51 protein-coding genes (1 of these 51 running past the window's edge) are annotated in these 57671 nt (G+C 59.8%); 24 read left to right on the top strand and 27 right to left on the bottom strand.

What is annotated here, in order from left to right; all coding sequences use genetic code 11:
- The 5 genes in view from WDZ78_RS18465 to WDZ78_RS18445 are tightly spaced (each overlapping or abutting the next) and all read right to left on the bottom strand, a layout consistent with a single transcriptional unit that may run on beyond the window.
- Window positions 1-1215 carry the 5' portion of an adenosylmethionine--8-amino-7-oxononanoate transaminase gene (locus tag WDZ78_RS18465; protein WP_425673849.1) on the bottom strand. The gene continues 81 nt to the left of window position 1, outside the view, so only the first 1215 of its 1296 coding nucleotides appear in the window; its start codon is at window positions 1213-1215; the stop codon falls past the left edge of the window.
- On the bottom strand, window positions 1212-1850 hold the full coding sequence (gene bioD / locus WDZ78_RS18460) for a dethiobiotin synthase (RefSeq protein ID WP_425673848.1): 639 nt from the start codon (window positions 1848-1850) through the stop codon (window positions 1212-1214). The genes WDZ78_RS18465 and bioD overlap by 4 nt, the downstream gene beginning before the upstream one ends.
- A complete protein-coding gene (locus tag WDZ78_RS18455; RefSeq protein ID WP_425673943.1) occupies window positions 1847-2992 on the bottom strand; it encodes an 8-amino-7-oxononanoate synthase in 1146 nt (381 codons plus the stop codon). The genes bioD and WDZ78_RS18455 overlap by 4 nt, the downstream gene beginning before the upstream one ends.
- The gene (gene bioB, locus WDZ78_RS18450) at window positions 2989-4023 is read right to left on the bottom strand and encodes a biotin synthase BioB (protein ID WP_020010087.1); all 1035 of its coding nucleotides are present in this window, start codon (window positions 4021-4023) and stop codon (window positions 2989-2991) included. Before bioB ends, WDZ78_RS18455 begins: the two co-directional genes overlap by 4 nt.
- Window positions 3968-4222 (bottom strand): hypothetical protein, encoded by a 255-nt coding sequence (locus tag WDZ78_RS18445; protein ID WP_425673946.1) that lies wholly within the window; start codon window positions 4220-4222, stop codon window positions 3968-3970. The genes bioB and WDZ78_RS18445 overlap by 56 nt, the downstream gene beginning before the upstream one ends.
- Before the next feature lie 34 nt (window positions 4223-4256).
- On the opposite strand from WDZ78_RS18445, the gene WDZ78_RS18440 reads away from it, so the two are divergent.
- The 9 genes from WDZ78_RS18440 to WDZ78_RS18400 all read left to right on the top strand — a co-directional run bounded on the left by WDZ78_RS18440 (window position 4257) and on the right by WDZ78_RS18400 (window position 11251).
- A complete protein-coding gene (locus WDZ78_RS18440; protein WP_425673847.1) occupies window positions 4257-4703 on the top strand; it encodes an acetyltransferase in 447 nt (148 codons plus the stop codon).
- Between the two features lie 101 nt (window positions 4704-4804).
- Entirely contained in the window at window positions 4805-5704 is a 900-nt protein-coding gene (locus tag WDZ78_RS18435) for an AraC family transcriptional regulator (RefSeq protein ID WP_425673846.1), read from the top strand.
- An 83-nt stretch (window positions 5705-5787) separates the two neighbouring features.
- Window positions 5788-6720, top strand: coding sequence for a hypothetical protein (locus tag WDZ78_RS18430; protein ID WP_425673845.1), 933 nt, complete (start codon window positions 5788-5790; stop codon window positions 6718-6720).
- 165 nt (window positions 6721-6885) lie between these two features.
- On the top strand, window positions 6886-7269 hold the full coding sequence (locus WDZ78_RS18425) for a hypothetical protein (protein WP_425673844.1): 384 nt from the start codon (window positions 6886-6888) through the stop codon (window positions 7267-7269).
- 87 nt (window positions 7270-7356) lie between these two features.
- A complete protein-coding gene (locus WDZ78_RS18420; RefSeq protein WP_425673843.1) occupies window positions 7357-7587 on the top strand; it encodes a hypothetical protein in 231 nt (76 codons plus the stop codon).
- Complete coding sequence (locus WDZ78_RS18415; protein ID WP_020010093.1) at window positions 7584-9059, top strand: TolC family protein; 1476 nt, start codon at window positions 7584-7586, stop codon at window positions 9057-9059. Before WDZ78_RS18420 ends, WDZ78_RS18415 begins: the two co-directional genes overlap by 4 nt.
- 14 nt (window positions 9060-9073) lie before the next feature.
- Complete coding sequence (locus tag WDZ78_RS18410; protein ID WP_425673842.1) at window positions 9074-10423, top strand: multicopper oxidase family protein; 1350 nt, start codon at window positions 9074-9076, stop codon at window positions 10421-10423.
- A gap of 43 nt (window positions 10424-10466) precedes the next feature.
- The gene (locus tag WDZ78_RS18405; RefSeq protein ID WP_425673841.1) at window positions 10467-10943 is read left to right on the top strand and encodes a cupredoxin domain-containing protein; all 477 of its coding nucleotides are present in this window, start codon (window positions 10467-10469) and stop codon (window positions 10941-10943) included.
- Window positions 10944-10966: 23 nt separating this feature from the next.
- Window positions 10967-11251 carry a copper-binding protein gene (locus tag WDZ78_RS18400; protein ID WP_425673840.1) on the top strand — a complete coding sequence of 95 codons (285 nt, stop codon included), beginning with the start codon at window positions 10967-10969 and terminating at the stop codon, window positions 11249-11251.
- Between the two features lie 88 nt (window positions 11252-11339).
- On the opposite strand, the gene WDZ78_RS18395 is transcribed toward WDZ78_RS18400, so the two are convergent.
- A complete protein-coding gene (locus WDZ78_RS18395; RefSeq protein WP_425673839.1) occupies window positions 11340-12176 on the bottom strand; it encodes a phosphatase PAP2 family protein in 837 nt (278 codons plus the stop codon).
- A gap of 174 nt (window positions 12177-12350) precedes the next feature.
- Between WDZ78_RS18395 and WDZ78_RS18390 the strand changes: the two genes are divergently transcribed.
- The 3 genes from WDZ78_RS18390 to WDZ78_RS18380 all read left to right on the top strand — a co-directional run bounded on the left by WDZ78_RS18390 (window position 12351) and on the right by WDZ78_RS18380 (window position 15307).
- A complete protein-coding gene (locus WDZ78_RS18390; protein WP_020010098.1) occupies window positions 12351-13049 on the top strand; it encodes a response regulator in 699 nt (232 codons plus the stop codon).
- Window positions 13046-14203: an ATP-binding protein gene (locus tag WDZ78_RS18385; protein WP_425673838.1), complete on the top strand. Its 1158-nt coding sequence runs from the start codon at window positions 13046-13048 to the stop codon at window positions 14201-14203. Before WDZ78_RS18390 ends, WDZ78_RS18385 begins: the two co-directional genes overlap by 4 nt.
- Window positions 14204-14353: 150 nt before the next feature.
- The gene (locus tag WDZ78_RS18380) at window positions 14354-15307 is read left to right on the top strand and encodes a DUF535 family protein (RefSeq protein ID WP_425673837.1); all 954 of its coding nucleotides are present in this window, start codon (window positions 14354-14356) and stop codon (window positions 15305-15307) included.
- A 30-nt stretch (window positions 15308-15337) separates the two neighbouring features.
- On the opposite strand, the gene WDZ78_RS18375 is transcribed toward WDZ78_RS18380, so the two are convergent.
- Entirely contained in the window at window positions 15338-16858 is a 1521-nt protein-coding gene (locus WDZ78_RS18375) for an MFS transporter (RefSeq protein ID WP_425673836.1), read from the bottom strand.
- Window positions 16859-16988: 130 nt separating this feature from the next.
- On the opposite strand from WDZ78_RS18375, the gene WDZ78_RS18370 reads away from it, so the two are divergent.
- The gene (locus WDZ78_RS18370; protein WP_003522061.1) at window positions 16989-17843 is read left to right on the top strand and encodes a LysR family transcriptional regulator; all 855 of its coding nucleotides are present in this window, start codon (window positions 16989-16991) and stop codon (window positions 17841-17843) included.
- 20 nt (window positions 17844-17863) lie between these two features.
- Here the strand turns inward: WDZ78_RS18370 and WDZ78_RS18365 are convergent, their stop codons facing one another.
- Complete coding sequence (locus WDZ78_RS18365) at window positions 17864-18475, bottom strand: 3'-5' exonuclease (protein WP_425673835.1); 612 nt, start codon at window positions 18473-18475, stop codon at window positions 17864-17866.
- A gap of 242 nt (window positions 18476-18717) precedes the next feature.
- On the opposite strand from WDZ78_RS18365, the gene WDZ78_RS18360 reads away from it, so the two are divergent.
- Window positions 18718-19500 carry a pyrroline-5-carboxylate reductase gene (locus tag WDZ78_RS18360; RefSeq protein WP_020010103.1) on the top strand — a complete coding sequence of 261 codons (783 nt, stop codon included), beginning with the start codon at window positions 18718-18720 and terminating at the stop codon, window positions 19498-19500.
- Window positions 19501-19554: 54 nt separating this feature from the next.
- Here the strand turns inward: WDZ78_RS18360 and WDZ78_RS18355 are convergent, their stop codons facing one another.
- From WDZ78_RS18355 to WDZ78_RS18330, 6 genes are all read right to left on the bottom strand, one after another.
- Window positions 19555-21153, bottom strand: a complete 1599-nt coding sequence (locus tag WDZ78_RS18355; protein WP_425673834.1) for an MFS transporter — start codon at window positions 21151-21153, stop codon at window positions 19555-19557.
- Window positions 21150-21590: a DoxX family protein gene (locus tag WDZ78_RS18350; protein ID WP_425673833.1), complete on the bottom strand. Its 441-nt coding sequence runs from the start codon at window positions 21588-21590 to the stop codon at window positions 21150-21152. Before WDZ78_RS18350 ends, WDZ78_RS18355 begins: the two co-directional genes overlap by 4 nt.
- Window positions 21591-21798: 208 nt before the next feature.
- Entirely contained in the window at window positions 21799-23781 is a 1983-nt protein-coding gene (locus WDZ78_RS18345; protein WP_425673832.1) for an amidohydrolase, read from the bottom strand.
- Window positions 23781-24071 (bottom strand): XapX domain-containing protein, encoded by a 291-nt coding sequence (locus WDZ78_RS18340; RefSeq protein ID WP_020010107.1) that lies wholly within the window; start codon window positions 24069-24071, stop codon window positions 23781-23783. Before WDZ78_RS18340 ends, WDZ78_RS18345 begins: the two co-directional genes overlap by 1 nt.
- Before the next feature lie 72 nt (window positions 24072-24143).
- Window positions 24144-24836: a hydrolase gene (locus WDZ78_RS18335; RefSeq protein ID WP_020010108.1), complete on the bottom strand. Its 693-nt coding sequence runs from the start codon at window positions 24834-24836 to the stop codon at window positions 24144-24146.
- 143 nt (window positions 24837-24979) lie between these two features.
- The gene (locus tag WDZ78_RS18330; protein WP_020010109.1) at window positions 24980-25912 is read right to left on the bottom strand and encodes a ring-cleaving dioxygenase; all 933 of its coding nucleotides are present in this window, start codon (window positions 25910-25912) and stop codon (window positions 24980-24982) included.
- A gap of 119 nt (window positions 25913-26031) precedes the next feature.
- Here WDZ78_RS18330 and WDZ78_RS18325 point away from each other — a divergent pair, with 119 nt between their 5' ends.
- The gene (locus WDZ78_RS18325; protein ID WP_003508348.1) at window positions 26032-26931 is read left to right on the top strand and encodes a LysR family transcriptional regulator; all 900 of its coding nucleotides are present in this window, start codon (window positions 26032-26034) and stop codon (window positions 26929-26931) included.
- Window positions 26932-27051: 120 nt separating this feature from the next.
- Here WDZ78_RS18325 and WDZ78_RS18320 read toward each other — a convergent pair whose 3' ends face one another.
- The 3 genes from WDZ78_RS18320 to WDZ78_RS18310 are packed head-to-tail and all read right to left on the bottom strand — an operon-like array spanning window position 27052 to window position 29806.
- Entirely contained in the window at window positions 27052-28131 is a 1080-nt protein-coding gene (locus WDZ78_RS18320; protein ID WP_020010110.1) for an alpha/beta hydrolase, read from the bottom strand.
- Between the two features lie 26 nt (window positions 28132-28157).
- Window positions 28158-28622, bottom strand: a complete 465-nt coding sequence (locus WDZ78_RS18315) for a cyclophilin-like fold protein (protein WP_111834813.1) — start codon at window positions 28620-28622, stop codon at window positions 28158-28160.
- Window positions 28619-29806, bottom strand: a complete 1188-nt coding sequence (locus WDZ78_RS18310; protein WP_020010112.1) for an MFS transporter — start codon at window positions 29804-29806, stop codon at window positions 28619-28621. The genes WDZ78_RS18315 and WDZ78_RS18310 overlap by 4 nt, the downstream gene beginning before the upstream one ends.
- Window positions 29807-29930: 124 nt before the next feature.
- On the opposite strand from WDZ78_RS18310, the gene WDZ78_RS18305 reads away from it, so the two are divergent.
- From WDZ78_RS18305 to WDZ78_RS18280, 6 genes are all read left to right on the top strand, one after another.
- Window positions 29931-30824: a LysR family transcriptional regulator gene (locus WDZ78_RS18305; protein ID WP_026363586.1), complete on the top strand. Its 894-nt coding sequence runs from the start codon at window positions 29931-29933 to the stop codon at window positions 30822-30824.
- Window positions 30825-31535: 711 nt separating this feature from the next.
- Window positions 31536-33689, top strand: a complete 2154-nt coding sequence (locus WDZ78_RS18300; protein WP_425673831.1) for an ice nucleation-like protein — start codon at window positions 31536-31538, stop codon at window positions 33687-33689.
- Window positions 33690-33782: 93 nt separating this feature from the next.
- Complete coding sequence (locus WDZ78_RS18295) at window positions 33783-34748, top strand: glycosyltransferase (RefSeq protein ID WP_425673830.1); 966 nt, start codon at window positions 33783-33785, stop codon at window positions 34746-34748.
- A 304-nt stretch (window positions 34749-35052) separates the two neighbouring features.
- On the top strand, window positions 35053-37014 hold the full coding sequence (locus WDZ78_RS18290) for a glycosyl transferase (protein WP_425673829.1): 1962 nt from the start codon (window positions 35053-35055) through the stop codon (window positions 37012-37014).
- 102 nt (window positions 37015-37116) lie between these two features.
- Window positions 37117-38274, top strand: a complete 1158-nt coding sequence (glf, locus tag WDZ78_RS18285) for a UDP-galactopyranose mutase (RefSeq protein WP_425673828.1) — start codon at window positions 37117-37119, stop codon at window positions 38272-38274.
- A gap of 310 nt (window positions 38275-38584) precedes the next feature.
- Window positions 38585-43777 carry a beta strand repeat-containing protein gene (locus WDZ78_RS18280; RefSeq protein ID WP_425673827.1) on the top strand — a complete coding sequence of 1731 codons (5193 nt, stop codon included), beginning with the start codon at window positions 38585-38587 and terminating at the stop codon, window positions 43775-43777.
- A 209-nt stretch (window positions 43778-43986) separates the two neighbouring features.
- Here the strand turns inward: WDZ78_RS18280 and WDZ78_RS18275 are convergent, their stop codons facing one another.
- From WDZ78_RS18275 to WDZ78_RS18265, 3 genes are all read right to left on the bottom strand, one after another.
- A complete protein-coding gene (locus WDZ78_RS18275; RefSeq protein ID WP_425673826.1) occupies window positions 43987-45930 on the bottom strand; it encodes a methyl-accepting chemotaxis protein in 1944 nt (647 codons plus the stop codon).
- A 392-nt stretch (window positions 45931-46322) separates the two neighbouring features.
- A complete protein-coding gene (locus WDZ78_RS18270) occupies window positions 46323-46898 on the bottom strand; it encodes a DUF1349 domain-containing protein (RefSeq protein WP_020009017.1) in 576 nt (191 codons plus the stop codon).
- Window positions 46899-46998: 100 nt separating this feature from the next.
- Window positions 46999-48807 (bottom strand): M48 family metalloprotease, encoded by a 1809-nt coding sequence (locus WDZ78_RS18265; RefSeq protein ID WP_425673942.1) that lies wholly within the window; start codon window positions 48805-48807, stop codon window positions 46999-47001.
- Here WDZ78_RS18265 and WDZ78_RS18260 point away from each other — a divergent pair.
- On the top strand, window positions 48700-48978 hold the full coding sequence (locus WDZ78_RS18260; protein ID WP_425673945.1) for a hypothetical protein: 279 nt from the start codon (window positions 48700-48702) through the stop codon (window positions 48976-48978). The genes WDZ78_RS18265 and WDZ78_RS18260 overlap by 108 nt on opposite strands.
- A 200-nt stretch (window positions 48979-49178) precedes the next feature.
- Here WDZ78_RS18260 and WDZ78_RS18255 read toward each other — a convergent pair whose 3' ends face one another.
- From WDZ78_RS18255 to WDZ78_RS18230, 6 genes are all read right to left on the bottom strand, one after another.
- Window positions 49179-51215 carry a DUF4034 domain-containing protein gene (locus WDZ78_RS18255; protein WP_425673825.1) on the bottom strand — a complete coding sequence of 679 codons (2037 nt, stop codon included), beginning with the start codon at window positions 51213-51215 and terminating at the stop codon, window positions 49179-49181.
- A gap of 129 nt (window positions 51216-51344) precedes the next feature.
- Window positions 51345-51671 carry a hypothetical protein gene (locus WDZ78_RS18250; RefSeq protein ID WP_425673824.1) on the bottom strand — a complete coding sequence of 109 codons (327 nt, stop codon included), beginning with the start codon at window positions 51669-51671 and terminating at the stop codon, window positions 51345-51347.
- Window positions 51672-51786: 115 nt separating this feature from the next.
- Window positions 51787-52563 carry an ABC transporter permease gene (locus tag WDZ78_RS18245; RefSeq protein WP_020009013.1) on the bottom strand — a complete coding sequence of 259 codons (777 nt, stop codon included), beginning with the start codon at window positions 52561-52563 and terminating at the stop codon, window positions 51787-51789.
- A complete protein-coding gene (locus tag WDZ78_RS18240) occupies window positions 52550-53317 on the bottom strand; it encodes an ABC transporter ATP-binding protein (protein WP_034500883.1) in 768 nt (255 codons plus the stop codon). The genes WDZ78_RS18245 and WDZ78_RS18240 overlap by 14 nt, the downstream gene beginning before the upstream one ends.
- Window positions 53318-53380: 63 nt before the next feature.
- Complete coding sequence (locus tag WDZ78_RS18235) at window positions 53381-54382, bottom strand: ABC transporter substrate-binding protein (protein ID WP_003510196.1); 1002 nt, start codon at window positions 54380-54382, stop codon at window positions 53381-53383.
- Window positions 54383-54430: 48 nt separating this feature from the next.
- Window positions 54431-55513 (bottom strand): 4-oxalomesaconate tautomerase, encoded by a 1083-nt coding sequence (locus WDZ78_RS18230; RefSeq protein ID WP_020009010.1) that lies wholly within the window; start codon window positions 55511-55513, stop codon window positions 54431-54433.
- A 105-nt stretch (window positions 55514-55618) separates the two neighbouring features.
- Between WDZ78_RS18230 and WDZ78_RS18225 the strand changes: the two genes are divergently transcribed.
- On the top strand, window positions 55619-56515 hold the full coding sequence (locus tag WDZ78_RS18225) for a LysR family transcriptional regulator (protein WP_003510199.1): 897 nt from the start codon (window positions 55619-55621) through the stop codon (window positions 56513-56515).
- A gap of 105 nt (window positions 56516-56620) precedes the next feature.
- Here the strand turns inward: WDZ78_RS18225 and WDZ78_RS18220 are convergent, their stop codons facing one another.
- Entirely contained in the window at window positions 56621-57166 is a 546-nt protein-coding gene (locus tag WDZ78_RS18220) for a MarR family winged helix-turn-helix transcriptional regulator (protein ID WP_425673941.1), read from the bottom strand.
- A 147-nt stretch (window positions 57167-57313) separates the two neighbouring features.
- Here WDZ78_RS18220 and WDZ78_RS18215 point away from each other — a divergent pair, with 147 nt between their 5' ends.
- Window positions 57314-57649, top strand: a complete 336-nt coding sequence (locus WDZ78_RS18215) for a cupin domain-containing protein (protein ID WP_020009008.1) — start codon at window positions 57314-57316, stop codon at window positions 57647-57649.
- Window positions 57650-57671 lie beyond the last annotated feature (22 nt).

Genomic DNA, 57671 nt, shown 5'->3' with positions numbered 1-57671 from the left:
GCTGGTCAGATCTTCCCCCGTCGAACAATAGGGCGGCATCAGATAAAGCACATTGCCGAGCGGGCGGATGACGAACCCGCGCTCGCGGAACAATTGCCGCATGCGCGGCCCCGCCTCGGCGAGATAACCGCCGGCAGGCACCACGAGGTCAAGCGCCGCGATGGTCCCCATTTGCCGAATACCGGTGAAACGCCGGTCATCCGCAAATCGCCGGAGATTGTCGCGCAGCATCTGTTGCAATTGCCCGATACGCTGAAGCACGGGCTCATCCCGCCAGACCTGAAGATTGGCGACAGCGGCTGCACAGGCAATCGGATTGGCCGTATAGGAACTGGAATGGAAAAAGGTCTTGCGGCGATCCGTTGAAAAATGCGCATCGAAGATTTCCGCCCTGCACAGCGTTGCCGCGAGCGGCAGCGAGCCGCCCGTAAGCCCTTTGGATGTGCACAGTATATCCGGCGAAATACCCGCCTGTTCGCAGGCGAACAGAGTTCCGGTTCTACCCCAGCCCGTCATCACTTCGTCTGCGATGACGAGGCATCCATGGCGCTCAGCGATCTGTTTCAGCCCGGCCAGTATATCCGCGCCGTACGTCTTCATGCCGCCGGCTCCGAGCACCAGCGGCTCGATCAGCAGAGCGGCGATACGGCCCGAACGGCAGAAACTCTCGAACATGTCCAATGTCTGCTGTTCGCCGCCCGCTTGCGGAAAAGCCAGCCGGTCGACGCCGAAGAGCAACGGTTCGTACGCGGCATTGAACACGCCGCGCTCACCTGTTGACATGGCGCCGATCGTATCGCCGTGATAACCATGCTCCATCACCACGATACGGTCGCGCTTTTCTCCGCGATTGTGGAAATATCCCAGCGCCATTTTCAGCGCCACCTCAACCGCAGTCGAGCCGCTATCGGAATAAAACACATGGCTTAGCCCGGCGGGCGCAAGCTCGATCAGCCCGCGCGCCAACGCTTCGGCGGGTTCATGGGAAAACTCGGCGAAAATGACCTGGTCGAAGGCTTCTGTCGCGGCGCGGATGGCGGCCATGATCGCGGGATGCCGGTGCCCGTGGGTGATGACCCACCAGGAGGAAATGCCGTCGAACAGGCGGTTGCCGTCCTCATCGACGAGAAATGCGCCTTCCGCCGATACGACGCGCTTCATCGGCGGTTCCAGCCCATGCTGGGTGAAAGGATGCCAGACAGGGGAACGGCTCATGCCGGCGCCTCCAGAAAATCAGCAAGATTGAAGTGTCGGGCAAATGCCTGATGCAGCGCCTCTGATGTCATCTCCGGCAGGCGCGGCAGACGGCCAAGCGGGCGAACAGCGCCGACATTGGCGATGACGCGCTCATTTTCCCGGTTCTCGTCGCCGATGAAGACCACGCCCTGCACCGGAATGGCGCGCCGCCGCAACGCCTCGAGCGAGAGCAGCGTGTGGTTGATGGTGCCAAGCGAGGTCCTGGCGCACAGCACAAGCGGAATTTGCCAGCGGGCGAAAATATCGGCGAACAGCAATGTGTCTGTCAGCGGCACCAGAAGCCCGCCCGCCCCCTCGATGACAAGAGGTCCATCCGTTTGCGGCGGCAGCAGCCGCGAGGGATCGATCGTTGCATTCTCGAGGCGGGCCGACAGATGTGGCGAAGCCGGCATTTTCAGGCGATAGGCCTCCGGCAGGATGCGCGCGCGCGGCACGCCACCCAGCCGTTCCACCGTCTCGCTGTCTGTTTCTTCCTCCAGCCCGGATTGCACGGGTTTCCAGTAATATGCCTGCAGCGCGTGGGTCAGCGCTGCGGAAAAAACCGTCTTGCCGATGCCCGTGTCGGTGCCCGAAATGACGAAACGAGGGCTCATTTCCGCTCCTCCGCCAGCGAAAGGGCGAGCAGCCCGATCATATCGGCGATCTGGCTTTCATCCACGTTGAGCGTGATGGCGATGCGCAGGCGCGCCGTGCCCTCCGGCACCGTCGGCGGGCGGATCGCCCGCACATCGAAACCACCCTCCCGCAGATGCGCGGCGATACGCAGCGAACGGGCATTGTCGCCGATCATCACCGGTAGTATCTGCGAGCCGCTGGGCGCAACGCCTACCCGGGAGCGAAGCTCTTCGCCGGCAAAGTTTACCAGCTCCGCCAGCCGCAAGCGCCGCCACGGCTCATCGGCGATGATGCGCAGGGCTTCCCGTACCGCCGCAGCCATCAGCGGCGAAGGCGCGGTCGAGTAGATGAAACCGCGGGCGCGGTTGACTAGGTAATCGGCAAGAACCGCAGGCAGGCTCAAAAGCGCGCCGGAAAGGCCGAGCGCCTTGCCGCAGGTATGCAACGCCACCACATTGCCACGGCCTTCCAGCTCCGCGGCAAGGCCGCACCCGCCGGGGCCGAATACGCCGGTCGCATGCGCCTCGTCGACGACAAGGAAGCCTTCGTGTTTCCCGGCAAGATCAGCCAGGGCCGCAAGCGGGGCACGGTCCCCATCCATGGAATAAAGGCTTTCGACGGCGATCCACGGACGACCCCGGCCACCCTCCCGCCGCCAGCGGATTATTTCCCGTTCGAATGCCTCGACCTGATTATGCGGCACGGCGATTACCTTCGCCTTGCCGGCCGCAATGCCGTCATGGACGCTGGCATGGATCAGGGCGTCGTGAAGGACGAGGTCTTCCCGCAGCGGCAATGTGGAGAACAGCGCGACATTGGCGGTAAAACCGCTGCCGAAATAGATTGCTTTTTCAGCCCCGAAAAACGCTGCCGCTTCCGCTTCCAGCGCCTCATGTTCACGGTGGTTGCCGCGCAGCAGCCGCGATCCGCCGGCGCCTGCCGGCACGCCCCTTCCGATGGCATCGGCAAATGCCGCCTTCAACCGGGGTGAATCCGCAAGGCCAAGATAGTCGTTGGAGGTGAAATCGATCCCCTCCTGGGGAGCAAGCGCGCGCAGCCGCGATTTGCGCTGCAGGCCGGCGAGCTTTGCCTCATAGGGAGAGAGCGCCGCGAGATTCACCGGCACCCGCCCGCCTCCCCAGACTGCAATTCCGTGGACTGCAGTTCCATCGGCTTCAGACCCAGCCGGCGGAAAAGCGCCGTGTCGTGGTCTTCACCCGGATTATCCGCCGTCAGCAGGGTTTCGCCGATGAAGATGGAATTGGCGCCGGCCAGGAAACAGAGCGCCTGTGTCTCATCGCTCATCTCCGTGCGCCCGGCCGAAAGCCGCACATGCGAACGCGGCATCAAGATACGCGCCAGCGCGATGGTGCGGACGAAATCGATGGGATCGACGGGGTCGGCATTGGCGAGCTTCGAGCCGGGGATCGGGATCAGCATGTTGATCGGCACGCTTTCCGGTGGAACCGGCAGGTTGGCGAGCGTCACCAGCATCGAGATCCGGTCTTCCACCGTTTCCCCCATGCCGAGAATACCGCCGGCGCAGACCTTGATGCCGGCATCGCGGACATTGGCAAGTGTTTCCAGCCGGTCCTCGAAGGTGCGGGTGGTGATGATCTGCGAATAGAACCGCTCTGAGGTGTCGACGTTGTGGTTGTAGTAGTCGAGACCTGCATCGGCCAGCTGTTCTGACTGTTCCGGCGTCAGCATGCCAAGCGTCATGCAGGTTTCCATGCCGAGCGCCTTCACGCCCTCGACCATCGCCACCACCGCCTCCATGTCGCGCTCCTTGGGATTGCGCCAGGCAGCCCCCATGCAATAACGGGTCGCTCCGCCTTCCTTCGCCTTGCGCGCCTCGGCCAGCACCCGCTCCACCTCCATCAGTTTGGAGGCCTTGAGACCGGTGGGGTTGCGCGCGGACTGGCTGCAATAGCCGCAATCCTCCGGGCAGCCGCCGGTCTTGATGGATAAAAGCCGGCTCATCTGGATGGCATTGGGATCAAAATGACAGCGATGCACCTGCTGGGCGCGGAACAGGAGATCGTTAAAAGGCAAATTATAGATAATTTTAGCCTCCTCAAGCGACAAGCCATTGCTAAAACCCGGAATCGGAGCTGGATTTCTGTCGATTTGCGTAGCGATCTGGTCCATCTGTCGATCTTCCTCTCAAAATAAATAGATAGAAGTTCTTTTTATCTATTTTTTTCGAGCCGCTTTTTGCAAGCACTTTTTTCGAGAAAATTTTCCAACGGGAGAGATGGGCGGCAGATGCAGGATCAGAATCGCCGGGGTTTAACGCTGGAATCCAGTGAATACGCAGATGCTCACGGAAAAGATCGGGCCGGCCCATGGCGTGAAAACTCCGCGCTTGCTAAGGGTGAGGCATGATCACACTTCGTCCCTCCGAGAGCCGCGACGCTTCCCGCATCCTCGATATATGGAGCAAAGCCGTCGACGCCACCCACCAGTTCCTCCTGCCGGCGGATCGCGCCGCGATCGGGGAGGAAGTCGACGCTTTCCTGCCACAGGCGCCGCTGACGCTGGCCGTCGATGATTCTGACCATGCTCTCGGCTTCATGTTTCTGCATGAAGGGCATATGGAGGCGCTTTTCATCGATCCGGACCATCATGGCCAGGGCATCGGCAAGGCACTGGTCCAGTGGGCGCTTGCGCTTCATCCCGCGCTGACCACTGACGTCAACGAACAGAACACCGAGGCCATGGGTTTTTATCGCCGGCTGGGATTCGAGCCTACCGGACGCTCCGACCTTGACGGACAGGGACGACCCTACCCGCTCGTTCATCTTCGATTTCGCACAACGGAAAAATAGGCCGCCGGGATCGTCGGGGGGAGGACCGAGCCACGAACACCATAGTCCGCTTCGCAACCGACGATTTTCTGCCCGAACACCGCTTCGACCAATGGCGCGAAGTGCGCGGCAAAAGCCTGTTTGGCGTGACGATCGAGCTTGCGCGGGATCTCCGCCACAGCTTCAGGGGTTCGTTTCAGGCGCACGCCGTCGCCGGCGCCGTCGTAACCGAGATGCGCGCTTCCTCTTACCGGGTGAACCGCACCGAAGCCGATATTGCCCGCATTGCCGGCGACAGCCTCTGCATCGGCCTGCAGGTCAAGGGTTCGGGGTTTCTGCATGCCGGCAGGGATCAGGTTCACGCCGTCGGCGGCGGCGATATCACCATCAACTATTCCGACTTGCCCTATGATGCGATACCGGGAAACGAGGCGGATTTTCACTATAAGATGTTGAAGATCCCCGTGGACTACGAGGTCATGCTCGGCCAGGCCACCGATGACCTGTTTGCGACGCGTTATGCGGAAAATAACAGTTTCTCCCTGCCCTTCCGGGCCCTTTTCAACGCGCTGAACGCCGACCCCGGCAGGCTCATCGATCCCGCACGCGATGTCACGCATATCGCCCGGCTTGCCATGACGGCGCGCGGGCGGCTTTCGCCCGCCATGCCGGAGGTGCGCGCCGCGCTCAGGACCGGGCTCTGTTATGCCGCCCAGGACATCATGATGCGCAAAAAATCCCGGCAGAACCTCACCCCTGCCGCGGTCGCGAAGGAACTGGGCATTTCGCTTCGGCAATTGCATGTGGTTTTCGAGGGCGCCGAACTGTCGTTTTCCCGCACGCTCTCCTCCATGCGGATCGAGGAAGCGCGGCGGTTGCTGCTGGCGTTCCCGGCTCTGCCGGTCACGGAGATCGCCTATGGCTGCGGCTTCGACAGCCTTGCAACATTTTACCGTGTGTTCGCCGGCGCCTATGGCATGACGCCCGGTGACGCCCGCGCTGCGGATATGCCGCCGGCGTAAAATTTCACCTCTGCGCGCAATGAGAAGACGCGCCATTTCAGCTCCTGTAAGGCCGCTAGACCATCCCATTCCGGAGCGCGGCCATGACCAATTTTTTCGACTTTGCGATTTCCCGACTGCCGGCCGTCGTCGCCGATGGCCGCGGTCCGGCACCCTGCGAAATAGAGGCGATGCTGCAGAAAGAGCCCTTCGCGGCCGCGCTGCGGCTGCTATCGGGCAGCTTCATCGCCCTCTACGAAGGCTCGCCTGAGATGACCGCGCTCTTCGCAACACGCCAGAACCGGCTTCTTTGCCATGCGCTTCTGGCGCTCTATTTTCAGAAATGCGGGGACTGTGAAACGGCGACGGGAGAAGCTGCCCTGACACGGGAAGATTTCGGCCATCTGGCGCTCCGGCACGGGCTTGCCAGCCATAACGTTGCCTATGCCTTCTTCAAAGAGGCGCTGAAACGCGGAATGACACGCCCGGTCGACCAATCCGGCAACGGGCCGGGCATTGGGGTGGCGCCTTCAGCCCCGGCGCTGGCGATGCTCACCCAATGGTACGACGTGCATTTTCAGGCGCTGGATCTGCTCGATGAAGGCTTCAGGGCATCACGCTTCATCAGGCGATCGGAAGCCCTGCTTCCCCATATCCACCCCCGTGTATCACAGACGTTTCTGTCACATCCGGAGGTGCGCTGCCCCGGCCCGCTTTCCATCATTTTCAACTGGTTCGATGCGGGCGGCCTGCTGATGGACCGCCTTGTCGCGGGCGTCGACTGGGAAAGACCGCCCGAACATGGCAGGCGTCTGACCGATGTGGAAACAGTGACAGAGCTCGCGGCCTCCCTCTCCCTGTCGCGTATCCATGTCGGCCGCAAGCTCGCCGCGGCCGAACTGATCGGCGGCATCGGCTGGAGCGGCCGGCGCGGCCGTTCCGCGCTCTGGATTTCGCAGGGTTTTTACGAGGAATATGCCCGCATGCAGGCCCGCAAGCTTCTCATTCTCGATGATGCCTTCATCGACTTCGCGTGAGCTGCGGGCAAACTGCACGCTTTGCCATTCGACTGGAAGGTTTGGCTCCGCGTCAAGCGCGACATAAAGGCTTTCGTCGATGGTTATGAGGGATATCCATTGACAAATCACAGGACTGCAGCTTTTCTATCCAGCATGCGTGAGATGTTGCGAGCATCGAAATTGATGGCCCTGTTGTTCAGACTGGTGATGATCCTGTCACTGGCGGGCTATAGCGTTTCCACTGTCAATGCCGCAATGCATCCTGCCGAAGCCGGTGGAATGCAGCACGATCAGTCCGCCATGATGGATCACGGCGCGATGATGGACCATGGCGGTTCAGCCATGATGTCCGATAATCATGATTACAACGATATGACCGCCGAGCATGATAGCGGCGCCCAAAAAACCGCAAAGCCCCAATGCTGCGGCGATTTCTGTCTCGGCATGGCGGTCCTGATCAGCCACGACACCACTGGCAGACCCGTCGTCAACAGCATCCGCTCCTTCCTTGACGACAGCAAGGCGCTGGGCCAGACCCCGCTGCTTCACCGTCCTCCGAATATCTGAACAGGCAAAGCCCGCCTTTGGGCAATGACCGTGCGTGAGCGGCTTTAGCGCCGTCGCGCCGTTGCATCTCCTGTTTGGAAAATATCCATGAACCCGATTTATATTGTGGTTGCAGCGCCCCTGCTTCTGGGCGGCTGCACAGCCACATCCCTGATGAACGACGCCGCCTCCTATGACGATGCGGCAACCCCGACGCTTGGCGCGGGCCCCATTCGCTATCAAACCCCGGTTGCGGGTTACACACACCGCGCGCCGGCGGACCCGAAGCCCTGGCGTAACCAGAACGATGCGCAGGCTCCGAAAGGAGACGCATCATGACGTTACGCACGTTCAAGCTCGGTGCTAAACTCGCGGCCACCCTTTGCCTGCCGTTCCTTCTCGGCGGCTGCGTCACAGCCGCCCAATATGCGTCGCGCGACGCCGGTTTCACCAATGTTTCGGCCAGAACATCCGAGGCGACGGGAAAGCAGGCGGTCTGGGTGCAGAACCGCACCGAGGCGCAGGCGACGCAGGCCCGCGTCAAATCGCTGATGGCCGCCGGCAAAAGTCTCGATGTCGAGACGGCGGTGCAGGTTGCGCTCCTGAACAACAAGGGCCTTCAGGCGGCCTATGCCGATCTCGGCGAATCCGCCGCCACCGCATGGCAATCGACCATGCTGGTCAATCCGCGGATCGGCATCGGGCTGACGGGGATCGGCACCCCGGGGCTCAGGGCCTACAAGGCGATCGAAGGTGTCGTCGTCACCAATATTCTGGCGCTCGCCACCCTCAAGAAAAATGTCGAGATCGCCGATACCGGTTTCCGCAAGGCGCAGCTTGGCGCCGCGCTGAAGACGCTGCAACTCGCGTCAGATACCCGTCGCGCCTGGATTACCGCCGTGGCGGCATGGGAAAATGTCGGCCAGCTGGCGCAGGCGCAGACCGCGGCGGATGCCGCCTCGGAACTTGCCGTCAAGCTTGGAGAAGCCGGTTCGCTCAACAAGGAAGGTCAGGCCCGCGAGCAGGTCTTTTATGCCGAACTGACCGGCCAGATCGCCAAGGCGCGGCTTGAGGCCCGTCTTGCCAAGGAGGAACTGACGCGGCTGATGGGGTTGTGGGGCGCCGACATCGAATACACCATTCCCAACCGCCTGGCCCCGCTTCCGAAAGCGCTTGCCAAACGGGACATGATCGAGGCCGAGGCGCTGCAGCGCCGCGTTGACCTGCAGATGGCCAGGCTCGATCTGGAGGCGACCGCCCGGTCGTTCAAGCTCACCGAGGCTACCCGATACGTGACCGATCTCGAAATCCGCTCGGGCTTCGAGACCGAACGCGAGCTGGAGGATGGCGAAAAACACAAACAGACAACCGGCAACGCCGAGCTGGAATTCGTCATTCCGATCTTCGATTCCGGTCAGGCGCGCATGCGGGAATCCGAACTCGCCTATATGCGCGCGGCAAACCTGCTCGCGGAAAAGGCGGTCAACGTTCGCTCGGAAGCCCGCTCGGCCTATCAGGCCTATCGCTCAAATTACGACATCGCCCGACACTACCGCAACAGCGTGGTGCCGCTGCGCACCAAGATCGAGGAGCAGTCGCTGCTGACCTATAACGGCATGATCACCAACACTTTCGAACTGCTCGCCGACAGCCGGGAAAAGGTCAATTCGAGCCTTCTGGCCATCAATGCCAAGCGCGACTTCTGGCTCGCGGAGGCCGGCCTCGCTCCCGCCATCTACGGGGGAGGTACGGGTGCTGCGGCAGGCGCGGAGACCGAGGTTGCCGCCGCTGGCGGCGGTGGCGGACATTGAGAAAGGAAATCACCATGTTCAATAGAAGAAACTTTCTGGGTGTCGGCGCCGCCATGGTCTCCTCGGCGGCCTGGGCGAAAACATCAAACAGCAGCCTGCCGGAAGCAGCCGTGATGGAAACGGCTGCGACCCAGGCCCCGGTCAAGCCCAGCACCGGCCCCGATTACAACCCCGTGGTCACCTTGAACGGCTGGACCCTGCCCTTCCGGATGAACAACGGCGTCAAGGAATTCCACCTTGTCGCCGAGCCGGTGGAGCGCGAGATGGCGGAGGGCATGACCGCCCGCCTCTGGGGCTATAACGGCCAGTCGCCCGGGCCGACCATCGAGGCCGTCGAAGGCGACCGGGTGCGTATTTTCGTCACCAACAAGCTGCCGGAACATACGACGATCCACTGGCACGGCATGATCCTGCCGTCCGGCATGGACGGCGTCGGCGGGTTGTCGCAGCCGCATATCCCGGTTGGCAAAACCTTCGTTTACGAGTTCGATCTCGTGAAATCGGGCACCTTCATGTACCACCCGCATTCGGACGAGATGGTGCAGATGGCGATGGGCATGATGGGCTTTTTCGTGATCCACCCGAAGGACCCGGCATTCATGCCCGTGGACCGCGACTTCGTGTTCCTCATCAATGCCTTCGACATCGACCCCGGCTCCTATGTGCCGAAGATCATGACCATGACCGACTTCAATCTGTGGTCATGGAACAGCCGGGTGTTTCCGGGTATCGACCCGCTGGTGGTTTCCAAGGACGACCGCGTGCGTGTGCGTGTCGGCAATCTGACCATGACAAACCACCCGATCCATATGCACGGTTACGATTTCGAAGTGACCTGCACGGATGGCGGCTGGGTGCGGCCCGAGGCGCGGTGGCCGGAGGTGAGCATCGACATCCCCGTGGGTGCGATGCGCGCCTATGAATTCGACGCCAAATATGTCGGCGACTGGGCGATCCATTGCCACAAGTCGCACCACACGATGAACGCGATGGGGCATGATGTCCCGACCTTCATCGGCGTCGACAAGAAGACGGTCACCGAAAAGATCCGCAAGATCCGGCCGGAATATATGCCCATGGGCACCGCCGGCATGGCCGATATGGGCGCGATGGAAATGGAGATTCCGGAGAATACCGTACCGATGATGACGGGTTGGGGTCCGCACGGCCCCATCGAAATGGGCGGCATGTTCTCCGTGGTGAAGGTTCGCGAAGGCATCTCCGCGGGCGATTACGCCGATCCCGGCTGGTACGAAAACCCGCCCGGAACCCAGGCCTGGGAATGGACCGGCGAGTTGCCGGATACACAGAAAAACACCGACCCCAAAACGCAGATCACACCTCAACCGATGAAACACGGCTGATTGCGCAGACCAACAACCCCATCAAAATCAAGGAAGATACAGAATGACCAAATTGAAACTTGCATTGCTTCTCGCCACTCTCGCCACGCCAGCCCTTGCATCGGGCACCCACGGCGGCGGCCATGCAGCGATGGCGATCGGCGAACCCGGCGACAAGGCCAAGGTGACCCAGACCATTCAGGTGACGATGAAGGAAACGCCCGACGGCAAGATGCTGTTCACGCCCGCCAAGTTCGAATTCAAGAAGGGCAAGACGGTTCGTTTCGCCGTGAAGAATGTCGGCGAACTGGACCATGAATTCATTCTTGACGAACAGAAGGCCAATCTGGAGCACAAGGCCGCCATGGAGAAGGCTCCGGAGATGGAACACGACAATCCGAACGCCATCAGCCTCGCGCCCGGCGAAAGCGGTGAAATCGTCTGGAAATTCACCAATGACGGCATGTTCGAATTCGCCTGCCTGAAACCCGGACATTACGAGGCCGGCATGCGCGGCGATCTCAAAGTTTCTGCAAAATAATCCAGCAACAAAGGAATCTGACCATGAAGACTATCGTTAAAATCACCGTCGCAGCAGCGCTCCTGCTCGCCGCTCCCCTCAGTGCACTCGCAGAGGAATTCACCAAGGGAACGGTCAAGAAGGTTGATGCCGCGGCCAAAAAAGTCACCATCATCCATGAAGAACTGAAGAACCTCGACATGCCGGCCATGACGATGGTGTTCCGCGTCAAGGACGATGCGATCCTCGCCAAGCTCAAGGAAGGCGCCAATATCGAGTTCATCGCCGAACGCGCCGACGGCAAGCTTGTGGTCGCACAGGTGAAATAAGGCCTTAGCAGCCGGTCCAAAAGAAACAGAAAGGGCAGCGGTTTTCCGCTGCCCTTTCTGGTATTGGCGTCAGGACGTCCTGCGGACCCTAGTGTTCGGCAAATGGCCTTGATCCCGTGGCGGGCCGCGACCCGCCGACCTTGCGCGCGAAGGCCGCGTCTATCGCCTGCCGATTGTTCACGAACGGCCGCTGGAGCAGAAGGAACACCGCGAGCATCAAGGGCCATGCAATCAGGACATCGGAGAGGAAGTGAGCGCCCATCGCCACCCTGTTCAGAGAGACAATCACGATAAACGGCGCCAATATTGCGGCGCCTATCAGGCGAAATTTCTCTGGCAGGAGGATGATGAAGGCCAGGAGGGCGACTGCGGACGCGCTTTCACCGGAAGGAAAAGAGCAGTTTCGGGCGCAGCCGCCATTGAGGGAAAGAACCGGTGTAAAAAACAGCTCTCCTCCGAACTCTGCGAGATGTCTTGGCCTTGCCCTGCCGAACAGGTTTTTCAGGGCATGCACCGCGGCGCCTGGTCCAAGAGCAAAAAAGACCATAATAAACAGCAACTTATGTGGCGGAAAAAGTCGTACCAGGCCGCCCGAAAATGGCATGGCGAAAAGCATGCCCGCAAGTCCTGATAACAAGACCGCCGGAAGCATTCGGTTCAGATCGCGGACGGCAATCAGGAACTCGTCCTCGCCGAGGGTGAAACCGTCCGCCCAGAATTGCCGGCTCACTTCAAGATCGATATCCGGCCTGATCGTAAAGACGATCATCATCGCAAGGGCGACCAGAAGGGCCTGCAGAGAGGGGCTGCCGACGGCGCTCGCCAATGCCTGACGGACGACAAAGACGGCGTTTGCGCGAAATTTGGACCGCCGGGTCCAATTCCGCTTCTTTTGGTGAGTTTTACTGGCGAGAGACTGGTGCATGACCAGTTCTCTTCCGCAGAAATGTCAAGGCATTGCGGAGAAAGACGCAAGACTGCAAGGAAAGCGGTGCGCATTGGCTTTATTAAAGGATGGAGGCCCTTGCCCGACGTTTCGCATCCGCTTAGCGTCCAGCCGCCACCACAGCCTATATATAAATAAATTTGCAGGTTCAGCATGGACAAAGGGCTTATTCTGATCGTCGAAGACGACCCTGACATCATTCAGATTCTGGACGCCTATCTCATTCGCGAAGGATACAGAACCGTCAGAGCCAGCGATGGAGAAACGGCGCTGACCCATTTCTCCATGTTGAGGCCGGATCTGGTTCTCCTCGATATCCGCCTGCCGAAATTCGATGGCATCGAGGTGTTGAACCGCATCCGGCGGGAACGGGAGACGCCCGTCATCATGGTCACCTCTCTTGCGGAGGATATGGACAAGCTGACCGGCCTTCGCCTCGGCGCTGACGATTACATCGTCAAACCTTTCAATCCGCATGAATTGATCGCCCGGGTGAATGCCGTGCTGAAACGCACGCGACAGCCGGGCTCCGGCGGGGTTTTGCGTTTCGGGGCCATAGAAGTGGACACCGAAGCTTATGTCGCAGCCGTCTGCCATGGTGGGGAGCGGGCCGTTCTGCCCCTGACGCTGAGCGAGTTCCGGATCCTCGCCCATATGACGCGTCGTCCCACCCACGCCTTTCAGCGCGCCGATATCCTCGACGCCTGCCTGCCGGAAAGCGATGCGCTGGCGCGCACCATCGACACACATATCGCCAATCTGCGCAAGAAACTGACGGATCATGGCGCCTGCGGTTATCTGGTCTCGGTGCGCAGCGTCGGTTATCGGCTGGCCGGGGAGCAGAAACCATGAAGCCCTGGCGTCTCCGCCTGCGCACGATGACGGCGATCACGATCACCACGATGCTCATCTTTGCCGTTGCTTTGGTCTATTTCGGCGTTTCCTGGTATGCGGACAACATTGAGGAGCGCATCATCGCCCAGCTGTCGCCCGATGCCGCCAAGGCCTTCTCGGATATCGACCTGGGCATGATGCCGGATCAGCGCCAACTTCAAGCCCTTGTCGAGGTTTTGCCGGGCCTGGAGGATCAGGCAGATAACGAGCTCATCAAATCGGTGTTCGTCTTCGGATTGATCGGTGTCTTCCTGTGCAGCTTGCTTGGTTATTTCATATCCCGGCGCATTGCCGCACCTCTCGGCGAACTTGCTGATGCCGCGCGGCGCATGGCGACCGGCAACTTCAGCGGCGGCGCAAAAATCAAGGCGAGCCCCATCGCCGAAGTCGCATTTCTGGTCGACAGCTTCGAGACCCTGACGCGGGAACTTCAGATGATGGAACGCCGGCTGAAGTTCAACACGATGGCGGTTGCCCACGAGCTGCGCACCCCTCTCACGATCCTGCGGGGCCGTTTGCACGGCATCGCGGATGATGTCTTTCCCCTCGACAAGCAAGCCATTCGCCACCTCATCGTCCATGTGGAGGGGCTGGCGCGTCTTGTTGACGATTTGCGCACTCTTTCGCTGGCGGAAACCAACAGCCTCGTCAAAGACACCGAGCCACTTGATCTCGCCGCCGAATGCGCGGCGGTGGCGGAAGCGGCGCGGCCACTGATGGATGAGGTCGGCATTGATCTCGATATGTCGCTGGAGCCCGCTCCCGTTTGCGGCGACCGACAACGCCTTCGGCAGCTTCTGTTGATCCTGATGGATAATGTGCGCCGCTACGCGGCAAGCGGCGGGTTTCTTCGCTGTTCGACCGGGCTTCAGGACGGGCGCGCCTTTGTCGCGATCGAGGATAAGGGGCCGGGCTTTCCCGCTGGCGTCGAGGCGCACGGCATCGAACTATTCTGGCGGATGGAACCGTCGCGCGCGCGCAAAACCGGTGGCACAGGTCTCGGCCTGTCGATTGCCCGCGCAATCGCACAGGCGCATGACAGCGATCTGCAGATAAAGGCGCGTCCGGACGGCGGAACTATCGTGACGGTTGTCTTTGGGGAAACCTCCTGAAATCTCCCGGCCAACCGTCTCTTTGCGGTTGCCTGTTTTGCGCTGAGGCAACAAACCGGTCTTCACGTAGGGCAGGCCGTTTCTCGACAGAATCTTGACAATTCCAGCGCATGCCCCGGCTGAACGCCATGTTCTGCCGGAAGCCCATTTATGTCGCGCATTCAAGATGCTGCCGTTCTGGCAGAGAAACTCCCGGTCACGGATGATGTGGCCCAGACGGTTTCGGAAACACCCCGTTTTTTGTTGTTCTGGAGAATTATGACCTTTGCCCGGCGCGCCTACTGGAAGCGGGCGGTCCTTTTCTGGCTGCGTTTTGCGGCCAATCCATTGGTCACCTTTCGGTGGTGGCGGTTTCTGGCGGATTTTTCAGCAGAGCGAAAATTGCCGCTCCCGCATGACGACCTTCTCCAGAAACCCCTGTCGAAACTCCTCATCAATAAAGTTTCCCGGAAGAGACGGCTGGCTTTTCTCATGGATAATTTCGCAATTGCGGACCTGCATTTTTCCAGGAGCGTCATGGCCGGGCTGTGGGCGGGAAAAACCATTGATATGGGCACGGTTCGCGGCCGGAACGATGAATATCGATGCATCCTGGCGCTCGCGGATTGCTGCGGCGGCCGGCACGAGGGTGCTTTTTCCGTCAGACTCATTCGCAGCCATGACAACACCATTCTCTGGACAGCAACATTCACTTTCGTTGAAGGGCGCGAGACACAGAACCACACGATTGTCGTTGGCGGCATGCAGGGTCCGCGCGCCGCGAAAGAGCAAATGGTGTCGATGACGCGCGACCTCTCGGGGCTTCGTCCGAAGGAGGCTGCACTCATGGTTCTGCAAGGCCTCGCCGCCGAGGATGCACATGACTATTTCGCTGTCGCCCATTCCAGGCACCCCATCCGTTACCGGCGCGCCCGGCGGCAAAAAATGATGGTTTCGGACATCGATGCATTCTGGCGGGAACGCTCTGGCGAGCCGGATGAAATATTCGGTTTCAAAGTACCTTTCTCCAGCCTTGAGGGTGGAGATAAACGCAGCCATATGAAGCTCACTTTTTTCAACCTCGGCAAACGTCTCGCCGAGGTCAGAATAAACGAAAGCGCCTGAGGCTCGTCCCAGGTTGCCTCGGACTTCGCGCTAACCATGAGCAGGTTTTCGCGCCGGACCGAAGATCATGAAACTGATGGCGGCAAGGAACCAGACGCTGATGCCGGCATAAAGCATGACCAGACCAAAACCGTCCGCAAGCGCCTGATGGACGAGCTCTTGCGAAACACCCTGCGCAGAAGTGCCGGCGGTGCCCGCCGCGATCTTTTCCGCAAGCGACTGCAACGCCCCGATATCCGCAGCTGATGGCAGGTTTGCCCGGAGCGAAGCCCGGACGCCCTCGACCAGAATGAAACCCATGATCGGGATATTGATGGCGAGCGAGATCATGCGCGCACTCATGTCGATACCTGAAGCCATGCCGGAACGGGCGGGGGAAACCGCCCCCGTGGTGGTGTTGGTAACAGGCGTATTGGTCAGTCCTAGCCCGATACCGGCAAGGACGCAGCCGGGCAGCATGGTGAGCCAGCTCGCATTTTCGATGCCGCTTCCCAATTTCATCAGCATGAAACCGAGGCCGATGGTGAATAGCCCGGCCGGAATGACAAGGCGCGGCTGGTAGCGCAACGACAGGCGCTCCGCCAAAGGCGGCACCACCAGCGCCGGCAGCGTATAGGCAAGCAGGCCGAGGCCGGCGGTGACGCTGTCATAACCGAGGCCCGCCTGAAACCAGATCGGCAAATAGATCATGAACGGCCAGAAGCTGATATTCATCGCCGCCGAACCGATGATCGCCCCGGAAAATGGCCGGATGCGGAAGACGGAGAAGTCGAACATCGGCCGCGCGTTACGCTTTTCAGCGATCACGAAGGCGATGAAGCTCGCGACAGAAATGCCGAGGATCAGAAGCGCTGCCGGGCTCGCAAAACCGAGCTCGGGTCCTTGGGTGATGAAAAAGGCGAGGCAAAAAACGGCAACCGAAAGCGTGACCATGCCGGTAAGATCGAGACGCGCCGCTTCCGGATCGCGTGATTCTCCCACACCGCCGGCGGCAAGCAGCCATGTCCCCACGCCAAGCACGGTGTGAACGAGGAACACCCATTCCCAGCTCCACAGCGCAACGATGGCGCCGCCGATGATCGGGCCGAAACCCAGCCCCACGCCCGAGACGATGCCCCACCAGCCGAACGCCATGCCGCGTTCACGGGCCGTGCGGAACTGATGCGACAGGATGGCGATCTGGCACACCAGCATCGCGCCGCCGCTCAGTCCCTGCAGGAAACGCGCGCCGATCAGCACCGAGACGTTTTCCGTCATTCCGCAGGCGAGAGAGGACAGCGAGAAAGCGAAGATGCTGGCGATGAAGACACGTTTACGGCCGAAGCGATCGGCCAGCGCCCCCGTCCCCATCAGCACCATCGTCACGCCGATGGTATAGGCATTCATGATCCACTGAAGCTGCCGGAAATCCGCGTGCAGCACCTGTTCCAGTGTTGGCAGGATCGCCGGAACGCTGGAAATTTCCAGTCCGAACATCAGGGCGGAGAGACAGACGGCAGCGAGCGCCATGGCGCTTCTGCTGCCCGCTGGGGCGGTAACGGCAAGGGTCATTCTTCAGCCTTTCAAGGGTCGGTTCACCACTGCGAGAACCGATCTGTGGAGGAGGCACGCTAGACAAAGCTTGACCATAACTGAATTGGATGATTGGCTATTTCAGAGACAACAAATCGGAATAATCGATATGAGCACGCTGGATGTGGAGGCCGTCGAGGCCTTCGTCACCATCGCCGATATGCAGAGCTTCACCCGCGCTGCCGAAGCGCTCGGCACCACACAGGGCGCCATCAGCGTCAAGCTCAAACGGCTGGAGGACAGGCTCGGCCAGCGGCTGCTCGAACGCACACCGCGCTCCGTGCGGCTATCCGCACAGGGTGCGGTATTTCTGGCGCCCGCCCGCGAGTTTCTCGCCGCGCATGATCGGGCGCTGGCGGGTCTTTCCTCGCCGCGCCGCCGCTTCGGCCTTGGCATTGCCGCCCACGTGGCGGGACCGGAGGTTCCGACCCTGCTTGCACGTCTAAACGACCACGACCCCGGGCTTACGATTGAAGTACGCATGGATCATTCCAGATCCCTGCTTGATGCCTTCGACCGTGGGGAGATCGATGCGGCGATCATCCGGCGCGAAGACGACAGGCGCGACGGCGAGGTGCTCGGACCGGAACATTTCGGCTGGTATGCAACCCCGCAATTCGAACACCGTCAGGGTGAACCGCTGCGGCTGGCGGCGCTCTCACCCGCCTGTGGTGTGCGTGACATCGCCACCCGCGCCCTGGATGCGGCTGCGATTGCGTGGACCGAAGTGTTTCTTGGCGGCACATCGTCGATGGTGACCGCAGCCGTCTCGGCCGGGCTTGCGGTTTCCGCCTTCTCCTCCCGTCTTGCACCACCCGGCACGGTGGAGGTCAGCCAGCGTTTTGGCCTGCCGCCCCTGCCCTCCACGGAAATCATCATGTTCTCGACCCTGACGGACAGCAGATCCCGGGAGGCGCTGCGCACGCTCGCCGCAGCCTTTCGCGAGCATCGGCCGGGATCGTGACGCAAGCCGCCTGACATCGGCTAGGCGCCGAACGCTTCCGGCGGCAGCTTTCCGCCCTTCAGGAGATGTTGCAGTGTATAGGAAACCGAAAGCGCGTCATCGAGCGCATCGTGTCCCTGCAATGGCGGATGCTCGACGCCGTAATAATCGGCCAGCCTGTTGCTTGGCGTTTTTGCCAGATCCTCCACCGGCATTCCCGCTGCAAGCAGAAGTTTGACGGCATTGTCGAAACGGCCGGCGGGCATGGGCGGCTGGATGCCGGCGACATAACAGCTGATCGCCACCATGTTCAGCTCGTCCTTGCCCCATGACCAGCATCGGGCGCCTTGCGTGAAACTGTCGAAGCTTGAAAGGGCCTCCTGCAAGGGAACGCCTTCCGCTTCGATGATCTCCTCGGTGATACCCGTCAGCCGGGTGAAGAAAGGATCGATCGCGTATCTTCCGCCATGGCGGTCGATCGGAGATATATAGGCTTTATAGGTCCCCAGAAGCGGAAAATCGCCCTCCAGCCCGAGCTTGACGGCGCCGATCTGCGCGATGACCGGATCCGGGTCATGGGCCGCGCACCAGAACCTGCGCTGGGACCCATCGAGGCAGAGGAACTCGCAGTCGAATATGATCGCCTTTTTCATCCCCAGCACTCCCGTCCACATGTCAACCGCGGCAAGGTCGCTCGGCCCAACGTCGCGACCACGCGCAAACCATAGCATTCTTAACGAGGCGCGCCATCATGTGCGGGTGCGCCGGGAAGGCGCCGCCTCGCTTGCAAATTAATGCCGCCTGCTTGTCGACAATTCCCGGCGGAAAATTTAGCATCGAAAGAAAATGACACGGCCGATGTCTCTCTCGGTCCAATCGCCGCAGCGGAGACCTCATGTCCCTTCCCCAGAAAATCGGATTTATCGGAACCGGCGCCATTACCGATGCAATGGTACGGGGCCTGCTGGCCAGGCCTACCGCCTTGCAGCATGTCATGGTGTCCCAGCGCAGCGCGGATATCTCGGCCAGACTTGCAGTCGATTTTCCGCAGGTGATCATCTCCAGCGACAATCAGGCGATCGTCAATGGCTGCGATACCGTGATGCTGGCTATCCGTCCGCAGATCGCCGAAGAGGTCATCCGGCCACTGCAGTTCCGCGATGGGCAGAAGGTCATCAGCGTCGTGGCGGCAACCAGCCGCGAGTCGCTTCTTGACTGGATCGGCACGGATGTGCGTCTCACCCAGGCGATCCCGCTGCCCTTCGTCGCCCGGCGCAAGGGTGTCACCGCCATTTATCCCGCCGATACGGACACTGCCGCAATCTTCAACGTGCTCGGCAATGCGGTGGAATGCGAGACCAAGGCGGAATACGACCTTCTGGCCGCGGCCAGCGCTCTGATGGCCACCTATTTCGGCATCATGCAGACAACGACCGAATGGCTGGCCGAGAACGGTCTGCCGGAAGAAAAGGCGCGCGCTTATCTTGCCCCCCTCTTCGCCGGCCTCTCCGAGGTGGCGGTGCTTGCGGGAAGCAAGGCGGATTTCACCGAGATCAGCCGCGAGTTCGCGACAAAAGGCGGCCTCAACGAGCAGGTGCTGCTGGACTTCGACGGCAAGGGCGGCTCAGGGGCGCTGAAGGACGCATTGAGCCGCGTGCTGGAGCGGATTACGCAATAGCCGGACAGTTGCAACGGCAACAACAAAAAAGGGGCCTTTCGGCCCCTTTCTGTCTTATGCCCTCCCCGGACGGTTGATTGTGAGGAAGTGCCGCACAACAGGCTTTTCCAGCCCGGAATGGTAAGCCAGCACCTTGCCCTGCAAATCCGCGTCGGCATGGGAAACCCGCTTGTGCTGGCGCAGATGTTCAGCCCAGGATTCCACCATGAACCATTCGACGATCTTCTGCGGATCGGCGGAGTCTTCCGTCACACCCCAGCCATAGGCGCCATCGCGGCGACGTTCCTGGGAAAGCTCGTCCAGTGCATGCAGGAAAGCGGAGCGGTGATGCTTTTCGACATTATATTCGATCAGGATCAGAACCGGGCCGCGATCATGGGCCACCGGCTCGGCAACGAGCGGTTCGGGCCAATGGTTGGACGGCACCATATCCGCATCGCCCGCAGGCAGTTTCAGGCGGTGCATGACGAGGCCCGCAACCAGCAATCCCGCAGCGCCGATCAGCAACGCACCCGGCACGCCTGTGGCTTCACCAACAGCACCCCAGCCTAGGCTGCCGGCCGTCATCGCGCCATTGAAGACGGTGAGGTAGACGGCAAGGCCACGGCCACGCACCCAGTTCGGCAGAACTGCCTGGGCGGCCCCATTCAGCGTGGTCAACGCCGTGATCCACGCGCCACCGAGGAAGAGCAGGATGATGATGGCAAGCCATTTCGGCGGTGCGAAGGACAGTCCGGCCATGACGAGCGCAGTCGTGAGAGCCGCACCCAGCAGCAGGGCATCGGCATCGAAACGTTCGCGCAGCTTTGGCATGACCAGCGCGCCGCCGATAGCGCCGGCGCCGACGGCGCCGAGCAGGATACCGTAGAAGCTCGCATCTCCACCGAGCAATTGCCGGGCGACCAGAGGCAGCAGCGCCCAGACAGCACTGGCGAAGGCAAAGAAAATCGCCGCCCGCAGCAGGACGACATGCAGCGGCTTGCTGGCGCGGGTATAACGAAGGCCTGCCCGGAATGCGCCGAAGAAACCTTCCGCAAGTGCATCATTGGCGTTCTTTGCCCGTGGCCACCACAGAAGGGCAGCGATAACCACGAAATAGCTGGCGACATCGGCGCCATAGGTAAAGGCCGCCCCGAAGGCCGCGAGCAGAATGCCGCCGGCAGCCGGACCGATGGAACGGGCGATGTTGATGCCGAGCGAGTTCAGCGCCACGGCGCTCTTGATATCCTCACGTTTCACCAGCTCCGGCACGATGGCCTGCCAGGTCGGGCCCATCAGCGCGGCGCCGATGCCGCCGAGGAAAGTGAGACCGATCAGCGCGCTGACGGACAACAGGCCGGTTTGGGCCAGAACCATGAGGGTAACGCTGACGGAGGCCAGCAGCAGCTGCACCGCGATCAGGAATTTGCGGCGGTCGAGAATATCGGTCAGCACGCCGGCCGGGATTGCCAGCAGAAAGATCGGCAGCGTCCCTGCCGCCTGAACCATGGCGACGGCCGCCGGCGAGGCCGAAAGATCGGTCATCAGCCATGAACTGGCGACATCACGCATGAAACTGCCGGTATTGCCGAGCACCGTCGCGGCCCAGAGGACGGCGAAAACCGGTTGCGCAAGGGGAGCAAAGCTGCTCGCCGAAGATTTTGCGGCACTCATTTGCCTGTTCCTTTCGTGAGATCGATTGCGGCGACGATGATGAAGGCGCCGGCAAGGCCAAGATGCTCGAAGAAGGCGTTGGTGGCCATCATGCGGTCCATGCCGGGCGCCATTTCCCAGAAGCGCAGAGCGATGAAGGTGGCCAGAAGCGTGAAGCCTGCAAGTGAGAGAGCACCGGCCCAGCGCAGGAAGCCCGACACCACCAATGCGGAGGCGGTAAGCTCGAACAGGATGACGACGACGGCGAATGCGGCCGCCGGCTGAAGGCCAAAATGGTTCATCTCGGCGATCGCGCCGGGGAAGTCGAAGATCTTGGTCAGCGGCCCCTGAATATAGGCCGAGCAAAGCGCCAGAAGCGCAAGGGTCATTGTGACGGGGGCGGCAACGACATTTGCGAGGAAGCCGCGAAGGCGAAGGGTTGAAGATGGCTCGGTCATTTTTTGCTCCTGCGATCTGGCCGGTCGGTTCGAGCGGCGCTGCGTTCATGTGATGGAGCGATATTGGCGCAAAGGATTACCGCCAACAATTGCATCAATAGTTTCTATATAATTGCGAATTTTGTAATATTCTTTTTGTCGCCGGATCTTTCGCAGACACCGGGCAGCGGTAATCCACTGCCCGGCGGAGTTCTCGTACCGATCAGTCTCAGACCGCCCAGCAGGAGCAGCCGAGAGCGCCGAAAAAGCCCTTCAGATCGGCAATCGGCAGTTTCGACGTCCATGCACCGGCATGGTCGTGCCCATGCACACCGCAATCGCTGGCACAGCCGCAGGACGAGATCGCAGCCCGTCTGAGCGAGTTCTTTCCAGCACCCTGCGGCTCACCCCAGGCGGCATAACCGCCGAAGGTTCGCACAGGCGACCAGTCGGGCATCGCCGGCGGAATATTGCTTTCATCAAGTGTCCTGAAGTCGCCGGCGCCATAGACGATCTTGCCGCCGACCATGGTCAGTTCGGAGGTAAGGAAGGAGATTTCATCCTCCGCGCAGGAGAAATAATCCTTGTCCGGCACCACGAGATCGGCGAACTGGCCTTTTTCGATACGGCCCTTCTTGCCTTCCTCGTTGGAAAACCAGGTGACTTTTTCGGTCCACATGCGCAGCGCCGTCTCGCGGTCGAGGCAGTTGGCGCGCGGATAAAGCTGCATGCCGCCCACCGTCTTGCCCGTCACCATCCAGAACAGCGACACCCACGGATTATAGGAGGCGACGCGCGTTGCATCCGTACCTGCCGAAACATTCACGCCCTTTTCCAGCATTCGCGCAATCGGCGGTGTGGCCTCCGCCACGCCCTGGCCATACCGTTCGACGAAATATTCGCCCTGATAGGCCATGCGATGCTGGGTTGCGATGCCGCCGCCAAGCGCGGCGATGCGGTCGATCGAGCGGTCGGAGATGGTTTCGGCATGATCGAAGAACCAGTTCAACCCTTCGAGCGGGATATCCCGGTTGACCTTTTCGAAGACATCCAGCGCCCGCGAAATCGTCTCGTCATAGGTGGCGTGCAGACGCCAGGGCCAGCGGTTTTCCGCCAGAATCCGGACGACATCTTCGAGCTCGCCTTCCATTTCCGGCGGCATGTCCGGCCGTGGCTGGCGGAAATCCTCGAAATCGGCAGCGGAAAAGACGAGCATTTCGCCTGCGCCATTGTGCCGGAAATAGTCGTTACCCTGCTTATATTTGACCGATGACGTCCAGTTGAGGAAGTCCTCCTTCTCCTGCTTCGGCTTCTGGGTGAAGAGATTGTAGGCCAGCCGAACCGTCATCTGGTTCTCATCCGACAGCCTCTGGATCACTTCGTAATCATCGGGGTAATTCTGGAAGCCGCCGCCGGCGTCGATCACGCCGGTCACACCCAGCCTGTTCAGCTCGCGCATGAAGTGGCGGGTGGAATTGACCTGATAATCGAGAGGCAGCTTCGGCCCCTTGGCGAGCGTCGAATAGAGGATGCCGGCATTCGGCTTGGCGAGCAGCAGGCCGGTCGGATTGCCGTTCGCATCGCGGGTGATCTCGCCGCCGGGCGGGTTCGGCGTATCCTTGGTGTAACCAACGGCGCGAAGCGCTGCGCCGTTCAGCAGCGCCCGGTCGTAGAGATGCAGCAGGAAGACCGGCGTATCCGGCGCCACCGCATTGATTTCCTCGATGGTCGGCAGGCGCTTTTCAACGAATTGATGCTCGGTGAAACCGCCCACGACCCGCACCCATTGCGGGGCAGGCGTGATCGCCACCTGACGCTTCAGCATGTCCATGGCATCGGCAAGCGAGCGCACGCCGTCCCAGCGCAGTTCCATGTTGAAGTTCAGGCCGCCGCGCACGACGTGGGTGTGATTGTCGATCAGGCCGGGCAGAACCCGCTTGCCCTTCAGGTCGACGATCTTCGTGTCCGGCCCGGCAAGGGCCATGACCTCGGCGTCGCTTCCCACCTCCAGAAACAGGCCGTCCTTGATGGCGACTGCCGTTGCGTTCGGGTTGCCGCGATCGAGCGTCGTGACGCGGCCATTGTGAAGGATCGTATCTGGATGCATGGAAGAACCTCCGGTCTTGATGAGATCAGCGGCCTTAGCCGGTGAAAACAGATTCGGAAAGGCAAGGCTCGAAGCCGCGCCAAGAAAGGTGCGTCGTGTCGGCATCAGCCTCTCTCCCGGTTGATAGGCTGTTTGACCTCGGCAAGGCCAGTTGTTTCAGCGCCACCCTTCGGCATATGGCCGAACATATGCGGCTTGATCTGGTTGATCCACGAAACGGCGGCCGGTTCCTTGCCTACGATCGTTTTCGCGAAAGGGATGATCTGCTCTCCAACCAATATGCCGAGCAGACCGACGAGAGCGATGACGGGTGGTGCGGGAGAACGCACATTGAGCAGGCTGTAAACGATGCCGACCAGCAGACCGGCGCCAAGGGACAGAAGATAGACTTTCATCGAAACCTCCTCGATGGGTAAAAGCCGCACCGGACTGGATGGCGATCCTGCCGGCGCGGCGTGGTTGAAAGCTTATTTCTTGGCCGGGTTGGGGCCGATGCGCTTGCCGTGCTTGACGCGTTCTTCACCGCCATGGACATGGGTGACGGCATAATCGATGCCCATGCCGTAGGCGCCGGAATGTTCCTTCACCAGTGTGGTGACGGCGTCATAGGTTTCCTTGCGTGCCCAGTCGCGCTGCCATTCGAGCAGCACCTGCTGCCAGGTCACGGGAATGATGCCGGCCTGCACCATGCGGTCCATGGCATATTTATGCGCATCGACAGAGGTGCCGCCGGAGGCGTCCGCCACCATGTAGATCTCGTAATCCGCGACATCATGGAGCGCCGAGAGTGCGAAGGTGGTGTTGCAGACTTCCGTCCACAGGCCGGAGACGACGATCTTCCTGCGGCCACCAGCGGCGTTCTTCGCCAGCGCATCGCGGACATTCTGGTCGTCCCAGGAATTCATCGAGGTACGCTCGAGAATGTCGTTTTCCGGGAAGACCGCAAGCAGTTCCGGGAACGTGTTGCCAGAGAAGCTTTCCGTTTCAACCGTGGTGATGGTCGTCGGAATGTTGAAAATCTTTGCCGCCTTGGCGAGGCCGACGACATTGTTCTTCAGGGTCTGGCGGTCGATCGACTGCACACCGAAAGCCATTTGCGGCTGCTGGTCGATGAAGATGAGCTGGCTATTGGCGGGGGTAAGGACTTCGAGCTTGGACATTTTCAGTTCTCCGTTCAGGTGGTGATTGCCGATCTGCGGCGGTGGAAACTAGGAAGGCTTCGCCGGCCGGCTGCCCGGCAGGGGCAGCCGTCTTGAAAAGCGTAATATCTATTTGGTCAGTGGATGCGGATCAGAGACCCGCTCTATGCCGCAAGGGGAGCGAGGTTCGCCTCAATCTGGTTGCGGAAAGGTTCATAGCGGCTCGGCAGCTTGAGCGCTTCGCCCAGATGCGCGGTATCCTCGTCGCGGTCGAAACCGGGCTCATTGGTGGCGATCTCGAACAGGATGCCGCCCGGAGTGCGGAAATAGATCGCCCAGAAATAATCGCGATCGATGACGGGGGTGACCTGATAGCCCGTATCCATCAGCGCCTTACGCACGTCCAGCTGCTTTTGACGGTTTTCGACGGCGAAAGCGATATGGTGGACCGAACCTGCCCCCGGACGGGCAAAGGGCGTCTTCGGCAGGGCCGCAAGATCGATCGTGTCGGCACCGTTGCCGCCGGGAATGACGAAGCGCGTCACATTGCCTTCAGCATCAGCGCGTTCATAACCCATGAAACGAAGAAGTTCCTCAGTCGCGGCCGTGTCGTTCAGATTGAAGCGCGCGCCGGTGAAGCCCCGTATGGCGCTGTCTTCGGAAATACCCTCGGCCAGCCAGGGGGCGCGGGCATCATTGTCCGTTTCGATCAGCGCAAGTCCATCGCCATCGGGACCGGTGAAGCGCAGGCGCCCGGCGCCGAAGACCGTGTCGGCCTGAAGGCCGGCGGCGCCCTTGGCAAGCAGGCGCTCTTTCCAGAAGCCCAGCGAACCCTTCGGGATGGAAAACTGTGTCTCGCCCACCTCACCGACGCCGGGACGGCCGGCCATCATGTTGGCGAAGGGAAAATAGGTCATGACCGTGCCGGGCGTGCCATTTTCGTCGCCGTAATAAAGGTGATAGACGCTGGGTTCGTCAAAGTTGACGGTTTTCTTCACCCGGCGCAGGCCGAGCGTATCGGTGAAGAAGCTGTTGTTCTGCCGCGCATCCGACGCCATTGAGGTGATGTGGTGCAGGCCCTTGATATCCTTGATCATCGTCGGCGCCTTTCGTTGTTGGTGTGTCCGTTTCGATGGACAAAGATGTAACCCGCTTGATTGCATCGCGGAATTGCAATATTTCTCTCGAATGAATTGCGATTTTTGAAATAATAGAGATGAACGACCATAAAGCTCTGAAAACCTTTCTGATGGCGGCCGAAAAGCGCAACTTCGCGCAAGTCGCCCGTGAACTGGGCATGACGGCGGCTGCCGTCACCCGTGCGATTGCCGCGCTTGAAGACGATCTCGGTGTGCAATTGTTTGTCCGCACCACCCGACAGGTTTCCTTGACGACGGACGGCGCCATCTTCGCCGCACAGATCCAGCCGGCGGTCGAGGCGCTTGAGAACGCCCGGCGCGATGTCCGCAACGCCCATAAGGCCGATGAGGGGCGCCTGAGGATCAGCGCGCCGACATGGCTTGGCAAGACGGTGCTGCCGCCGATCCTGTCGGGTTTCCGGGAACTCTATCCAAAAATGTGCTTCGAGATTTCCCTGTCGGACGGCCTGATCAATATCGTGGATGACGACTACGATCTGGCGATCCGCATATCGTCCGCCCCGTCAGACAAATTCACCATCTGGCGCAAGATCAGGGCCGTGCCGCGAATATTGGTGGCGGCACCGGGCAGCCGGTTTACGCAGATGGAACATCCAAGCGAACTGACCCCTGACGATTGCCTTGCCTATAGCGGTGAAAGCCGGCGGGAGAACTGGGTCCTGTCAGACGGCGGATCGAGCATCGCCATCTCGGCCGGCCGCGCATTCAGCGCCAATAGCGGCGAAGTTCTTGCCGATATGGCGGCAGATGGCGCGGGCGTGGCCATGCTGCCGGGATTTAATATCGCCGAGCATATCCATAGCGGCCGGCTCGTTCATGTCCTGCCCGGCTGGGCGCCGCCCGAACTCTGGCTGACGCTCTATTATCCGCCCTATCAGACGCTGCCGCCCCGTATCGCGACCTTCTCGAAATTCTTCGAGGAACAATTGCCGGCGCATATGGTGATGCTGGACTAGAGCCGGCGACCTTGACCCCGCCGACGCGCACGAGCGCGTCGGCCTGATGCGTGGCTTAGCGTGGCGGCAGCAAGAAATGGCAATAGCCGGGGCTGCCGCAACGTTCTGATGGTCGGGCCTCTAGGCCAGATGCTGGCTGAAGAAGGCGGCGATCCGGTCGAACGGGATTTTGTCGGCGCGGTCATACAGGTCCGTATGGTTGGCGTCCGGAATGATCACGAGTTCCTTAGGTTCGGCAGCGGCAGCGAAAGCTGTCTCGCTGAAATATCGGGAATGCGCTTTCTCGCCATGGATGAACATCACCGGGCGCGGCGATATTTCGGCGATATAGGTCAGGATCGGCATGTTCATGAACGACAGGGGTGTCGTCTGCGTCCAGGAATTACCCGAATTGACAGCACGCGCATGATAGCCGCGCGGCGTCCGGTAGTAATCGTGATAGTCGATCAGGAACTGCGCTTCGCCACCCTTGAGATCGTTATAAGGCGGCTGATAGGCGGGGCTTCCCTTTTCCGCATCCTGCCAGCGCTGCCGGCTCATCTGCTCCAGCGCCTGTGTGCGCTGTTCGAGGGTGACGCTGTCGTTGTAACCTTTGGACATGGCCCGCGTCATGTCATACATGGTGCTGGCCACGACCGCCTTCACGCGCTTGTCCGCCGCGACAGCGTTCAGCGCCATGCCGCCCCAGCCGCAGATACCGATGACGCCGATACGCTCGCGATCCACATAGGATTGCAGCCCGATGTAATCCACCGCGGCGCTGAAGTCCTCGGTATTGATATCCGGCGAGGCGACGTTCCGGGGCTCGCCGCCGCTTTCTCCGGTATAGGAGGGATCGAACGCCAGCGCGGCAAATCCGCGCTCCGCCATCGTCTGCGCATAAAGACCGGACGACTGTTCTTTTACCGCACCGAAGGGGCCGCTGATCACAAGGGCGGCCAAAGGCGCACTTTCGCGGTTCTTTGGCAGGTAGAGGTCACCTGCCAGGGTAATGCCGTAGCGGTTCTTGAACGAGACCTTCTGGTGATCGACATTGTCGCTCTTCGGGAAGACCTTGTCCCATGAAGAGGTTTGGGCGAAAGCCTGCGTCGCGCTCGCCATCGGCACCATGCCCATTGCGGCGACGGCGATGCCCGTTGCCTTCATCAGGTTGCGCCTGCCGGTATTGCAGGTTTCATCAGTTTCGACTGGCTTGCTCATGCTGGGAACTCCTGTTGTGGTTCGGTTCATTGGACGCGTTCGATGCGCAGCGGAAATTCCCCGGGGATATGAAGCGCTTCATAGCCTTTATCGAAGCGTCCCAGCCGGATGAGGCCGGGATGCCTGTAGTCGGCATAGAACATCGCGAGATTGCCCCAGGGCATGTAATAACAGAGGTCGTAAGGTCGCTCGTTTTCGAACGGACCGTGGCCTTCGACCGTCAGCTTTCGAGGGAGATAGGCGATCTTCTCGTTGGAGCCGAAGTCAGCGATCCTGACGTCGAGCGGCAGCATGGACGCGAAATCGCGGGCTGACGGATTGTCGTAGAGCGTCGCTATCATCGTGTTTTCTGCGAAAATCAGCTTGATCTTCAAATCGGTCCTCTCCTGATTGTTAGGCCCGCTTTTGCTGAAAGCTCGCCCCGGCAGGATGAAGGCGGCGGCCATCGCCAGCAGGATGCGTCGGGCGAAAACCGCCGGGCGACCATTCACGATCGCCTCCGCGCCAGCCGCCAGGCGACAAAAGAGGCAAGCGAAGAACCGCAGAGCAACAATGCGCTCAGCGTGAAGGCCGACCACCAGCCGAAACTGTCGAATAAAATGCCGCCGACCGAGGCCCCCGCCGTGATCGCCAGTTGAATGACGGCAACCTGCAGCCCGCCGCCGGCCTCGGCATCATCAGGCAGAATGCGGCTCAGCCAGGTGCCCCAGCCAACGGGTGCGGCGGTTCCAACGAAACCCCAGCCGACAAGTGCGGCTGCGACAGGAAGTTTCGCGTCGCCAAAGGCGACCATGAAGAGCGCGATACCGGCCATCAACAGGGGAATGATCGCAAGAATGCTGAAGAGACGGTGTTGCAGCAGCCGGCCGACGACCCAGGTTCCGACCGCCCCCGCCAATCCCATGATCAGCAGCAGCAACGACAGCATCGTGATTTCGACCCGCGTGACCTGCTCGAGAAAGGGCCGCAGATAGGTAAAAAGTGCGAACTGACCCATGAACAACAGCAGGATCGCGATCATGCCCGCCGTGACGGCTGGACGTCCAAGCAGCCTGAAGACATTCGCGGATACACGGGCGCGGCGCGGCGGAAGTTCCGGCAGGACGATCCATTGCCACAGGAGCGCAAGCAGGCCGATAGGCACGACCAGAAAGAAGGCGCCGCGCCAGCCGATATAGGCGCCCAGCAGGCTGCCAAGTGGGGCGGAAACCGTTGCCGCAACCGCGTTGCCGGCATTCAGCAGTGCAAGTGCTTTCGGCACCTGATCATGGGAGACGAGACGCATCACGATCGCGGTGGACATCGACCAGAAGCCGCCGATCGAAATTCCGAGCAATGCCCGGCCAAGCATCAAGAGCGGGAAAGACGGTGCAAGGGTGACCACGATGCCGGACACCATCAAGAGCGCCGTGAGGCCGAGCACGACAACGCGCCGGTCCAGCCGCCGGGTCAGGCCGGTAATCAACAGGCTGGTGATAACCGCAAAGATGCCGGAGATGGAGATCGCCTGCCCCGTATTACCTTCTGAAACGCCGAGATCGGCGGCGATCGGCGTCAGCAGACTGACGGGCATGAATTCCGAAGCGATCAACACGAAGGCGCAGAGCGTCATGCAAAACACGGCGCTCCATGCCGCACGTCTGCTGCCCATCTTTTCGTCATAGGTGAGAGTCATTCGCCAGATCCCACTAAAATCCCGGTTTCTTTCGATGGCGGGAAGATATTGCCGGGCGACTTTGCGGACAATCCGTGCTAATTCGCATGGACTTATCGAAATTCAATATTAATCAGAGGTTTTGATGCAGCGAGAGGATATGAAGGATCTCCTCTGGTTCATGGAGGTTGCCAAAGAGCGGAGCTTTACGAAGGCTGCGGCGACGCTCGGAACATCGCAATCGACATTGAGCTATACAATCAAGCAGCTTGAAGCCCGGCTGGGCGTGCGCCTGCTGACGCGGACAACACGCAGCGTGGCCACGACGGAAGCCGGCGAACGCCTGCTTTTATCTATCGCTCCGCGATTTCAGGGGATCGAGGCGGATCTGGCGGATCTCGTCGCCTTTCGCGAAAAGCCCTCAGGCACCTTGCGCCTCACCCTGTCCGATCACGCCCTGCAAACAACCGTCTGGCCGAAACTGGGCCGCGTTCTGTCCAACTACCCCGACATTCGTGTCGAGCTCTATAGCGACAATGGCATGCGCAATATTGTCGAGGAACGCTTCGACGCCGGCGTGCGACTGGGCGAGAGCGTCGACAGGGACATGATCGCCGTCCGGATCGGCCCGGACTGGCGTCTGAGAGCCGTGGCTTCGCCAGACTATTTCGTCAGACACGGCATCCCTGTCATACCCCAGGATCTGGTCGGCCATGTCTGCATCAATACGCGTCAGGCAACCTGGGGTGGATTTTACGCCTGGGAATTTGAAAAGGACGGGCGGGAGCTGCGGGTCAGGGTTGACGGACAACTAAGCTTCAATTCCTCGATCTCCCAGATCGACGCTGCGATGAAAGGCTACGGGATCGCGTACGTTCCGGAAGACCTCGTCGAGGCGCACATCGCTGAAGGGAGATTGCAGGCGGTTCTGGACAATTGGAGCGAGCCCTTCACCGGCTACCACCTCTATTATCCGAGCAGGCGCCAGATGTCTCCGGCGATGAAGGTGATCATCGACGCCCTGCGCCATCATGCCTGATACGGAGGATTGACCTCCTATCGGGACAAGCGCCCTGAACCCAAACCGGCCCGTCATTCGTGGCGGATCATCGCGGCCCGCGTCTGTCCGTCTAAAGCATTGCCATATCCACGAAACGTGGAAATCACAGCTTCTTCTCCCTAAAAACAAACTTCACGGCGCCCGATATAAAGGAGACAAAGCAAATTATTGACTGCGGCTGACGCCCGTTACATCAGCGAATCAGCTTGCGACAAGAATTGCCGTTCCGTTTTGAGCGACAATAAACATTAAACCCTTGCGCTCCCGCCCGCCCAAACGGGCGCTACTTATACGAGCGCGGACACATCTGTTTTCCCGTAGTGAAAACCGACCGACTGGGTAATTGGATTCGTAATTTTATACTCGATAAAGCTCTAAGATACGAAAACATCAAGAATAAAATGTGCCCCTCCAAATATTAACTAGGCTTTAAATGTTCGCCTGATATGACACGCACGTCGCGAAGATGTTAAGCGGCGGAAATTATTAAGCGGCATTCGCACAAGCTAGCGTGGAAAATCCGGGCCCCCTTCTCCGGCTCGAATTGCATGATGCCTTTCCAGCGCAGGTTCACATGAGCCATGTTCTCCACAATTTCGCTTTATTTGCGGATGTCGGACCGCTGTCATCATGGGCAGTGTCTGGCGGCAGATAGGCGTGACCAGTCGCCATTCGGTAAAGGACACGTTCATGACTTCTATTCTTTCCTCACTGTCTGCTGTGCAGATATCCAAGCTTTCCACGGCCACAATCGCCAGCCTAACCTCTGAAGACGTGAATGCCCTTGACAGCACCAAGATCAAGGCCCTTTCGTCGTCTCAGATCGCTTCTTTGAGCACAGATAACCTTGCTCTTTTCAGCTCTGAAGACCTTCGGGCCATCTCCGTGAGCGCCTTTAAGGGACTGACCCTGACCCAGATCGCAAAACTGAGCTCCGCTCAGATCGGCGGTCTATCGGCGTCTCAGGTTACGGCGCTTTACACCAGCCAGATCGACGCCCTCTCAACCGACCAGATCAAGGCTCTTAACTCGGCTCAGGTCGCCGGTCTCAGCTCCGCACAGGTTGCAACCCTGAACAGCAGCGAACTGGCTCTGTTCTCCTCCGACGAGATCAAGGCCATCAGCGCCAACGCCATCGCCGGTCTTTCCGCCGCTGCACTTGCTGGCCTCGGTACAGAAAACGCCGCGGCACTGACCAAGACGCAGATCGCCGGCCTGTCTTCGGCACAGCTTGGCGCCCTCTCCTCCGACAACCTTGCCACCTTCTCCGCCGATGAAGTCAAGGCCATCAGCACCAAGCTCCTCGCCGGCCTCGACGTCACCAAGCTGAGCACTGGCAACATCGCCGCCCTGAGCAGAACCCAGATTTCGGCACTGTCCTCGGCACAGTTCGCAGCTCTCTCGACCGACCAGATCAAGGCCCTCAACTCCGATCAGGTCGCCGGCCTCAGTTCCGCGCAGGTCGCCACCCTGAGCAGCAGCGAGCTGGCACTGTTCTCGACCGACGAGATCAAGGCCATCAGCGCCAATGCCGTCGCCGGTCTTACACTGGCTGGTCTCGGCACCGAAAATGCCGCCGCTCTGACAAAGACGCAGATCGCCGGTCTGTCTTCGACACAACTGAACGCCCTGTCCTCCGACAGCCTTGACACCTTCTCCGCCGATGAAATCAAGGCCATCAGCACCAAGGCACTCGCGGGCATCGACGTCACCAAGCTGAGCACTGGCAACATCGCCGCCCTGAGCAGAACGCAGGCCGCAGCGCTTTCCTCGGCGCAATTTGCAGCCCTGTCGACCGACCAGATCAAGGCCCTTACCTCCGATCAGGTCGCCGGCCTCAGCTCCGCTCAGGTCGCCACCCTGAGCAGCAGCGAACTGGCTCTGTTCTCCTCAGACGAGATCAAGGCCATCAGCGCCAACGCCGTCGCCGGTCTTACACTGGCTGGTCTCGGCACCGAAAACGCTGCGGCATTGACCAAGACGCAGATCGCCGGCCTGTCTTCGGCACAGCTGAACGCCCTGTCTTCCGACAGCCTTGCCACCTTCTCTGCCGATGAGGTCAAAGCCATCAGCACCAAGGCGCTCGCAGGCCTCGACGTCACCAAGCTGAGCACTGGCAACATCGCCGCCCTGAGCAGAACGCAGGCCGCAGCACTCTCCTCGGCGCAGTTCGCGGCTCTGACGACCGATCAGATCACGGCCCTCGGCTCCGATCAGGTCGCCGGCCTCAGCTCCGCACAGGTCGCCACCCTGAGCAGCAGCGAGCTGGCACTGTTCTCGACTGACGAGATCAAAGCGATCAGCGCAAATGCCATCGCCGGTCTTTCCGCGGCGGCCCTCGCTGGCCTCGGCACCGCAAACGCTGCGGCATTGACCAAGACACAGATCGCCGGCCTGTCTTCGGCACAGCTTGGCGCCCTGTCCTCTGATAGCCTTTCCACCTTCTCCGCCGATGAGGTCAAGGCCATCAGCACCAAGGCGCTTGCAGGCCTCGATGCCAGCAAGCTGAGCACCGATAACGTCGCCGCCCTGAGCAAAGCACAGGCCGCGGCACTCTCTTCGGCACAGTTCGCGGCCCTGTCGACCGACCAGATCAAGGCCCTCAACTCCGATCAGGTTTCCGGCCTCAGCTCCGCACAGATCGCGACCCTGAACAGCAGCGAACTGGCACTCTTCTCGACCGATGAGATCAAAGCGATCAGCGCAAATGCCGTCGCCGGTCTCTCCACAGCTGCCATTGGTGGTCTGAACAGCGCCCAGGCCGGCGCTCTCTCACCCCAGCAGCTCAAGGTCATGAACGATGCACAGGTCGAGGCGGTCATCAAAGCCTACAAGGCAGTATAAGACTTAAACGACCAGAAAACCTACGACGCGGCTCAGGGCCGCGTCGTAACATTTTAATTGCAGAATGCCCCAGAAGGACATTCAGTATCTGCCATGGCAAAAATATCCATCATCATTCCGGCCTTCAACATGGCTAGTCTTATCGGCGAGACACTCGACAGTGTTCTGCTTAATGACACCGAAATGGATATCGTCGTTGTCGACGATGCCTCCACCGACAATACCTGCGACATCGTTGAGCAATACATGGCGCGGCACGCCAATATAAGGCTGATGCGCAGCGAGACGAACACCGGGCCGGGCGTTGCCCGCAACAGGGCGCTGGCGACAATCGACAGCGAATATTGCCTGTTTCACGATGCTGACGACCTCCTGCACAAGGGAGCCGTCGATACCGTTCTCCCCTTGATGGATGATACGAATATCGATGTCGCGGCATTCAGATATAGCGTGTTGAGGACGGCCGGTGGCGCACCTGGCGAAATGGCGCCTATCGACAAGAATATCTGGGATAGCGTCCTCGGCAGTCACGACAGCGCCATGATCGATCTCGACTCGACCGCGCAATTCCTGGTGACGATCAATTACCCGTGGAACAAGATACTGCGGACATCTTTCATTCGCCAGACGAACTGGCGCTTCTCCACCGCGCGGATCAACGAAGACATCCTGCCGCATTGGGCAGCCTATATGAATGCCGGGCGCTTTCTGGCCATTAACAGCAGCCTGACAACACATCGCCTCATCCCGGGACGGGAACAGCATACGAGCACTTTCGACGAGCGCCGACTTGAAATGTTCGCGGCGCTGAAAGACACCGAAAAGCTCTTTCTGGAAAATCCGATCTTCAGGGCAAAATATTACCCGATCTTCATCGTCTTCAAGGCAGGTCTGCTGGAATGGGCGGCCAAGCAGATGCGGGAGGACCTGCACGGTCTTTTCCGGGAATACGTCGCGTATTCATACCAATACTTCACGGACGAAGACTTCGACAGTGTCTATAGGATAAACCCGTCAATCGCTCTGGCGAGTTACAGGATGAAACATTCTCGTCGCTAGACATGTGAGCGATCCTTATTGCGGCGCGACAGCATCAACGCCTCAAAAGCCGGCGCCTGACTGGGAGAAACCTTCGCTCCGCCGGGCCGCCGGCTGATCTGGACACGCAACGCCGCTTCAAACACATCCAGCCACAGGCAAGTTACCTGCGATAGCTAAGTACGGCCCATCAACAGGCCGTTTTTATCTTCGACCCTTTGTCGCCTTGCCGCAGGATGTCATGACCGCCAACCACGTCTCTCCTTCAAACGATGACACCGCTCCCAGCGCACTTGATCTTGCGCGGAACCAACGGTTAAGTCTCATGGATCTGCTGAGCGTGACCGAGGCGCTCACTGCCGCCGGCCAACGAGCCGCCGCCGTGGAACTCTACAAGACATGGGTCGCATTCAACGACAACAATCCCGTCATTCATCTTGCCTATTTCAATTATGCCGTAGCACTCAGCCAGCTTGGCGACCGCGCAGGCGCCGTACAGGCATTCCGCGCCTGTTTGAAGGCCAATCCGCAATTCGCTCCCGGCCATATCAATCTCGGCCGTGTCCTTGAAGACAGCGGGTTGATCGGCCAGGCAGTGGAACAGTGGTCGCACTATGCGGAGATGACGAAACATCTCGACGCCGAAGCGATCGGCCACCGGCATATGGCTCTGCAGAACACGGGCCGGGTTCTCGAAGGCGCTGGAAAGCTCGAGGACGCCGAAACCGCCCTGCTGCAGGCGTTCGAGCTGCGGCCGGAATTGCCGGAAGCAGGCCAGCACTGGGTGTCATTGCGGCAGCGTCAGTGCAAGTGGCCGGTGCTTGCGCCCTCGAACCACGTCCCTGCCCGCAAGATGATCGACGCCATGTCGTCGCTGACGCTGAGCTGTTACGCCGACGATCCGATGTTCCAGCTGGCCAAGGCATATCGCTATAGCAAAACGGTGGTCGGCACGCGCCCGGACCTCAGCCGTTTTCCGCGCAGATCACCGAAGCAGAAGTCGGGGACCGGTGAGCGGCTGCGCGTCGGCTACCTCTCGTCGGATCTTCGCGACCATGCCGTCGGCTTCGCTCTTTGCGAGGTTCTGGAGTTGCATGACAAGAACAGCCTTGAGGTCTTCGCCTATTATTGCGGTAACGTCCGCAACACTGACAGCACGCAGGAGCGGATCAAGGCAGCGGTTCATTGCTGGCGGGATATCCATGGCCTCGACGATGCCGCAGCGGCATCGCAGATCATCTCCGACGACATCGATATCCTGATCGACGTGAATGGCTACACCAAGGACGCGCGCACGAAGATTTTTGCCTATCGTCCCGCGCCTGTTATCGTCAGTTTCTGCGGCTACCCCGGATCGATGGGAAGCCCGTTCCATCATTATCTGATTTCCGACGGATACATGATCCCGCCGGAGAACGACATCTATTACTCCGAAAAGGTCCTGCGCATCGCGTGTGACCAGCCGCTTGACCGCAAGCGGCCCATCGCCGCCCGGCCAAGCCGGGCCGAGGTCGGGCTGCCGGAAGATGCATTCGTTTATGCCAGCTTCAACGGCATGCAGAAGATTACCGAAAGCTGCTTTGCGCGATGGATGACGATCCTGTCTGAAACGCCCGGCAGCCTGTTGTGGCTGCTGGCGGGCGACGAAGATGTCAATCAACGCCTGCAAGGCATCGCAGAAAAAAGCGGCGTCGCACCGGAACGGCTCGTATTTGCGCCAAAGGTCCCGAACCCGCACCATATTGCCCGTATCGGCGTCGCCGATCTGTTTCTGGACACGTTCCCCTATGGCGCTCACTCCACGGCTGCGGATGCGATAACCTCCGGCCTGCCCGTCCTCACCATGTCCGGCAAGACATTTGCTGCGCGCTTCTGCGGCAGCATCGTCACTGCTGCGGGTGTTCCGGAAATGATTTGTTCTTCGCCGGAAGATTATGTCGCCCGCGCCATCGGTTTCGAACGCGACCGGAAGAGCCTTCTGGAGGTTAGAGAATCGATCGCCCGGCAGCGGGATACCAGCGTATTGCGCGATATTCCCGCTCTGGCGCAACGTCTGGAAGAACTGTTCTGGCAAATGCAGGGCGAATGTGAGCGCGGCGAGACACCGGTGCCGGATCTCAGCAATCTCGATCTCTATTACGAACTGGGCGCGGAAGCCGTATTCGAGAACATAGAGTTTGAAGACGAGCAGAGCTACCGCAACCGCTACCTCAAGAAGCTCACCCAGTGGCACGACTATGCGCCAATTCCCTATGACCGTCGTCTCTGGCAGAAACCGGATAACTGAGCGCGGAATATTCTCGACCGGCCGAAGCACGCGCTGCACGGCACCTCTTCGATGCAAATCGTGACCGCCCGCCGGGCAACCTATGAACAGGACCGATTATCAATGTTCGCGGACGAAAGAATTGTCATTGTGGGCGCCGGGCTTTCCGGCGCAGTCATTGGCCGGGAGCTTGCACTGGCAGGCCATATGGTCGACATCGTCGACGCCCGCGATCACATTGCCGGCAATTGCCACACCGAACGCGACCGTGAGACTGGCGTCATGGTGCACGTTTACGGTCCGCATATCTTCCATACCGACGACAAGGAAGTCTGGGACTATGTGAACGGCTTCCAGACGTTCATGCCCTACAAGAACCGCGTCAAGACGACGAGCGGCGAGCGCGTCTATTCGCTGCCGGTCAATCTGCATACGATCAACCAGTTTTTCGGCAAGAATTTCCGACCCGATGAAGCCCGGGCCTTCATCGAGGAAAAGGCCGACAAGTCGATTACCGACCCACAGACCTTCGAGGAGCAGGCGCTACGCTTCGTTGGCCGCGATCTCTATGAAGCCTTCTTCAAGGGATATACTGAGAAGCAATGGGGCTGCTCGCCGACAGAGCTGCCGGCCTCGATCCTGAAGCGCCTGCCGGTGCGCTTCAACTATGACGACAACTACTTCTTCCACAAATATCAGGGCATGCCGGAAACCGGCTATACGGACATGATCGAGCGCATCCTCGATCATCCAAACATCACCGTCAGGCTTGGCACACATTTCCAGCGCGCCGAGGCGCCCGCCGCCGGACACGTTTTTTATTCCGGTCCGCTTGACGGTTATTTCGACTTCGAATTCGGCCGCCTCGCATACCGGACGCTGAATTTCGAACGCTTCACCTATGACGGCGACTATCAGGGCTGCGCGGTGATGAACTATGGCGATGTCGCAGTACCCTTTACCCGCATCACCGAACACAAGCACTTTTCTCCGTGGGAGGAACATGCCGGCTCGGTCTGCTACAGGGAGTTCTCCCATGAATGCGGCCCGCAGGACATTCCCTATTACCCCATCCGGCTGGTCGAAGACAAAGAACAGCTTGCCGAATATGTGGCGCGTGCCGAGCGGGAAGCGTCGGTAACCTTTGTCGGACGGCTGGGGACCTATCGTTACCTCGACATGGATGCGACCATTCGAGAGGCGCTCGACACCGCCCGCCTCTATCTCGCCAGACAGTCAGAGGGTGCTCCCATGCCGGCATTTCTGCATTCGCCCGTCTGAGACGGACCTGTCCCGCTCTTTTCCATAAATGCAGGCATTCGAGACTTCGGCTTTACCGGAGTTCATCAACTTTTTGCCGCCACGGCATAACGTCCCTCGCCTCTGATAGGGCACCGGCGCCTGTCGCGTCTGTGGCGTTGAAGACAGTATCGCAAAGGGAGATCGGCGGCGACGTAGCAACTTCAGGTTCAGGCAAGCCCGATTGCGTAATCAACATCTGAAAAATGGTGGACCCGCATAACCGATGCCCCTTTGGAGGGCTTGGGCGGAAAATCCACCTGTTGAGCTTGGGCTTTAGGATTTTTCAGACATGACGTCGATCATTTCTTCCCTGAATGTCAATCAGATCAGATATCTGTCGACAGAGGCGGTCGCAGCCTGGACAACCGACGACGTGGCGTCGCTTTCCACAACCCAGATCAAAGCGCTCTCGTCGGCTCAGATCGCGGCATTGGATGTGGAGGATGTCAAAGTCCTCAACTCGCAACAGTTGAGCGCCATTTCGCAGGTCGCCATTGTTGGCCTGACGCTGGATCAACTCAATATTCTCGACCAATACGCCATTAAAAGTCTGAATTCGAGCCAGGTTTCTGCGCTCACCACCACCCAGCTTCAGGCCCTGACGACCGATCAGGCGGAGGCTTTGACCTCATCTCAGGTGCGCGCCCTCAGTGCGACGCAGATTGCCGCCCTGAGCGCGGAAGATATCGCGACATTCTCAACCGCTGATATGGCCGCAATCACGAACAGAGCCGTGCCGGGCCTGAGCACTGAAGTGATTGCAGGGCTAACCCCGGATCAGATCGCGGCCCTGAGCACGAGCGCGGTTGCAAGTCTGACCACCGACCAGATCGCGGTCCTGAGCCCGGAGCAGGCCGAAGCCCTTTCGCCGGCGCAGGTCAGGGTGTTGAGCTCGATGCAACTCGCGGCCCTCGGCTCGGATGACATAGCGACATTCTCCACCGCCGACATCGCGGCGATTACCGTCAAAGCCATGCCGGGCCTCAGCACCGAAGCCATCGCAGAGTTTACGCCTGATCGGATCGCCGCCCTCAATGCAAGTGCGATTGCGGGTCTGACGATCGACCAGATCGAAAGCCTGAGCACCGCCCAGATCGCCGCACTGACGACGGCTCAGATTGCCGCGCTTAAAACGACGCACATCGCCGCCTTAAGCACGAGCCAGGTCGAAGCCCTGTCACCGGCACAGGTGAGATCGCTGAGTGCGGCACAATTCGTGGCCCTGAGTGCGGAGGATATAGCGACATTCTCAACCGCCGATATCGCGGAGATTACCGCAAAAGCCATGCCACGTCTGGGCACGGAGACGATTGGCGCGCTTACCAGGGATCGGGTCGCCGCATTGACGACGGCCCAGATGAACGCGCTTGGCGTTGCGCAATTCCAGGCCTTGAGCGCTGCTCAGATCGAGGCCCTGTCAACCGCTCAGATTGCCGCCCTCAACACGGGCGTGATCGCAAACCTGATCGCCGATCAGATCGAAGCCTTTAGTACCCAACAGGTCGAAGCCCTGTCCTCGGCACAGGTGAGGTTGCTGAACTCGGTACAACTTGCGGCTCTGAGCGCGGAGGACATAGCAACATTCTCCACCGCCGATATTGCGGCTATCTCGAGCAAGGCCATGGCCGGCCTCAGCACGGACGCAATCGCAGCGCTGACCACCGCCCAGATCGCCGCCCTGACCACCAGCGCCATTGCCGGCCTGACGGCGGATCAGGTCGAGGCATTGAGCACAGGTCAGGTCGAGGCCCTGTCGCCGGCACAGGTGAAATCACTGAGCGCAACGCAAATTGCGGCCCTGAGCATTGAAGACTTGGCGACATTCTCGACCGCCGATATCGCGGCGATCACCAACAGGGCGATGTCGGGCCTGAACACGGATGTTATCGCAGCCCTCACCACGGCTCAGATCGGTGCCTTGAGCACCAATGCGGTTACCGGCCTGACCTCCGACCAGATCGAGGCCCTGAGCGGCAGTCAGGTCAGCCTTCTATCCGCCGCGCAGATCAAGGCATTGAGCGCAGCACAGGTCGCCGCCCTCGGCAACGATGTGACCGCCTTGTCCACCAACCAAACGGCCATGTTGAGCACATCGGGCGTCAAGGGTCTGACCACGGATCAGATTGCAGCCCTTGGCATCGATCAGTTCTCGGCCTTGACCACCGTCCAGATCGGAGCTCTCAGCTCGGGACAGATTGCGGCGCTAAGCACGGACAATATAGCATCGCTTTCCGTGGCCCAGCTCGCGGCAATGAGCACCTCTGGCATCGTCGGACTTTCGAGCGGCCAGATCGCCGCCCTCAGCACCGATCAGGTTTCCAGACTGTCGACCAAGCAGATAGGGCGGCTGAGCGCGACACAGGTCGCCACCCTTGGTACAGACGACATAGCAGCTCTTTCAACCGCCCAGATCGCCTCCCTGAGCGCTGCGGGCATTGCGGGACTTAGCTCGCAGCAACTGGCGACCCTCAGCACCAGCCAGGCTGAAGCCCTGACGAGTGCGCAGATCGTCAATCTCGGCTCCACTCAGATTGCACAGCTGGGAACGGACGATCTGGCGAAATTCACGACCAAGGACATTGCCGCGATCAGTTCGAGTGCGATCTCAGGATTGTCGGCGGAGACCATCGCCTCCCTGACGACAGCCCAGATCGCCGCCCTGAATATGCAAAGCATCGCGGCGTTGAGCACCATGCAGATCGCGGCCCTGAGCATCGCCCAGGTCGAGGCCTTGACCACCGCCCAGGTCAGTGCTCTCAGCTCCAAACAGATAGCGGCCTTGAGCGCGGACGACATTGCAACATTCTCGACCAAGGACATCGCCGCGATCAGTCCGAATGCGGTCGCGGGCTTATCAACGGAGACCATGGCGTCGCTGACGACGGCCCAGATTGCAGCGCTGAGCACGGCGGGTATTGGCGCATTGAGCACCGGGCAGGTCGCCGCCTTGAGCACCGCTCAGGTCGAGGCCTTGACCAGCGCCCAGGTAGGCGCGCTCAGTTCGACGCAGGTAGCGGCGCTGGGCGCGGACGATATCGCAACGTTCTCGACCAGGGACATTGCCGCGCTCAGTTCGAATGCGGTCCCGGGCCTGTCAACGCAAACCATAGCGTCGCTGACAACAGCGCAGATCGCCGCGCTGAGTACGGCCGGCATCGGGGCGCTGAGCACCGGGCAGGTCGCCGCCTTGACTGGCGATCAGGTGGACGTCCTGACCAATACCCAGATTGCTGCGCTCACCTCCAAACAGGTTGCGGCTCTCAGCGTGGCTGACATTGCCTCGCTTTCGGCGGCCCAGATCGCCGCCCTCAGCACCGGCGGTATAACGGGCCTGACCACTGATCAGATCGCGGCCCTCGATACCACCCAGGTCGAGGCCCTGACCGATATCCAGGTCGGTGCTCTCAGCTCAAAACAGATTGCAGTCTTGAGTACGGACGACATAGCAACGTTCTCGACCAAGGACATCGCAGCGATCAGTTCGAATGCCATACCAGGTCTGTCAGCGGAAACCGTGGCGTCGATGACCACGGCTCAGATCGCGGCGTTGAGCACGGCCGGCATTGGTGGACTGAACACCGCACAGGTCGCCGTCCTGACCAGTGATCAGGTGGACGCCCTGATCAGTATCCAGGTGGGTGCTCTCACCTCCAAACAGGTTGCGGCTCTCAGCGTGGCCAGCATCGCCTCGCTTTCGGCAACCCAGATAGCCGCCCTCAACACGGCGGGCATAGCCGGCCTGACAACTGACCAGATCGCGGCCCTCAACACTGCTCAGGTCGAGGCTCTCACCAGTGCTCAGATCAGTGCTCTCAGCGCTAAACAGATTGCGGCCCTCACCGCCGATGGTCTTGATACCTTCACCGCCGCCGAACTCGCCGCCATCAGTTCGAGCGCGATCTCGGGCCTGTCCACGGCCGCAATCGCCTCGCTGACGACAGCTCAGATCGCGGCGCTGGGCACGGCGGCGCTACCTGGCCTCACCACCGACCAGATCGCAGCCCTCAACATCACCCAGGTCGATGCCCTCACCAGCGCCCAGGTCGGCGCCCTCACCTCCAAGCAGGTTGCCGCTCTCAGCGTTGCCGGCATCGCCTCGCTTTCAGCGGCCCAGATCGCGGCCCTCAGCACGGCGGGCGCAGCAGGCCTGACCGCTGATCAGATCACGGCCCTCAACACCGCTCAGGTCGAGGCCTTCACCAGCGCTCAGATCGGTGCTCTCGGTTCGAAACAGATTGCGGCCCTTGGCGCCGATGATCTCGATACATTCACCGCCGCCGAACTCGCTGCCATCAGCTCGGGTGCGGTCTCGGGCCTGTCGGCGGCAACGATCGCTTCGCTGACGACAACTCAGATCGCAGCCTTGGGTGCGGCGGCAGTGCCGGGCCTGACCACGGACCAGATCGCCGCCCTCGGCACCGGGCAGGTGAACGCGCTGACCAATGCCCAGATCGCCGCGCTCACCTCCAAACAGGTTGCGGCTTTGGATACGGCCGACATCGCCTCCCTTTCCGTAAGCCAGATAGCTGCGCTGGACGCCAAGGCGATCGCAGGACTTGGCAGTGCGCAGACCGGCGCCTTGAGCATTGAACAGGTTCAGGCATTATCCACCCGTCAGATCGCATCGTTGAATTCGGATGCGCTCAAGGGCCTGTCTGCGGAGATGCTGGAGACCTTCTCGACGGAAGAACTCGCCGCGATCGGCTCAAGCGCGATAAAGGGACTGTCAACGGGCTTTATCGCCGCTCTTTCCACCGCTGAGGTTGCAGCCCTCAGCACGGCCGGCGTTGCCGGATTGACCAGCGAGCAGATCAATGCCCTTGGCAGGGACCAGATCGAAACACTCTCCACCAGCCAGATCGCCGCATTAAGTTCGGCCGGACTTGCGGGGTTGACGACTGAAGATCTGGCGACATTCTCGACCGGGGAGCTTTCCGCCATCAGTTCGACGGCGATCAAGGGACTGTCCACCGCCGTTGTAGCGTCCCTGTCGCCTCAGGAGATCGCCGCCTTGACCACAAGCCAGGTGGCTTCGCTGAGCTACAGCCAGGTGGCGGCAATGGGATCTGTGCAAATCGGAGCGCTTTCACTGTCGCAGGTCAGCGCCCTCAACGCGATGCAGGCAGCCGCGCTTGGCGGCGACGACCTCACAACATTTTCCACCGAGCAGATCATCAGCTTGAGTTCGAGCGCGATCTCGGGATTGAGCACTGGTACGCTCGCTGCCTTGACGACCTCCCAGGCGGCCGCCTTCACGCCGGGTCAGATCGCCGCCATGACGTCGGCGCAGGTTACGGCATTAAATAGCGCAAAGCCCACAAACAGCTCCGTGCAGGATATCGCCTCCTTCATCTCAACCATCGAGCAGAAGGCTGCGACCCCGGACAATACAGCCGGGACCGATACATCAACTAACGCTTCGAGTGAGACGCAGGAGGCGTCTGACGTCGCAGCAACGATTTTGTCCTACCTGGACGTCTGACTTTCGCTCGTGAGCAGACCGGAAAACCGGTCAAGCCCGGCCGGCTTGACCGCCATGCAAGCGCATCGATGGATGGCAGTTCCGGGCTGATATCGCCCAAAAGCAGAACACCGGGGATCAGGGTCCAAAAACCTCCGATCCCCGGCGCCAATTTTCAAAGCGGTGCTTTCAGTTCCTCAGCTGAGGGCGGCGTAAAAGCAGGGCAAGGATCAAAACTCCTCCCAATTATCCGCCGCGGTATTCAATGCCGCATTGCCGGAAAACGCAGCCTTGATCCTGCCGCCCAGGGCGCGGGCGGGAGACCGAGCGGGCCTGTCGGCGGGTGAAGCCGAACGCACTGGCGCTGCTGCCTCGCTGAACGAACCTTCGGTCAGCCTGAACTGGGCGATCAGCGCGTTCAGTGAAGACGCCTCGCGCGCAAGCCCGTGGCTGGCGGCAGTGCTTTCTTCCACCATGGCGGCGTTCTTCTGGGTGTCCTGATCCATCTGGTTCACGGCCGTATTGATCTGCTGAAGGCCTGAGGATTGCTCCTGTGCCGATTCCGCGATGGCCGCAACGTGCCGGTTGATTTCCTTCACCTCCGTCACGATAAGTTCCAGCGCCCTGCCGGTTTCACCGACCAGCTGTACACCCTGCTGAACCTGACCGTTCGATGTCGTGATCAGGTTCTTGATCTCCTTGGCGGCGCCGGCGGAACGCTGCGCCAGTTCGCGAACCTCCTGCGCGACAACGGCAAAACCCTTGCCCGCCTCGCCCGCACGGGCTGCTTCAACGCCCGCATTCAGCGCCAGAAGGTTGGTCTGGAACGCGATCTCGTCGATCACACCGATGATGTTGGAAATCTCATTGGCGGATGTCGCGATCTGCTCCATTGCCGCGACAGCCTGCTGCACCACCTCTCCGGACTTTTCAGCGCCGACTTTTGCGCGGCCGACGAGGTGACCCGCTTCCTGCGCCCGTTTCGTGGCGTCTTTCACCGTCGTGGTGATCTCTTCCAGCGCAGCCGCAGTCTCTTCGACGGCGGCGGCCTGCTGCTCCGTGCGTCTCGCTAGATCGTCTGCCGCAGACCTGATCTCGTTGGCGCCGGCATCGATGCCGCGTGCGTTCTGCGCCACCTGGCTCAAGGTCGACTGCAACTGCTCCGCAGCCCGGTTGAAATCACCACGGATACCGTCAAGGCCGGAGACGAATGGCTGAACGATCCGGTAGGTAACGTCGCCCTCGGCGATCTTCGAAAGGGCCGTGGCAAGATTATCGACGACAAACTGTACGTCGGCAGCTTCCCTGGCCTTCTGTTTCTCGCGCTCGATCCGGTCCTTTTCCGAAGTCGACCGGTTGGCTTCCGTTTCATTCTCGAGCCGGAGGCGCTCGATTGCACCTTCGCGAAATGCCTGCACGGCGGCGGCCATCTGGCCAACTTCATCCCTGCGATCCATTCCGGTGATTTCGCTCGCCGTATCACCGGCCGCCAGCGATTCCATGCGCGCACGAAGCCGCGCAATCGGGGTGGTGATGCCTCGGGAAGAAACAAGCAGGCCAAGTGCGATCACAGCCAGAGAAACGAGCGCGAGCGTAATCAGGCCCGTCCAGATCGTCGTATTGGTGCTGGCTGTAAGACGCTCTCTCCCCTCATTCATGACCTGGATGAGCTGCTCATTGCCGGCGCTGATCTTCGGCGAGACTTCGGCAATTTTTCGAAGCACGTTAAGCGCCATCTGCTGCGCTTCGGCGCGTTGCCCTGCCTGCATGAGGGCGATGACCTGATTACCGATCTCTTCGACTTCGACAACACCCTTGAGGATATCGCGGGCGGCTTCCGTGCGCGCCGGCACCAGCTCCATGATCTTGTTCTGGCGTTCCTCGAGTTGCTTACGGTCGGCTCTGAAGGTTTTGACGGCAGCTTCGAAATCGCCGCTGGCCGGGTCGTTAAGGCTGGCGCGAAGCATCTGCATGCCGAGCGCATTGAGGTTGCCGCTGGTTCTGGCGTTCAGAACCGCAGCAAGGGCCTCATGGCCGATGAAGTCGCTATAGACGTTGTCGGTTTTTTGATATTGCAGGCTGACGTAGCTTATTCCGGAAAGCGACATCAGGCTCATCAGCGAGATGACAAAAACGACCTTCGTTTTTATCTTGGTATTCTTCAGGAAAGACATGAATGGCCTCAAGGCAAGCACTCCTCCAGCCGCCCTCGCGGGAGGCCGGGGAATATATGATGAAACATCGCGGGTAGCTGTTGCCCCTCCTCATAGGGCGACAAGCGAGCGCCATTTTCGAACCGCCGCCAGGCAGGTCGAGGTGGCTTCACTTGTTCTACCGGCTCCGCCGATGAAACCTTGGAACCTGCGTATTTTAGATTTCACAAAATCACTAAATGAAGTGTTACCCGGACTATGCAATTGCTGACAATCCGCTGCACCGCAAACCCGTTCAGGCATCATTTTCACGTGTAGCGGCGGCCCCTGCGGCTATGCCGGAAACCGACGCCGCAAGGCTGACCGACACCGTGGTGACTCGGCCCCGCAACGGATGATTTTTAGGATATTTCTCACGTCAGGTCATGAAGGGCTTTGCCGAGCGGAGGTCCAACACGGAACTCGGAAAACCTCACCTCCAGGCCCTCGCGCTCCGGTGTGCAGCACATGGGCCCGACCTGATAGAACGGCGATTTTGGAAACGGGCAAAGTTTCAGAAGAGGCCAGCGGATTCCATCAGCGGATGTTTGAACGCGTAGCACGCCATCCGCAACGGTGACGCGCAGATACAGATCAGAAGGATCCCCTGCATAGGCAGTCGTGGACCAGTCCGAGCGATCCAATGTCAGCACATTGCCGATGCAGGCAACACCGTCCGACAGCTCGATGCCCGCCTTGATCCAGTGTGACTCATCGATCCGAACCATGATGCCTGCCTGATCGTACAGTTCCTCATAACGGCCCTCAATCCGCAATGAAGCGGTGAAATCCCCCTGCCACTCCATTCCGAAGAAGTGTCCACTGTCGCGCGTAAAGCCATAATAGGTCTCACGCCAGAAATCGGAGCCTTTATCAGTGGTGACGTGGAGAACCTGGTTATCGAGCGACCATTGCTGCGGCTCATTATGCCAAACACACCTCTCGAACATGGCTATCCCCAGCTTCGTTCATACGACGGAATCGGTGGCGTTATACGTCGAGAGAGGCAGGCTGGCCAGCACGCACACACCCGCGTTCGGTCCCGCCAAGCTATGGCTTGCCGACCTGATCCCGTGGCAGCACCCAGCTTGATGGTGCGTCGTCAAAATCGATACGCTCGCCTCGCCAGACCAGCGTGTAGAGCGGTTCGTCCGGAAAGTCATTCATCTTCAGTTCGCATTTTTCCCCGTCATGAATACCATGCCATTGAGGAGTGCCCGCCTCCTTCGCCCAGACTATTTTTTCCTTCAGCAAACGTTGAATTGGCTCGGATGGATCAATGATCATTTTGTCCACTCCTGCGGTTTGAAGGTGCAGCGGATTTTCATGGCGGATCATGCTCGTGGCCGTACCCGCTTGGGCGATCAGGCTATCGTGCCTGCAATGATCCGGGACCGGATCGTTCGGGCCGACAAAACGAAGCTGCAGATAGAGATGCAGCCGCCCCTGCGAGCGCTCGAACAGTCGCTTGCAGGCGGAAGCATTCACGTCCTCCTCACCGGTCAACTGGCCGATGAGGCGCATGAACCAGCTGTCATAAGCCTGCACATAAAGGAACCATCGTGTTGGGTCCGGTGTATCGGGCGGCGTGTCGCGGCAGAGCCAGATGGCGTGCGCATGCTGAAAAAGCGGGTGAAGCGTATCTTGCAGCAAGGCGAGTTCAGATACGTCCAACCCGTGCGGATGAAGATCAGTACTGTTGGACGTGGATCGAACCGTATCTTCGCTTGTCCATAACCGGTCAGCGATCTGCCGATGCTGCTCTGCCGCCGCCTTGTCCCCCGCTCTCAGCAAGAGTTCACAGAGGTGGCGATGGAACCGATACCGGGGAAAAGACCGGCTAAGGCCGATGCGGCGCCACAGAGATATTGTTCCGTGTATATCCCCGGCTTTCTCCCGATCCCCGGCCTTCAGCTGTAGAAGCGCCGGGTCTTCAGGCGAATATCGCAATCCTTCCGCGATCGCCTCGGCGCGGAGCGTGCCTGATGGATCAAATTTCTCTGCCAGCAGCGCCAGTTGCAGCCAGTCCTGCTCGTCAAACATCTGTTGTTCACGACGCAGCAGGAGCCTTGAGAATTCACCGTGTTGACGGACATGCCAGTCTTTTGCGTCCTGCCAGCCTTGCGCGGCATTTTCGCGCCAGTCCTCATCAAGCCGCGCCGCAATACCGGAGGCTTCCTCCCGCAACCATTCAGCGGCAGCGGAAGTCTCCCCAAGACGCCATGGCAGATGATCGGGAAGCGGGCCTGCCGGATCAACGCCTGCCGCCGCAACGCGCTCGAAGAGTACGGGATGGGTGCTATGAATATCCGGTTTCCGGCAGAGATCTTCATGCAACCAGACCGCCGCCTGCGCGCCGTCACGCGCTCTGCTGTTCTCCGGCTCCGTCAACATGAGGGCAAAGGGTCGCGCTTGGGTGATGTCATTCTTGCCCGCCCCGGCAAACATGTCCGGCCAGAATTGACTGGAAAGGGCTCTTTGCCGCAAAGTCAGCGCGATTTCCGTTTCAAAGGCAATATCTGCGCCACAGACCGAGATCGCCCGCGCATCGGCAACCGCCTCGCAACGGCGTGAAAACTCAAGTGTCTCGCGCATCATGCGCGGTACATACCAGCCAAGAAACAATCTGAGCGGCGCAGTGATCAGCCGATGATTGCGTTCATGCACCGCGCCAAGCGCCGCCCAGCGCTGGCGAGCCATGTGAGCCCAGCGCGCGAAATGACCGTGCGACCGGGAAATATGGGCGTATTCATGCGCGATGACGGTCGCGGCCTGCCGTCCCGTCAACAGGGCGAGAAGCGGCAGGCCGAGCACCAGAACATGTTTGGGCTGGCCGCCACGGGAGCCCGTCTGATAGATGGACGCGTTAAGCGCGGCGTTGATATAGACGGCCGTGAAGGCTGGCGCATCGCAGGCAAGGCGCAGCCGCTCAAGCTCTTCGGCAAGGGCGGGAACCTCTTCGGCCTTCAGCAATATGCCATCCGAAACCGGTGGGGCCGGTATTGTCGCATAGGTGCGCAGGACCATTAGCCCGTAAAAGACCCATGACAACGCCGGCAACGCAAGAAGCACCAGCAAAAGCCGTGAAGGCGCCAGCAGCACAAGCAAGAGAGGCGACAGGATCAACGTAAGGCCGCACGCCAGCAGGAACATGTCGCCAAAGGCGAGCCAGGCCAGGGTTCGCCATCTGCCTTCACGCGGTGACTGGAGGGAACTCGCCATCACGACGCTTATTTCGGTGGAAGGTGGTCGCTTGAGAGTTTCTTGCCGAGGAAGAACGCCTTCAACGCCCGCCCGGCCATCTGCAATCCGGTCGATCCATAAACCTGCGTTTCCATCCACTCCAGTGATGAATGATCGGGGAAAAGTTCCCTGTAACGGTCAAACCATTGCATGGCGATAAACTCGCTCTGGGGAACGCCGTCGCCGTATTTATAGGCGAGAACGACCTGACCATAGGCCTCTCCGGCAATGTGGTCGTCATGATAGTCGATGAGGGATTTCATATTGGCGACGGCCTGCTGTTTTTCCTCCGCAGTGCCATGCCGGCGATCGACGCTCGCCAGTCGAATGAGGGACATATCCACCCCGCCTGCCATGGCGCCACGGTAATATTCCTGAACCCGTTCGAAATTTTCCCGAAGCGACAGATCGAGATTGTCGACATTTTCCAGCCGCCAGGCATAGTTATAAAGCGCGACCGGTTCACCTTCCTCGACTGCCTGCTGAAGCCAGTGACCCGCTTCGTCGCTGTCGAGCAGCTGCGGGTCTGTGTCGGGCCGGAACCCCGTTACAATGTCATACATGCTTGCCGCGGCCGAATAGACACGCCGTTCAGCCAATGCGCGGGTCAACCAGGCCGACTCCTGCTGGAAGCCTCCATCCCATATCATCCGGCAGGCATGCATCGGCGTAAACTCATCGGGCTCATAGAGCGGCTCGAGCTGTGCTACCCGGTCAACCAGCTGCGCGGCGATCGCAGGGTTGGCCTCTATCCCCCACATGCCGAACTGCCAGGCAAATGCCGCCATGGTCAGCATGGTCGGCTCATCAAAACGACGCACGGCCGTCTGCAACACATCGGCATAAGCGCCGTCATGATCGTCGAAATGCTGGATCAGCATCAGATTGGTGAAGTCACGGAACGGGCCGTCAATGGCCGGATAGGTTCCCGGCGCGTTGCAATAACGGATCGATTCGACATGGCGCTGATACGCCAGTTTTTCGTCCTTGAGAGAATAATGGGTAAAATTGGCGTATTTCCCGAGGGAAACGAAACGCAGGCGATCCGTGAGATCCCGCGCCAGCCAATTCTTGAAAATCCTCTCCCGCGCGGCAATTTCTCGGGTATCGCCGGGTTCCGGATAATCGGGGATAGTCAGCGCATCCTGCACTCCGGGCCAGCGCACGGAATTGCGCTCCTGTTCATTCAATGCGGAACACAGGGGGCCCTTGGCGAATTTTTCGACCTCACCATCATCGCCACCCCATCTCGGGCTCAGATATTGCGCATAGGAAACCAGGATTTCCGGCCACCGGGGCCTAAGCGAAAGGCAATAACGCAGCCAGTAATAGCCGGGATTTTGGGCGTCCCCCTGCTGCAGGGGCGGAAGCGAGGCAGGAAGCGTCGCCGTTACGATGCCTGGCGGCTTCAATCCATGTCTGGCAAGCCGGGCGCATACGGCATCGTAAAACGCCGGCTCGAACTCATCGCGCGCTACCGCCTTTTCAACGGGCTTACCGAGAAACAGCGCATCGACGAAATCAGGCTGCCCGAGATACTGGCTCATCTCCATCATGGTTTCCGCGGCAAGGGCAGGCCGCGCAGAAAGTGCGATCGCCTTCAGCAAATGGTCTGCCGCAATTATGCAGGCCATGTGGGCGGCGGCCCACTGGTCTTCCGCGACATCCGACGCCCAGGTCGCCGTTCGGATATCACAGGCCCGTCGGAAATAATAATGACCGGCGACCTGCCTTGCATGGTACGAAGCCGGATATGCCTGCCCCCAGGCATCGAGCAGTTCCAGTCTGAGGTCCGCATCGACGCTGGCGCTGTCGAACAGGCCGGTATCGGTCGAAAGATGGATATAATGATCATCCGTCAGATCATCGGACTGCCACCACGCCGCCTCAAGCGCCGCGAGGATACGCTCGACCTCGTCGAAACGCCGCTCAAGCATCGCGCTTCGCAATTCATCCCGCTTGCGGAATCTCGCCCATTGCGCGCCATCCAGTGGCAGGGGAGATGAACTTGTGACTGTTTGCATGAATGGCTCCTCAGCGGATGCATTCTCCCTTGGAGCATCAAAAAGCCCCTTGTGTCGAGATATGTGAGGAGACTTTTCCCGGCAGTTTTACAAATCTCAACCACCAGGAACACAACACTGATCCGGTGCTCAGTCAGCAAAAGCCACGAGCCCCACGCCTCGCTTCGCGGCCCTTTCAAGGAAGTCCTGCATCGAATGGAGCGCGGCCAGCGCGTGTTCGTTGCCTTCCAGAACATGTTCATTTGCAAGGAGGATGTTCAGCAATATCGCGACCTGCGCGGGGTCAAGCAACGTATCGTCGAAGTAGCTGAGATAGGCGCCAGCCTGCCGGGCCTTGTCGAACAGGGCCGCAAGCAAACGGTGCGCATCGAGATCGATGGAACCGGCGAATTCGAGGCAGCCCGGGTCCGGCGGCATGAAGGTGGTGTCGAAATCGGCGTAGTAGATGTCCAGCATGGCAATTGGTCCAGCGGATGGAAGGATTTGAACGCCCCATTTTGCGTGCAAGGCTCAGGCATTTAAAAGGGGCGATCAACGACCGCCCCGACGGAATATTGCTGTTTCAGTCCGCTTACGCAGGACGCTCCTCGCCTGCATTCGGTCGCCAGGTAATCAACCTCTTCTCCGCAAAATCCAGAATGAGGTCAATAATAAGAACAAAGACCGCGAGGATGATGATGCCCGCAAAAACACCGACCGCATCGAAGTTTCCTTCCGAGCGGGCGATCAGGTAACCGAGGCCAGCGGAAGCTCCCAGATATTCGCCGATGATTGCGCCGACCACCGCAAATCCGACGGAAGTGCGCAGCGACGACAAGATCCAGCTCGCCGCCGCCGGGAAATAGACATGACGCAGCAGATCCGAGCGCTTCGCACCAAGAATGCGGGTATTGGAAAGCACGACCGGGTTCACCTCGCGCACGCCCTGCATGGCGTTGAAGAACGTGACGAAGAAGACGAGCGTGACCGCAAGCGCAACCTTCGACCACAGGCCAAGACCGAGCCAGAGCACGAAGATCGGGGCCAGAACGACACGCGGAATGGCGTTCACGGCCTTGATGAACGGATCAAGCACGCGGGCGACGAAGGGGCTGAGGCCCAGCCAGACGCCGGCGCCGACGCCGAGACCTGTTCCGATGATATAGCCAAGCACCGTTTCGCTCAGCGTGATGCCGACATGCTTGTAAAAACCGGCATCGGCAACCCAGTCAATCACCTGTTTGACGATGTCATAGGGCGCGGGAAAGAAGAAGCGGTCGATGGCGCCCGAGGTGACACCGAGCTGCCAACCGCCCAGGAGCACGACCAGAAGAGCGATCTGGATGATACGAACATTAACGGCTTGCATAGCTTTTCTCCACTTCGCCACGCAGGGACGCCCATATATCGCGATAGAGCGTCATGAATTTTGGATCGAGTTTGATTTCCGCAACGTTGCGGGGCCGTTCAAGATCGACAGGGAAACTCTCGATGACTCGGCTTTTCGGGCCTGCAGCGAGAACGACAACCCGGTCTCCCAGCGCAATCGCCTCTTCCAGATCATGGGTGATCATCACCACCGCACGGCGATCCTCCTGCCACAGGCGCAGCAATTCATTCTGCATGAGGTGGCGGGTATGAATATCCAATGCGGAGAAGGGTTCATCCATCAGGATGACCTTCGGCTCGGTGATCAGCGCCTGCGCCATCTGCACGCGTTTGCGCTGTCCGCCCGAGAGCTGGTGCGGAAAACGGTCTCCGAAGCCCTTCAGGCCGACCTTTTCAAGCCAGGCCTGAACCTTGGCGCGCCGCTCGGTTTCGGGAACGCCGCGGAACATCAAACCAAGCTCGACATTCTGAAAGGCTGTCTTCCAGGGAAGAAGCGCATCCTGCTGGAACAGATATCCGATGTTGTTCTGTACGCCCTTGACGAGCGAACCGTCGATGGAAACCTTGCCCTGCGCTGGCTTCAACAGGCCCGCGATGGCGTTGAGAATGGTGGACTTTCCGCATCCCGTCGGCCCAACGATGGAGAGAAACTCGCCATCGCCGACCTTGAGATTTACGTTTTGCACGGCAACGAACGAACCGAACGCCATGGTCACGTCGTCGATTGCCACCATCGGCTGCGGTTTGAGTTCCGTCACAGGTTCTAGCTTTCTAGCTGGCGAAGACATGGCAGCCTCTCAGTTTGCGGCCTTCGAGGCAGCAGCCTCGACGAACTTGTTGGTGTAAGTGGTGTTGAGGTCGATCGTCGCCTTGGCGACCGCGTCATTGAAGCTTTTCAGAACGGCCAGCGGCGTTTCGAGATCGGCAGGCTCAAACTTGCCATCTTCGGAGAAGATCGCCTTGGCCGCTTCAACGGCCTTGATGTAGGTCTGCTTGTCGCCGGACACGAAATCATCGGGAAGCTTTGCGACGATTTCTTCCGCAGAATGCTGCTTCATCCAGTGCAGCGCCCGAACCGTTGCATTGGTGACCTTCTGGATCACTTCGGGATTGGCATTGATATAGTCCTGCGTCGCGTAAAGAACTGATGTCGGATATATGCCGCCGTAAACATCCTTGGCGCCCTGATCACTACGGGCATCGATGAGGATCTTGCCCAGTCCGCGCTCCACGACGATGGTCGCGGCAGGGTCGTAATTGACGAGCAGATCGATCTTACCCTGCTGCAGGGCTGCAACGGCCGCAGCACCCGAACCGACACCGATGATGGAAATGTCGTTGTCGCTAAGATTGTGCTGCTTCATGTAGTAGCGAATGAAGAAGTCCGAAGAGGAGCCGGGCGACGTAATGCCGACCTTTTTGCCCTTGATCGTCTCGGGCTTGGCCGGATCAAAATCGGTGTCGTTCTTGCCGGCGAGAACGAGACCTGAGTTACGGGCAAGCTGCACGAAGCCGACCACATGCTTGTTCTGCGACTGCATCTGGATCGTATGATCGTAGAAACCAACGGCAACGTCAGTGGAACCGGCAACCAGTGCCTGAAGCACCTTCGAGCCGCCCTGTGCAAAATTCTCCGTCGTTACATCAAGTCCTTCCTCCTTGTAGAAGCCGAGACTGGCGGCCACGGGGAAAGGCAGGTTGTTGAGGTTGTACGAGCCAACGCTCATCCTGACGGATTCGGCATTGGCAGATGCTGCCAGCGCACAGAGCGCGGCGGTTGCAAGCAGATATTTACGCATAAGGGTCTCCTCCCGGTTTAACTATATTTTGCGCCACTATGGCCGCGTCTAGGCTGCGTCTTCAATCGCAGCGGTTGGTTTGGCGAAGGCAAAGCCTTCGAAAAGCCTGCGCGCCGTTCTTACAAGTCCGGCCATTATTGCGCCGTTTCGCATTTCCAGCTGCACGTCGAGGCAGCCGGCTGGATGTTCGATGCGGATCTGGGTGGGCACCGAAAGACCTCCGGCCACATCATATGCGACGGAGCCTTTGGTGACAGCCGCCGTTGCGATGCCAACAGCACCGGTCGTCGCCAATGCAGGATGACACTCGTTGGGCATGAAATACCGTACCGAGAGAGTGCCACCTTTACGGGCGGGCGCAACGAGCACCGGTTTCGGAATGACCATGTCTTTTACATCACCCATTCCCATCAACTTTCCAGCCTCAATGCGGATGCGCGTCATCCGTTCAATAAGGTCTTTGTTGGCGCTCAGGGTTTGCGGATCCTCGTAACCGGTCATGCCGAGATCTGCTGCGCGGATGAGAACCATCGGAATGGCGCAGTCTATGGCCGTCACGTTGACCCCATCGATCACGTCAACCGGCTTTCCGGTGGGCAGCAGCTTGCCGGTTTTCGCACCCGCTGCATCCATGAATGTCAATGCAATGGGCGCCGCCAGGCCTGGAACACCGTCGATCGAGGCGTCGCCGAGATAAATAACCTCGCGGCCGCGCGTCGGAACCTTCGCCTCGATCAGCTTGCCGGTATTCACGTTATGGATTCGCACAAGAGTATCGTTGCCCTTCGCCTCGACAAGCCCCGCTTCGATGGCAAAGGGGCCGACGGCGGCCAGCATGTTTCCGCAGTTTGGCGAATAATCGACATACTGTCTGTCGGTCCGAACCTGTGCGAAGAGATAATCGATATCGGCGCCCCTGACCGTGGAAGGTCCGATGATCGCAACTTTGGACGTGACCGGATTGCCCCCGCCAATGCCGTCGATCTGCAAAGGATGGCCCGACCCCATGATGGAAAGAAGGGCCGCGTCCCGGTCTGCTCGATCACGGGGAAGATCGGATGCAAGAAAAAACGGTCCACGCGACGTTCCACCGCGCATCAGCACACAGGGTATCTTCAGCAGATCGTTCATGGGTTGCCTCAATATTGCATTTGGCGGATCAATACGCCGTGTTGTTGCAATATGAGCAAAAGAGTCTAATCTGTTAAATGCAATGTTTTGGAGTTTTATTGCGTTATGAGCATCAATTGTGAAATTCTGGATCTGCGGGCTTTTCAAGCGGTGGTTGAACTCGCCAGTTTCCACAGGGCCGCCGAGGCTCTGCACATCTCGCAACCGGCGCTCACCCGCCGCATCCAGAAACTGGAGCAGGCGATCGGGGCGCCACTTCTGGAAAGAACGACGCGCCACGTCGCACCCACCGCCATGGGGCAGGAAGTCATGCCGCTCGTCCGGCGTATGCTCGAGGAATTTGACGGATCGCTTTTTGCCATGAAGGACGGCGCGCAAAGGCGCGGGCTTATTACGATGGCCTGCGTCCCCACTGCCGCTTTTTACTTTCTTCCGACCGTTATCAAGACCTTCAGCCAGCAATATCCCCACATAAGGCTGCGGATCAGGGATCTGACAGCCAATGAGGGTCTGCAGGCGGTCGCCAGAGGCGAGGTGGAATTCGGCATCAACCTGATGGGCAATTCAGATCCCGAGCTTTCATTCGAGCCACTCATCGACGACCCCTTCGTGCTGGCAATGCGGAAAGACCACCCTCTGGCAGCTTTCGAAACGATCGAGTGGGACCAGCTGGAAGCCTATCCGCTGGTCGTCGTGGATCGTTCAAGCGGCAACAGGACGCTTCTGGACAGCGCGCTTGCGCGGCACAATCTGAAATTGAACTGGTTTTATGAGGTCACGCATCTCAACACATCGCTCGGTCTCGTCGAAGCCGGGCTTGGAATCTCCGTCCTGCCGCGACTGGCGACGCCGCAGGACGATCACCCATTCCTCATCACCCGGCCGATCGTCAACCCGGTGGTCTCCCGTACGATCGGCATCGTGCAAAGGCGAAGCAGTGCTCTTTCCCCAGCCGCCGAAAAATTCGTGAGGATGCTGCTCGAGACCTGGAAAACACAGTGACCGCCTGAGAGAGATACTTTCTACAATATCCGGCTGGTTGCGGCGCAAACCGCAGGCGCCCGGCAACAGCCTCTGATTTGCAGATGCGCGAATGAAAGACAGAAGCTACACCCGGGCCTCTAGATCCAGCACCAGCTTTTTCAGCAGCGCCGCAAGGTTATCCCGCTCGTCCGGAGTGAGGCCCTGCAGGAAATTCAACTCGCTTGCCATATCCCGGCGAAACGCCTTTTCCGCCAGCTCGATGCCGGCCGGCATGAGGCATACGACAACGCTGCGCCCATCAAGCTTCGATTTCCTTCGCTCGATAAGGCCAGCCTTTTCCAACCGGTCAAGCCGGTGCGTCAGGCCGCCTGAAGAGAGCATCAGCGTCGTATACATCTCCGTCGGCGTCAGCTGGTAGGGCGGCCCCGACCGGCGCAATGTGGCGATAACATCGAACTCGCCGCGATCGAGACCAAAGCCGGCGAATGTCTCTTCTATTGGCGGCGCCAGAAGGTTGCTGAGCCGTTTGGCGCGCCCGAAGATAGCCATCGGCTCGGTATCGATATCAGGCAGTTCCCGCGCCCACTGGCCACGGAGACGATCAACATGATCTTCCCTGTCAGTTTCAATCGTCCGATCCGCCGTCGTGTCCGGCATCGCCTGCTTCATCTCATAACCCCATTGCCACTCTGAAACCATATACGGCTTTACCTGCTTCGTGAATATATCTTTGCGAGAAGATAGATATCTTGACGGGAAGATAAATACCGCATATATCTTCTCGCGAAGATAGTTTTGTCTCGAGGAGGAGACCAGATGTTTTCCATCCGCCGTCATCATGAACCGAAGCCCGGCGAGAGCCGGACAGTGCGTTATGAAGGATCCGAATACGGAAGCGCCGTATCCATCTTTCTCGTCAATGCCGATCCGGGTCGCGGCCCTGATCTGCATGTTCACCCCTATGCCGAAACCTGGGTGGTGCGCAAAGGCGAGGCCGAGTTCACAATCGGCAATCAGAGGGCGCGCGGCTCGTCGGGAGACATCGTCGTCGGGCCTGCCAATATCCCCCATCGCTTCGAAAATATCGGTACGGACCGGCTGGAGATCATCTGCATCCATCCGAGTGAGACCTTCCAGCAGACCTTCCTGTAATTCCGTTCCAACATGAGGAGAA

The sequence above is a fragment of the Agrobacterium sp. M50-1 genome (assembly GCF_049843495.1).
GTDB lineage: Bacteria > Pseudomonadota > Alphaproteobacteria > Rhizobiales > Rhizobiaceae > Agrobacterium > Agrobacterium radiobacter.
This window is presented reverse-complemented; position numbering and strand designations above follow the sequence as displayed.

Coding starts and splice junctions, on each gene's coding strand:
- WDZ78_RS18400 (WP_425673840.1), top strand. CDS start 10,967: ATGAAGACTATCGTTAAAATCACCGTCGCAGCAGCGCTCCTGCTCGCC.
- WDZ78_RS18385 (WP_425673838.1), top strand. CDS start 13,046: ATGAAGCCCTGGCGTCTCCGCCTGCGCACGATGACGGCGATCACGATC.
- WDZ78_RS18440 (WP_425673847.1), top strand. CDS start 4,257: ATGATCACACTTCGTCCCTCCGAGAGCCGCGACGCTTCCCGCATCCTC.
- WDZ78_RS18335 (WP_020010108.1), bottom strand. CDS start 24,836: ATGTCCAAGCTCGAAGTCCTTACCCCCGCCAATAGCCAGCTCATCTTC.
- WDZ78_RS18320 (WP_020010110.1), bottom strand. CDS start 28,131: ATGAGCAAGCCAGTCGAAACTGATGAAACCTGCAATACCGGCAGGCGC.
- WDZ78_RS18245 (WP_020009013.1), bottom strand. CDS start 52,563: ATGCAAGCCGTTAATGTTCGTATCATCCAGATCGCTCTTCTGGTCGTG.
- WDZ78_RS18355 (WP_425673834.1), bottom strand. CDS start 21,153: ATGAGTGCCGCAAAATCTTCGGCGAGCAGCTTTGCTCCCCTTGCGCAA.
- WDZ78_RS18220 (WP_425673941.1), bottom strand. CDS start 57,166: ATGAAGCAGGCGATGCCGGACACGACGGCGGATCGGACGATTGAAACT.
- WDZ78_RS18430 (WP_425673845.1), top strand. CDS start 5,788: ATGACCAATTTTTTCGACTTTGCGATTTCCCGACTGCCGGCCGTCGTC.
- WDZ78_RS18405 (WP_425673841.1), top strand. CDS start 10,467: ATGACCAAATTGAAACTTGCATTGCTTCTCGCCACTCTCGCCACGCCA.
- WDZ78_RS18310 (WP_020010112.1), bottom strand. CDS start 29,806: ATGACTCTCACCTATGACGAAAAGATGGGCAGCAGACGTGCGGCATGG.
- WDZ78_RS18260 (WP_425673945.1), top strand. CDS start 48,700: ATGCGCGATGACGGTCGCGGCCTGCCGTCCCGTCAACAGGGCGAGAAG.
- WDZ78_RS18325 (WP_003508348.1), top strand. CDS start 26,032: ATGAACGACCATAAAGCTCTGAAAACCTTTCTGATGGCGGCCGAAAAG.
- WDZ78_RS18370 (WP_003522061.1), top strand. CDS start 16,989: ATGAGCACGCTGGATGTGGAGGCCGTCGAGGCCTTCGTCACCATCGCC.
- WDZ78_RS18445 (WP_425673946.1), bottom strand. CDS start 4,222: ATGGGCCGGCCCGATCTTTTCCGTGAGCATCTGCGTATTCACTGGATT.
- bioB (WP_020010087.1), bottom strand. CDS start 4,023: ATGGACCAGATCGCTACGCAAATCGACAGAAATCCAGCTCCGATTCCG.
- WDZ78_RS18290 (WP_425673829.1), top strand. CDS start 35,053: ATGGATCTGCTGAGCGTGACCGAGGCGCTCACTGCCGCCGGCCAACGA.
- WDZ78_RS18390 (WP_020010098.1), top strand. CDS start 12,351: ATGGACAAAGGGCTTATTCTGATCGTCGAAGACGACCCTGACATCATT.
- WDZ78_RS18225 (WP_003510199.1), top strand. CDS start 55,619: ATGAGCATCAATTGTGAAATTCTGGATCTGCGGGCTTTTCAAGCGGTG.
- WDZ78_RS18240 (WP_034500883.1), bottom strand. CDS start 53,317: ATGGTGGCAATCGACGACGTGACCATGGCGTTCGGTTCGTTCGTTGCC.
- WDZ78_RS18365 (WP_425673835.1), bottom strand. CDS start 18,475: ATGAAAAAGGCGATCATATTCGACTGCGAGTTCCTCTGCCTCGATGGG.
- WDZ78_RS18425 (WP_425673844.1), top strand. CDS start 6,886: ATGGCCCTGTTGTTCAGACTGGTGATGATCCTGTCACTGGCGGGCTAT.
- WDZ78_RS18295 (WP_425673830.1), top strand. CDS start 33,783: ATGGCAAAAATATCCATCATCATTCCGGCCTTCAACATGGCTAGTCTT.
- WDZ78_RS18345 (WP_425673832.1), bottom strand. CDS start 23,781: ATGCCGACACGACGCACCTTTCTTGGCGCGGCTTCGAGCCTTGCCTTT.
- WDZ78_RS18395 (WP_425673839.1), bottom strand. CDS start 12,176: ATGCACCAGTCTCTCGCCAGTAAAACTCACCAAAAGAAGCGGAATTGG.
- WDZ78_RS18300 (WP_425673831.1), top strand. CDS start 31,536: ATGACTTCTATTCTTTCCTCACTGTCTGCTGTGCAGATATCCAAGCTT.
- bioD (WP_425673848.1), bottom strand. CDS start 1,850: ATGAGCCCTCGTTTCGTCATTTCGGGCACCGACACGGGCATCGGCAAG.
- WDZ78_RS18305 (WP_026363586.1), top strand. CDS start 29,931: ATGCAGCGAGAGGATATGAAGGATCTCCTCTGGTTCATGGAGGTTGCC.
- glf (WP_425673828.1), top strand. CDS start 37,117: ATGTTCGCGGACGAAAGAATTGTCATTGTGGGCGCCGGGCTTTCCGGC.
- WDZ78_RS18410 (WP_425673842.1), top strand. CDS start 9,074: ATGTTCAATAGAAGAAACTTTCTGGGTGTCGGCGCCGCCATGGTCTCC.
- WDZ78_RS18270 (WP_020009017.1), bottom strand. CDS start 46,898: ATGTTCGAGAGGTGTGTTTGGCATAATGAGCCGCAGCAATGGTCGCTC.
- WDZ78_RS18330 (WP_020010109.1), bottom strand. CDS start 25,912: ATGATCAAGGATATCAAGGGCCTGCACCACATCACCTCAATGGCGTCG.
- WDZ78_RS18255 (WP_425673825.1), bottom strand. CDS start 51,215: ATGCAAACAGTCACAAGTTCATCTCCCCTGCCACTGGATGGCGCGCAA.
- WDZ78_RS18375 (WP_425673836.1), bottom strand. CDS start 16,858: ATGACCCTTGCCGTTACCGCCCCAGCGGGCAGCAGAAGCGCCATGGCG.
- WDZ78_RS18275 (WP_425673826.1), bottom strand. CDS start 45,930: ATGTCTTTCCTGAAGAATACCAAGATAAAAACGAAGGTCGTTTTTGTC.
- WDZ78_RS18360 (WP_020010103.1), top strand. CDS start 18,718: ATGTCCCTTCCCCAGAAAATCGGATTTATCGGAACCGGCGCCATTACC.
- WDZ78_RS18250 (WP_425673824.1), bottom strand. CDS start 51,671: ATGCTGGACATCTACTACGCCGATTTCGACACCACCTTCATGCCGCCG.
- WDZ78_RS18340 (WP_020010107.1), bottom strand. CDS start 24,071: ATGAAAGTCTATCTTCTGTCCCTTGGCGCCGGTCTGCTGGTCGGCATC.
- WDZ78_RS18350 (WP_425673833.1), bottom strand. CDS start 21,590: ATGACCGAGCCATCTTCAACCCTTCGCCTTCGCGGCTTCCTCGCAAAT.
- WDZ78_RS18420 (WP_425673843.1), top strand. CDS start 7,357: ATGAACCCGATTTATATTGTGGTTGCAGCGCCCCTGCTTCTGGGCGGC.
- WDZ78_RS18380 (WP_425673837.1), top strand. CDS start 14,354: ATGTCGCGCATTCAAGATGCTGCCGTTCTGGCAGAGAAACTCCCGGTC.
- WDZ78_RS18280 (WP_425673827.1), top strand. CDS start 38,585: ATGACGTCGATCATTTCTTCCCTGAATGTCAATCAGATCAGATATCTG.
- WDZ78_RS18215 (WP_020009008.1), top strand. CDS start 57,314: ATGTTTTCCATCCGCCGTCATCATGAACCGAAGCCCGGCGAGAGCCGG.
- WDZ78_RS18235 (WP_003510196.1), bottom strand. CDS start 54,382: ATGCGTAAATATCTGCTTGCAACCGCCGCGCTCTGTGCGCTGGCAGCA.
- WDZ78_RS18230 (WP_020009010.1), bottom strand. CDS start 55,513: ATGAACGATCTGCTGAAGATACCCTGTGTGCTGATGCGCGGTGGAACG.
- WDZ78_RS18415 (WP_020010093.1), top strand. CDS start 7,584: ATGACGTTACGCACGTTCAAGCTCGGTGCTAAACTCGCGGCCACCCTT.